Origin of the sequence: Nitrospirillum amazonense, from assembly GCF_007828035.1 — a bacterium.
Taxonomy (GTDB): Bacteria; Pseudomonadota; Alphaproteobacteria; order Azospirillales; family Azospirillaceae; genus Nitrospirillum; species Nitrospirillum amazonense.
On sequence record NZ_VITV01000011.1, the window covers coordinates 1 to 57,384 of the forward strand.

The 57,384-nt window shown below is 67.4% G+C and carries 47 protein-coding genes, 1 pseudogene and 1 riboswitch; of the genes and pseudogenes, 32 read left to right on the forward strand and 16 right to left on the reverse strand.

Annotation, left to right across the window (positions count from 1 at the left end; translation table 11 throughout):
• Positions 1 to 2,876: beta strand repeat-containing protein (locus tag FBZ87_RS23810; protein ID WP_145613092.1), on the reverse strand; the 2,876-nt coding region annotated here is incomplete at its 3' end.
• Between the two features lie 446 nt (positions 2,877 to 3,322).
• On the opposite strand from FBZ87_RS23810, the gene FBZ87_RS23815 reads away from it, so the two are divergent.
• Positions 3,323 to 3,610, forward strand: a complete 288-nt coding sequence (locus FBZ87_RS23815; RefSeq protein ID WP_246134575.1) for a transposase — start codon at positions 3,323 to 3,325, stop codon at positions 3,608 to 3,610.
• 60 nt (positions 3,611 to 3,670) lie between these two features.
• Here FBZ87_RS23815 and FBZ87_RS23820 read toward each other — a convergent pair whose 3' ends face one another.
• Positions 3,671 to 4,567: a LysR family transcriptional regulator gene (locus FBZ87_RS23820; RefSeq protein ID WP_145613094.1), complete on the reverse strand. Its 897-nt coding sequence runs from the start codon at positions 4,565 to 4,567 to the stop codon at positions 3,671 to 3,673.
• 120 nt (positions 4,568 to 4,687) lie between these two features.
• On the opposite strand from FBZ87_RS23820, the gene FBZ87_RS23825 reads away from it, so the two are divergent.
• Both FBZ87_RS23825 and FBZ87_RS23830 read left to right on the forward strand, forming a co-directional pair.
• Entirely contained in the window at positions 4,688 to 6,229 is a 1,542-nt protein-coding gene (locus tag FBZ87_RS23825) for a proton-conducting transporter transmembrane domain-containing protein (protein WP_145613095.1), read from the forward strand.
• 26 nt (positions 6,230 to 6,255) lie between these two features.
• Positions 6,256 to 8,634 carry a YbcC family protein gene (locus FBZ87_RS23830; RefSeq protein WP_145613096.1) on the forward strand — a complete coding sequence of 793 codons (2,379 nt, stop codon included), beginning with the start codon at positions 6,256 to 6,258 and terminating at the stop codon, positions 8,632 to 8,634.
• A 22-nt stretch (positions 8,635 to 8,656) separates the two neighbouring features.
• On the opposite strand, the gene FBZ87_RS23835 is transcribed toward FBZ87_RS23830, so the two are convergent.
• The 3 genes from FBZ87_RS23835 to FBZ87_RS23845 form a co-directional block, all read right to left on the reverse strand.
• On the reverse strand, positions 8,657 to 9,502 hold the full coding sequence (locus FBZ87_RS23835) for an EamA family transporter (protein ID WP_145613097.1): 846 nt from the start codon (positions 9,500 to 9,502) through the stop codon (positions 8,657 to 8,659).
• 103 nt (positions 9,503 to 9,605) lie between these two features.
• On the reverse strand, positions 9,606 to 10,433 hold the full coding sequence (locus tag FBZ87_RS23840) for a CbtA family protein (RefSeq protein ID WP_145613098.1): 828 nt from the start codon (positions 10,431 to 10,433) through the stop codon (positions 9,606 to 9,608).
• Positions 10,434 to 10,454: 21 nt separating this feature from the next.
• Positions 10,455 to 10,673 carry a CbtB domain-containing protein gene (locus tag FBZ87_RS23845; protein WP_004274006.1) on the reverse strand — a complete coding sequence of 73 codons (219 nt, stop codon included), beginning with the start codon at positions 10,671 to 10,673 and terminating at the stop codon, positions 10,455 to 10,457.
• Between the two features lie 33 nt (positions 10,674 to 10,706).
• Positions 10,707 to 10,871: riboswitch (cobalamin riboswitch) on the reverse strand.
• A gap of 1 nt (position 10,872) precedes the next feature.
• Between FBZ87_RS23845 and FBZ87_RS23850 the strand changes: the two genes are divergently transcribed.
• The gene (locus FBZ87_RS23850) at positions 10,873 to 11,502 is read left to right on the forward strand and encodes a histidine phosphatase family protein (protein WP_145613099.1); all 630 of its coding nucleotides are present in this window, start codon (positions 10,873 to 10,875) and stop codon (positions 11,500 to 11,502) included.
• A gap of 97 nt (positions 11,503 to 11,599) precedes the next feature.
• Here FBZ87_RS23850 and FBZ87_RS30245 read toward each other — a convergent pair whose 3' ends face one another.
• The 4 genes and pseudogenes from FBZ87_RS30245 to FBZ87_RS30140 all read right to left on the reverse strand — a co-directional run bounded on the left by FBZ87_RS30245 (position 11,600) and on the right by FBZ87_RS30140 (position 14,067).
• Complete coding sequence (locus tag FBZ87_RS30245; RefSeq protein ID WP_145613100.1) at positions 11,600 to 11,872, reverse strand: response regulator transcription factor; 273 nt, start codon at positions 11,870 to 11,872, stop codon at positions 11,600 to 11,602.
• A 53-nt stretch (positions 11,873 to 11,925) separates the two neighbouring features.
• A pseudogene (locus FBZ87_RS30250) lies at positions 11,926 to 12,102 on the reverse strand (response regulator transcription factor); the annotation flags it as partial.
• A gap of 378 nt (positions 12,103 to 12,480) precedes the next feature.
• On the reverse strand, positions 12,481 to 13,242 hold the full coding sequence (lra1, locus tag FBZ87_RS23865) for an L-rhamnose 1-dehydrogenase Lra1 (protein ID WP_145613101.1): 762 nt from the start codon (positions 13,240 to 13,242) through the stop codon (positions 12,481 to 12,483).
• A 30-nt stretch (positions 13,243 to 13,272) separates the two neighbouring features.
• Positions 13,273 to 14,067: an IclR family transcriptional regulator gene (locus FBZ87_RS30140; protein WP_211107155.1), complete on the reverse strand. Its 795-nt coding sequence runs from the start codon at positions 14,065 to 14,067 to the stop codon at positions 13,273 to 13,275.
• A 627-nt stretch (positions 14,068 to 14,694) separates the two neighbouring features.
• On the opposite strand from FBZ87_RS30140, the gene FBZ87_RS23875 reads away from it, so the two are divergent.
• From FBZ87_RS23875 to FBZ87_RS23920, 10 genes are all read left to right on the forward strand, one after another.
• Positions 14,695 to 17,376 (forward strand): TonB-dependent receptor plug domain-containing protein, encoded by a 2,682-nt coding sequence (locus FBZ87_RS23875; protein ID WP_186454952.1) that lies wholly within the window; start codon positions 14,695 to 14,697, stop codon positions 17,374 to 17,376.
• 203 nt (positions 17,377 to 17,579) lie between these two features.
• Positions 17,580 to 19,250: an alpha-L-rhamnosidase-related protein gene (locus FBZ87_RS23880; protein WP_246134562.1), complete on the forward strand. Its 1,671-nt coding sequence runs from the start codon at positions 17,580 to 17,582 to the stop codon at positions 19,248 to 19,250.
• Positions 19,251 to 19,295: 45 nt separating this feature from the next.
• Positions 19,296 to 20,480, forward strand: coding sequence for an L-rhamnonate dehydratase (rhmD, locus tag FBZ87_RS23885; RefSeq protein ID WP_145613104.1), 1,185 nt, complete (start codon positions 19,296 to 19,298; stop codon positions 20,478 to 20,480).
• Between the two features lie 22 nt (positions 20,481 to 20,502).
• Positions 20,503 to 21,369 carry a 2,4-didehydro-3-deoxy-L-rhamnonate hydrolase gene (locus tag FBZ87_RS23890; protein ID WP_145613105.1) on the forward strand — a complete coding sequence of 289 codons (867 nt, stop codon included), beginning with the start codon at positions 20,503 to 20,505 and terminating at the stop codon, positions 21,367 to 21,369.
• Positions 21,366 to 22,121: an SDR family NAD(P)-dependent oxidoreductase gene (locus FBZ87_RS23895; RefSeq protein WP_246134563.1), complete on the forward strand. Its 756-nt coding sequence runs from the start codon at positions 21,366 to 21,368 to the stop codon at positions 22,119 to 22,121. Before FBZ87_RS23890 ends, FBZ87_RS23895 begins: the two co-directional genes overlap by 4 nt.
• 76 nt (positions 22,122 to 22,197) lie before the next feature.
• On the forward strand, positions 22,198 to 23,112 hold the full coding sequence (locus FBZ87_RS23900) for an amidohydrolase family protein (protein WP_246134564.1): 915 nt from the start codon (positions 22,198 to 22,200) through the stop codon (positions 23,110 to 23,112).
• Positions 23,113 to 23,144: 32 nt separating this feature from the next.
• Positions 23,145 to 24,203: an L-rhamnose/proton symporter RhaT gene (rhaT, locus tag FBZ87_RS23905; protein WP_145613108.1), complete on the forward strand. Its 1,059-nt coding sequence runs from the start codon at positions 23,145 to 23,147 to the stop codon at positions 24,201 to 24,203.
• Positions 24,204 to 24,447: 244 nt separating this feature from the next.
• The gene (locus FBZ87_RS23910) at positions 24,448 to 24,870 is read left to right on the forward strand and encodes a MarR family winged helix-turn-helix transcriptional regulator (RefSeq protein ID WP_246134565.1); all 423 of its coding nucleotides are present in this window, start codon (positions 24,448 to 24,450) and stop codon (positions 24,868 to 24,870) included.
• 57 nt (positions 24,871 to 24,927) lie between these two features.
• On the forward strand, positions 24,928 to 25,491 hold the full coding sequence (locus FBZ87_RS23915) for an isochorismatase family protein (protein WP_145613110.1): 564 nt from the start codon (positions 24,928 to 24,930) through the stop codon (positions 25,489 to 25,491).
• 1 nt (position 25,492) lies between these two features.
• A complete protein-coding gene (locus FBZ87_RS23920) occupies positions 25,493 to 25,819 on the forward strand; it encodes a hypothetical protein (RefSeq protein ID WP_145613111.1) in 327 nt (108 codons plus the stop codon).
• Between the two features lie 247 nt (positions 25,820 to 26,066).
• Here the strand turns inward: FBZ87_RS23920 and FBZ87_RS23925 are convergent, their stop codons facing one another.
• Positions 26,067 to 27,173, reverse strand: a complete 1,107-nt coding sequence (locus tag FBZ87_RS23925) for a threonine aldolase family protein (RefSeq protein WP_145613112.1) — start codon at positions 27,171 to 27,173, stop codon at positions 26,067 to 26,069.
• A 246-nt stretch (positions 27,174 to 27,419) separates the two neighbouring features.
• Here FBZ87_RS23925 and folB point away from each other — a divergent pair, with 246 nt between their 5' ends.
• Positions 27,420 to 27,785: a dihydroneopterin aldolase gene (gene folB, locus FBZ87_RS23930; RefSeq protein WP_145613113.1), complete on the forward strand. Its 366-nt coding sequence runs from the start codon at positions 27,420 to 27,422 to the stop codon at positions 27,783 to 27,785.
• A gap of 94 nt (positions 27,786 to 27,879) precedes the next feature.
• Here folB and FBZ87_RS23935 read toward each other — a convergent pair whose 3' ends face one another.
• Positions 27,880 to 28,872: a LysR family transcriptional regulator gene (locus FBZ87_RS23935; RefSeq protein WP_145613114.1), complete on the reverse strand. Its 993-nt coding sequence runs from the start codon at positions 28,870 to 28,872 to the stop codon at positions 27,880 to 27,882.
• Positions 28,873 to 29,197: 325 nt separating this feature from the next.
• Here FBZ87_RS23935 and FBZ87_RS23940 point away from each other — a divergent pair, with 325 nt between their 5' ends.
• The 6 genes from FBZ87_RS23940 (at position 29,198) to FBZ87_RS23965 (ending at position 34,743) form a co-directional block, all read left to right on the forward strand.
• A complete protein-coding gene (locus tag FBZ87_RS23940) occupies positions 29,198 to 29,776 on the forward strand; it encodes a TetR/AcrR family transcriptional regulator (protein ID WP_145613115.1) in 579 nt (192 codons plus the stop codon).
• Positions 29,777 to 29,869: 93 nt separating this feature from the next.
• On the forward strand, positions 29,870 to 30,613 hold the full coding sequence (locus FBZ87_RS23945) for a 3-oxoacyl-ACP reductase family protein (protein WP_145613116.1): 744 nt from the start codon (positions 29,870 to 29,872) through the stop codon (positions 30,611 to 30,613).
• Between the two features lie 129 nt (positions 30,614 to 30,742).
• Positions 30,743 to 32,224 carry a catalase gene (locus FBZ87_RS23950; protein WP_186454953.1) on the forward strand — a complete coding sequence of 494 codons (1,482 nt, stop codon included), beginning with the start codon at positions 30,743 to 30,745 and terminating at the stop codon, positions 32,222 to 32,224.
• 211 nt (positions 32,225 to 32,435) lie between these two features.
• Positions 32,436 to 33,815, forward strand: coding sequence for a serine hydrolase domain-containing protein (locus FBZ87_RS23955; protein WP_186454954.1), 1,380 nt, complete (start codon positions 32,436 to 32,438; stop codon positions 33,813 to 33,815).
• 71 nt (positions 33,816 to 33,886) lie between these two features.
• The gene (locus FBZ87_RS23960) at positions 33,887 to 34,237 is read left to right on the forward strand and encodes an MbcA/ParS/Xre antitoxin family protein (RefSeq protein ID WP_145613118.1); all 351 of its coding nucleotides are present in this window, start codon (positions 33,887 to 33,889) and stop codon (positions 34,235 to 34,237) included.
• Between the two features lie 8 nt (positions 34,238 to 34,245).
• Complete coding sequence (locus FBZ87_RS23965; RefSeq protein ID WP_145613119.1) at positions 34,246 to 34,743, forward strand: RES family NAD+ phosphorylase; 498 nt, start codon at positions 34,246 to 34,248, stop codon at positions 34,741 to 34,743.
• Positions 34,744 to 34,750: 7 nt separating this feature from the next.
• Here the strand turns inward: FBZ87_RS23965 and FBZ87_RS23970 are convergent, their stop codons facing one another.
• Together FBZ87_RS23970 and FBZ87_RS23975 are read right to left on the reverse strand one after the other, a co-directional pair.
• Positions 34,751 to 35,329, reverse strand: a complete 579-nt coding sequence (locus FBZ87_RS23970) for an NUDIX domain-containing protein (RefSeq protein ID WP_145613120.1) — start codon at positions 35,327 to 35,329, stop codon at positions 34,751 to 34,753.
• Positions 35,330 to 35,451: 122 nt separating this feature from the next.
• Positions 35,452 to 36,036 carry a chorismate mutase gene (locus tag FBZ87_RS23975; protein ID WP_145613121.1) on the reverse strand — a complete coding sequence of 195 codons (585 nt, stop codon included), beginning with the start codon at positions 36,034 to 36,036 and terminating at the stop codon, positions 35,452 to 35,454.
• Between the two features lie 405 nt (positions 36,037 to 36,441).
• On the opposite strand from FBZ87_RS23975, the gene FBZ87_RS23980 reads away from it, so the two are divergent.
• The 3 genes from FBZ87_RS23980 (at position 36,442) to FBZ87_RS23990 (ending at position 39,022) form a co-directional block, all read left to right on the forward strand.
• Positions 36,442 to 36,882, forward strand: a complete 441-nt coding sequence (locus FBZ87_RS23980) for a baeRF12 domain-containing protein (protein WP_145613122.1) — start codon at positions 36,442 to 36,444, stop codon at positions 36,880 to 36,882.
• A 79-nt stretch (positions 36,883 to 36,961) separates the two neighbouring features.
• Positions 36,962 to 37,864 carry an ROK family protein gene (locus FBZ87_RS23985; protein WP_145613123.1) on the forward strand — a complete coding sequence of 301 codons (903 nt, stop codon included), beginning with the start codon at positions 36,962 to 36,964 and terminating at the stop codon, positions 37,862 to 37,864.
• A 60-nt stretch (positions 37,865 to 37,924) separates the two neighbouring features.
• Positions 37,925 to 39,022: a LacI family DNA-binding transcriptional regulator gene (locus FBZ87_RS23990; protein ID WP_145613124.1), complete on the forward strand. Its 1,098-nt coding sequence runs from the start codon at positions 37,925 to 37,927 to the stop codon at positions 39,020 to 39,022.
• Here FBZ87_RS23990 and FBZ87_RS23995 read toward each other — a convergent pair.
• Positions 38,991 to 40,592: a sodium:solute symporter gene (locus FBZ87_RS23995; protein WP_145613125.1), complete on the reverse strand. Its 1,602-nt coding sequence runs from the start codon at positions 40,590 to 40,592 to the stop codon at positions 38,991 to 38,993. The two genes, FBZ87_RS23990 and FBZ87_RS23995, sit on opposite strands and share 32 nt — an antisense overlap.
• Positions 40,593 to 40,932: 340 nt before the next feature.
• On the opposite strand from FBZ87_RS23995, the gene FBZ87_RS24000 reads away from it, so the two are divergent.
• From FBZ87_RS24000 to FBZ87_RS24035, 8 genes are all read left to right on the forward strand, one after another.
• Positions 40,933 to 43,398, forward strand: coding sequence for a TonB-dependent receptor (locus tag FBZ87_RS24000; protein ID WP_145613126.1), 2,466 nt, complete (start codon positions 40,933 to 40,935; stop codon positions 43,396 to 43,398).
• Positions 43,399 to 43,512: 114 nt separating this feature from the next.
• Positions 43,513 to 45,405 (forward strand): alpha-amylase family glycosyl hydrolase, encoded by a 1,893-nt coding sequence (locus FBZ87_RS24005; RefSeq protein ID WP_145613127.1) that lies wholly within the window; start codon positions 43,513 to 43,515, stop codon positions 45,403 to 45,405.
• Entirely contained in the window at positions 45,402 to 46,319 is a 918-nt protein-coding gene (locus FBZ87_RS24010; RefSeq protein WP_145613128.1) for an ROK family protein, read from the forward strand. The genes FBZ87_RS24005 and FBZ87_RS24010 overlap by 4 nt, the downstream gene beginning before the upstream one ends.
• 336 nt (positions 46,320 to 46,655) lie before the next feature.
• Positions 46,656 to 49,736 (forward strand): TonB-dependent receptor domain-containing protein, encoded by a 3,081-nt coding sequence (locus FBZ87_RS24015; RefSeq protein ID WP_211107157.1) that lies wholly within the window; start codon positions 46,656 to 46,658, stop codon positions 49,734 to 49,736.
• Positions 49,737 to 49,972: 236 nt separating this feature from the next.
• On the forward strand, positions 49,973 to 50,515 hold the full coding sequence (locus FBZ87_RS24020) for a hypothetical protein (RefSeq protein WP_145613129.1): 543 nt from the start codon (positions 49,973 to 49,975) through the stop codon (positions 50,513 to 50,515).
• 176 nt (positions 50,516 to 50,691) lie between these two features.
• Positions 50,692 to 53,004 carry a TonB-dependent receptor gene (locus FBZ87_RS24025; RefSeq protein ID WP_145613130.1) on the forward strand — a complete coding sequence of 771 codons (2,313 nt, stop codon included), beginning with the start codon at positions 50,692 to 50,694 and terminating at the stop codon, positions 53,002 to 53,004.
• Between the two features lie 46 nt (positions 53,005 to 53,050).
• On the forward strand, positions 53,051 to 53,425 hold the full coding sequence (locus FBZ87_RS24030) for a copper resistance protein CopC (protein WP_145613131.1): 375 nt from the start codon (positions 53,051 to 53,053) through the stop codon (positions 53,423 to 53,425).
• Positions 53,426 to 53,443: 18 nt separating this feature from the next.
• The gene (locus FBZ87_RS24035; protein WP_145613132.1) at positions 53,444 to 55,357 is read left to right on the forward strand and encodes a CopD family protein; all 1,914 of its coding nucleotides are present in this window, start codon (positions 53,444 to 53,446) and stop codon (positions 55,355 to 55,357) included.
• 12 nt (positions 55,358 to 55,369) lie between these two features.
• Here the strand turns inward: FBZ87_RS24035 and FBZ87_RS24040 are convergent, their stop codons facing one another.
• Together FBZ87_RS24040 and FBZ87_RS24045 are read right to left on the reverse strand one after the other, a co-directional pair.
• Entirely contained in the window at positions 55,370 to 55,819 is a 450-nt protein-coding gene (locus tag FBZ87_RS24040; RefSeq protein WP_145613133.1) for a GlcG/HbpS family heme-binding protein, read from the reverse strand.
• Positions 55,820 to 55,840: 21 nt separating this feature from the next.
• Positions 55,841 to 57,199 carry a metal-dependent hydrolase family protein gene (locus tag FBZ87_RS24045; RefSeq protein ID WP_145613134.1) on the reverse strand — a complete coding sequence of 453 codons (1,359 nt, stop codon included), beginning with the start codon at positions 57,197 to 57,199 and terminating at the stop codon, positions 55,841 to 55,843.
• Positions 57,200 to 57,384 lie beyond the last annotated feature (185 nt).

A 57,384-nucleotide genomic window follows, 5' to 3' on the forward strand; every position in this document is an offset into this window, starting at 1 on the left:
ACGCCGCTGTCGTAGGTAATGCTGGTGTAGCTGGAGCCGACACCGCCGGCGATGATGGGCGTGGCCCCCGCCGGACCCTGCAGATAGTGATAGGCGCCGGTGGCGCCCACGACCGTGTAGTTGACGCCGCTGACCACGGCCGCGCCACTGACGATCAGTTCACCGCCGTTGACGGCCGAAAGCTCCGCCAGCGTGCCGCCTGTCTGGCTGTAGTTGCCGGTGATGTTGATGCCATGGTTCAGCCGAACCGCGGCCCCGTCAGCCACCACCGTATGCGTGGTCCCGCCTACATTGACGGTGTCGTCCAGCAGGATACTGCCCGCCAGCGTCACGTTGCTAGCCGTGTTAAAGATGCTGCCCGGCAGCGTGCCGGTGAGGCCGGTGAAGGTGCCGAAGGTGCCGACGCTGCCGCCCAGCAGGGTCAGGTCGTTGGAGCTGAGGTTGACGATGTTGCCCTGGATGACACCGGTATTGGACACGGCACCCAGCGTCCCGGTGGCCGCCACATAGACCGCCGACGTGGACGTCAAAGTGCCGGTGTTGGTGATGGTGCCATAGGTGGTCGCGACATAGTAGTTCTGCACCTGCGCCAGCAGGCTGTTGCCGCTGATGCTGGACGCGGCATTGATGCCGGTACCCGCCGCACGAACCACGCCGGTCAAGGTCCCATAAGCGAGAGAGATGCCGCCGTCGGCGGTGATCAGGGTAATACCCTCGCCCAGGGTATGGTTGACGGCGGTGTCGAAGCTGCCCAGCACCGTGCCGGCGATGCTGGCAGCACCCGTGATGGACAACCGCGCGGTGCCGAGTGACAGGGTGCCCAAAGTCGAGGTCTGGGCGAAGGCGCCGCTGACGGTGGCGACGCTCTGGGTGCCAAAGCTGATGTTGGCGCTGTTGTTGTAGACCGTGCCGCCGGTGTAAACGATGTCGTTCAGCAGGATGTTGCTGCGCGCCGTGCCAACGCCGAACACCACGTTGCCGTTGCTGATGATGGCGCCCACCGTCCCGGTCAACCCGGTGAAGGTGCCAACCGTCGTGCCGCTGCCGCCCGCCAGGGTCAAGTCGCGCGTTGATTGGTTGAAGATGTTGCCCAGCACGGTGCCGCTGTTCACCACCGTGCCGATGCTGCCATAGGCGCCGATACGAATGGCGGTCCGCGCGCTGATGGTGCCGCTGTTCAGCACGGTGCCGATCGTGCCGGAAAGGGTGCTGCCGGAGATGACGGTGCCGTCGGCCAAGATGGCGGCCACGGTGCCGCTGCTGGAAGCGCTGGTGTTCTGGATCAGGCCGCTGTTGCTGAGGGTGTTGAGCGTGCCGACGGCCTGCGCACTGCTGGCGCCAACGTAGACGGCGCCATAGTTGGTGGACTGGTTCCGAACCGTGCCGCTGTTGTTGAACTGGGTGACCGTGCCGGTGTCCCAGAGGCCTACGCCGGTGCTGCTGTTCGAGATGAGGCCGGCATTGGTGATGGTGCCGATGACACCGCCGGGGGCGTTGATGGCGGCAAACGAATTGGCGGCCGCGATGGTGCCGGTGGCGCTGTTGGTGATGGTGCCGATGCTGGCGCCCAGGGTGGAGAGGATGCCGCTGCTGCCGCCGGTGGCGCCGCTGATCAGGCCACTATTCACCACCTGGCCCAAGGTGCCGCCACCTGCCACCCGCACGCCCAAGTAGGCCGAAAGAGTGCCGGCTGCCGCGTTGGTCAGGGTTCCCAGGGTGCCGGCCACATAAACGGCCGCGATCGTGCCGGAGGGCGCCAGCGTGCCGGTGTTGCCGATGGAGGCGAGGCTGCCACCGACATAGTCGTTGCCAATGGACAGGATCAGGTTGTTGCCGCTGACGGAGCCGCTGACGGAGACCAAGGTGGGCGCCAGCCCGGTCGTGCTCACAACGACGGAGCTGTAGTTCGAGCCTGTCCCGCCCGCGACCAGGGTGGTCACGCTGCCGGTGGCCAAGTAGTTGTTGCTGGCCGACAGGCTGGTGAGGACGGTGCCGGCCACGGTGGCGGAGTTGGACACGGCCAGCTTGCCATTGCCCTGCAGTACAAGGGTGCCGGCCGACTGATTGTAGTTTCCAGTGACGCTTACCAGGGTGTTGAGCGTCACGGCGGCGCCCAGGTTGCTCAGCGTGTGGCCGGTGATGGTGACACGATCATTCAGCAGGATGTTGCCGGTCGACAGCACCAAGTTGCTGAGGTTGTTGATGATGGTGCCGAGGTTACCGACGGTGTAACCGGTCAGGGTGCCGACGACGCTGCCGCTGCCGCCCGCGATGGTCAGGTTGTTGGACGTACGGTTCCAGATATTGCCCGCGAGGGTGCCACTGTTGGCGATCAAGCCGATGGAGCCGGGGCCCCCGTCGATCGTGTGGATGAACAGGACATTTTCCGCGCCCCGGATAAGCCCGGTGTTGGTCAGCGTGCCGATCTTGCCGCCGTTGTAGATGGCGGCTGCCGTATTATTCGTGGTGTTGGAAGACGAAAGCGTTCCCGTATTGATGAAATTGGTGATCGTGGCGGTGTTGTTATTGGATAGCGCCAGCACACTGGCCGAGATAGTGCCATTGTTGACCAGCGTACCCATGACGCTTTGGTTATTGATACCAGAGAAACTGGCATTGATGGTGCCGCTGTTGATCAGCGTGCCGACGGGGGCGGAGATGGACAGCACCGTTGTACCGGAGCGCACCACCCCGCTGGCGATGGAAACCATTGTAGAGGTAATGGAAACCTTGATCTGGGAGCTGCCGCTGGTTGAGACGATCGTATCGGCCCGGGCAGGTCGCGCCGCCGCCAGCGAGACACCGATGGCCAGCGCGGAAGCCCCTAGCAGGAAAGCGTGCCGGATCTTCTTATTGCCGTCCGCGCGCGTGACCATTCGCTTCGCCATAATGCCAGCTCCCAACCATCGGCTTGCACTGTGCTGGGCGTGGACGCGAAAAGCGGAAGGCTCCGGCTCAGATAAGCCGGAGCGAACAATTCCGTGTTTGACACGCCAACCCTTACAGCGCCCCGGAGATTCACCTGATACTTGCTCTACCCCCCAATTGGGCAGGAGCGGGATAATCTTCTGATATAAGCCCCGGTAGGCTGTCAATGTAATCTTGTGGATTTACAACTATTGTAAATCTCCCGATTAGACCATTGTCAGAAATTGTCACCAATACGGGTTATGTGATCTTGTCAGTTTTAATCACAACATCAGAGTTTCCGAACCCATTGACTCGATTCTCGCGGACATGTGAAGGGCTTTATCGTTAAACGAACATACTGCACTGATGATGAGGATGCCCTCTTTCTCCGGCATCGGCGGATCAGGCGATGATGTCTGCTGGCCATCGTTATGGATGGCGCCCTGACCACCCGAACGAGCGCATTTCTGCGGCGTCTCTGCACCCGTTCGGCGTCGGCCCTGTCACGGCCGGCGCGCTTGCCGCCTTCGCGCTGGACCCGCACACCTTTTCCGATGGTAGGAACTTCGTGGCTTGGCTGGGCACCAAAGCAGTGTCATCGGGGCACCATCAATCGTTGCGCCTGGGCCGCCGCAGACGCCCGCCCGGGATTGAAAATCGGCATGCGGTTTGGATGCCGATCAGCACAACGACCGGTTGATTACTTTGGGACCGTTGGGGCCGTTTGATCGCGCTGATCCACCAGCATGACGGACCGTCCTCAGCCTCTGGTCAACAACTCCGCCAGCAGCGGGTTGGGGAAGCGGCGCTCCAGCGTCACAGCCAGGAAACTTTCGACCACGCTGGGCAGGCGCCCGGCCTCCACCAACTCGCCATTGCTCAACTCATCCCGCACCACGATGGGGGGGATGACGGCCAGGCCGGCGTCCTCACGCACCATGAGGCGGATCATGGCCATGTCGTCCACCTCGGCCGCGATGCGCACCGAGATGCCCAACTGCGCCACCAGCGCGTCGAACGTCGCCCGCAGCGCCGTTTCCGGGGTGGGCAGGATCAGAGGATGCCGGGTCAGCAGGATTGCCAGCGGGACGCCGCCTTCGGAGTCGTCTCCCTGGGTGGGGCGCAGCCGGGCTGGTGTGCCAATGAGGCTGACCGCCTGCTCGTCCAGGCGATGGATCAGATAGGGGCTGGCGGCGTCACGGGGTGGGGCCAGGTTCGTCAGCACCACGTCCAGCGCCAGGCTGTCCAGCCCGCGCAGCAGTTCGCCCTGGGAGCCGGAACGCAGCACGACCTCCACATCCGGCCTGCCCAGCAGGGGTCGCAGGAAGCCGATCTGGAAGTTTCGCGATAGGGTGGCGAGCGCCCCGACGCGCAACGCGCGCTGTCCGCCGCCGGCATTGCGCAAGGTGGCGGACAGGTCCTCCGCCAAACGGAAGATCGCCACCGCATGGTCCAGCGCGATGCGTCCCGCCTCCGTCAGGATCAGGCCGCGCCCTCGGCGCTCGAACAGGGGGTGGCCCAGGCTGTCCTCCAGCGTGCGCAGCTGGGTCGACAGGGCGGAGGGGGAAAGATTCAACTGCCGCGCGGCCCCGGTCACCGTGCCCTCGGCGGCGACGGCCCGAAACAGGCGCAGATGGTGCAGGTTGAGTGAAGCCATGCCGGAATCATTCCAATAAATAGAACGTATTTCTTTAAAAGATGTAATTTTCTGGAATTCGCGCAAGGGCTATCTCCTGCCTGCGTTCCAATCCTGGGCCGCGTTTCCCTGGAGAGTTCGATGCCGTTGTCGAGCCTTGCCCCGGCCGTACTGCTGGCCGCGGCAGCCATCGCCCTGCTGCGCCCCGGCCGCCGCCCCCAGCTCATTCCCCTGATCGCCGAGGGGACGGCATTGGCCGCCTTGGCACTATGCCTGGCCGGCGCGGCGCGGTTCGCGTTCCTGGGGGTGGGCCAGGGAGGGGGGCATGACGGGTCGCTGGTGCGCCTGGATGTCGTCACTGCCCTGGTGGCGCCGACCGTCGCCTTCATCGGCTGGGTGGTGGTCCGCTATAGCCGCACCTATATGGACGGCACCACGCGGGAGGGGTGGTTCCACGCCCTGATGCTGATGGTGCTGGGCCTGGTGCTACTGCAGGTGCAGGCCGGCAGCCTGGCGCTGCTGGTGCCGGCGCTGGCGGCCATCGGCTTGGTGCTGCGCCAGTTGCTGCTGTTCTTCCCCGACCGGGCGCCGGCGCGGCGCGCGGCCACGAAATTCACCCTGGTCTGGGGGGCCGGCGACGTCGCGCTGATCATGGCCACCGGCCTGCTGTGGCTCGCCTATGGCACCATGGACATCGCGACGATCGAAGCCGCCGCCCGGCTGGCACCGCTTCCCCCGGCCGCTGAGGGGGCCGCAGGCCTGCTGGTCCTGGCCGCCTTGCTGAAGACGGCCGCCTTCCCCCTGCATGGCTGGCTGACCGAGGTGATGGAGGCGCCGACGCCTGTGTCGGCCCTGCTGCATGCCGGCATCATCAACAGCGGCGGGCTGCTGCTGATCCGCCTGGCCTGGTTGGTGCAGGCCAGCCCGGGGGGCATGGCGGCACTGGTGATGCTGGGTGGGTTCACCGCCCTGTTCGGCGCCTTGGTCATGCTGACACAGAGCGCAGTCAAGACGGCCTTGGCCTGGTCCACGGTGGCACAGATGGGCTTCATGCTGCTGCAATGCGGGCTGGGCCTGTGGCCCGTCGCGATGCTGCACCTCCTGGCGCACTCGCTCTACAAGGCGCACGCCTTCCTGTCCTCCGGCGGGGCCATTCGGGCGGTGCAGGCCACCCGGCGCCCCGGTCCGGTGGCGACCCCCGGCGTCGGAGCGGTGATCCGCGCCTTCGGGCTGGCGCTGGCTCTCTACAGTCTGGCCGCCGTCGGCTTCACCCTGCTGGCCGGGCCGAAGTCGCCGCAGGCGCTGGCCCTGGGCCTGATCCTGGTGTCGGGCGTCGCCTATCTGGTGGCGCAAGGGCTGGCGGACGCCGCACCCCGGGCGTTGACCCAGCGCACGCTGGTCGCCTCCACCGCCGTCACCCTCTCCTACTTCGGGCTGCAGGCGCTGGCTGTGCATGCGGCCGGTGGCACCCTGCCCGCCCCGCCGGTGGCGGGGGCGCTGGAATGGGCGCTGATCGGGCTGACCGTCACCTCCTTCTGCGGGGTGGCGGTGGCGCAGGCGCTGTTCCCCCACTGGGCTCACCATCCGGCGGCGGCGGGCCTGCGAGTCCATATCGCCAACGGGTTCTATCTCAACGCCGCACTAGACCGGCTGATCGGCGGCTTCCGCACCGTCCGGTCCTGACGACAGTCACCACGGGAGACGACACCATGTTTCACGATCAGCCCGACATCGCGCCGGCACCGGCCAAGGCCCTGTTCGCGGCGGCCGAGGCGGCGATGCGCGCCATCCCGCCCGCCTTTCCCTTGGACGCCACGGTGGCCGTCAATCCCTTCCTGGGCCAGACCGGGGAAGATTTGGCGCAGGCCGCCGCCCGGCTGGCCCGTGTCGCCGGGGTCCGCCTGACCCGCAACCGCGCGGATTACGCCGCCATGATCGCCACGGGGGAGATCACCGCCAGCGACCTGGCGGCGGCACTGGCCGCCTGCCCCCATCCGGGCAAGCCGGCCCACGGAACCGCCCTGACGGCACTGGCCCATCAGGACCAGCCCACGCCGCAGGCGTTGCCCACCATCGCGGATCTGGCGGCGCGCGCCACCGGCACCGACTGGCCCGCGATCATCCGCCGCTGCCTGGGGCTGTGGGCGGCGGGTCATTTCGACCGGGGACAGGCCCTGTGGACGCCGGCCCCGGGATCATCGGCCTTCGCCGCCTGGCGGGAATGGGCAACCCATGACCTGACGCCCGAGCTGGCCGGCCTGACGGGGTTCTGCCGTCATGTCGCCAATTGCCCGGACACCCCAGGCCGCGCCCTGCTGCGTGCCGCCGCCGCGCTGGACCTCACGGCCGAGGCGGCGGAGACGGCCTTCCACCGGCTGCTGACCGACCTTGGGGGCTGGGCCCAGCATGCGCGATGGCTGCAATGGCAAGCCGAGCTGGCGGGCGATGGCGACGGCACGCTGGCCGATCTGCTGGCAATCCGCCTGGTATGGGAAGAGGCCCTGCTGGCCCATGTGCCGGCTGTGGCCCCGGCCTGGGCGGAGGTGCTGGCCGCCCACGCGCAGCCGGTGACGCCGGACGCCGACCTGGTGGCCGACACCATCCTGCAGCAGGCGGCGGAAATGGCCTATCAGCGGGGGCTGGACACGGTGCTGGGGGGAGCCGATACGGCCACTTCCGGGGACCGGCCTCTGTTGCAGGCCGCGTTCTGCATCGACGTGCGGTCGGAACCGTTCCGCCGGGCCTTGGAAAACCAGGACACCGGCATCGGCACGCTGGGCTTTGCCGGCTTCTTCGGCCTGCCCGTGGAGCACCGTCCGGCCGCGTCCGACCTGACAGAGGCGCGGCTGCCCGTCCTGTTGCCGCCCCGCCTGCGCTCCAGCGTTCCCCTGCCACCCGCCCAAGACCGGCAGCGGCGCATCGCCACCCGCTCCGCCCGCGCCCTGGGACGGTTCCGCCAGGCGGCGGTATCCTCCTTCGCCTTCGTGGAATCGGCGGGACCCTTGTACGCCCTGAAATTGTTGCGCGACACCCTGGGGCTGGGCCGAGCGCATGGAACCGACCCGGCGCCGGCCTTCACGCCCGCCCTGTCGGTGGATGTGAAGGCGGCGACTGCGGCACAGGTGCTGAAAGCCATGTCGCTGACGAAAGGACACGCGCGCTTGGTGCTGTTGATCGGCCATGGCGCAACGCTGCACAACAATCCGCACCACAGCGCCTATCACTGCGGCGCCTGCGGTGGTCATCCGGGCGATGTCTCCGCCCGCCTGCTGGCGGGCTTGCTGAACGATCCGGAGACGCGGGCGGGCCTGCCCGCCCATGGCATCGACCTGCCGGCCGACACCCTGTTCCTGGCCGGCCTGCATGACACGGTCACCGACCGCGTCACCTTGTATGCTGATAGTGCCGGCCGGGATCATGAGGCGGACATCCGCCGCGCCCGCGATTGGCTGGACCGGGCGGGGCGCCAGGTGCGCCTGGAACGGGCGGCCCGCCTTCCCGGCGCCAGCGCGGCATCGCTGTCGGCCCGCGCCCGCAACTGGGCGGAGATCCGGCCGGAATGGGGGCTGGCCGGGTGCGCCGCCTTCGTCGCCGCCCCGCGCGCCGTGACCGCCTGCGGCAACCTGAAGGGCCGGGCCTTCCTGCATTCCTACGACTGGCGGGCGGATCGCGACTTCGCCACCCTGGAATTGATCCTGACGGCGCCGGTGGTGGTGGCCAGCTGGATCAGCCTGCAATATTACGGGTCGGCCGTGGCGCCCACGCTGTTCGGCGGCGGGGACAAGCTCATCCACAATGTCACCGCCGGCATCGGCGTGGTGGAGGGCAACGGCGGCACGCTGCGCACCGGCCTGCCCTGGCAAGCCGTTCACGACGGCGAGCGCCTGGCCCACGCGCCCCTGCGCCTGTCGGTCCTGGTGGAGGCGCCCCGGCACGCCATCGCCGAGGTGCTGGCCCGCCACGAGGAGGTGCGGGCGCTGTTCGACAACGGCTGGCTGACCCTGTTCGCCCTGGAACGCGGGCGTATCACCGCGCGCTGGCATCGCGGCAGCGGCTGGGACGAGGCCGGGCTGGCCCGCGCCGCCTAAGGCGGTCGTTCCGCCGCCCGCCTCACGCCAGGCGCAACACCATGGCGCCCACGGCGATGAGGCAAGCGGCGGCCAGGCGGCGAGGGCCCACCCGCTCCTTCAGCACCAGGCCGGCGATGGCGGTGCCGAACAGGATGGAGCTTTCGCGCAGGGCAGCGATGACGGCCACCGGGGCCACCGTCATCGCCCACAGGGCCAGGCCATAGGAGATCAGGGTGCCGGCGCCGCCCACCAGACCCCGCGGCCATTGGCGGATGACGTGCTGCAGGAATGTCCGGCGCCGGGCCAGCAACGCCCAAGTCACCAGCGGCACGCCGTTGAGCAGCACACCCCACAGCACATAAGACGCGGGCGCGCCCGACAGGCGGACGCCGTGGCCGTCAACCAGGGTGTAACCGGCGATAACCACGGCGGTCAGCAGTGCCAGGCGGGTGCCGGTGGTGCCGCCGCCCGGCCCACCGCGCCGGCCCACCCACGCCATGCTGAGAATGCCGGCGCAGATCACACCGACCCCCAGCAGGGCGTGAAGGGACAGCGCCTCATGCAGCCACAGCCCGCTGACCAGCGCCACCAGCAGCGGCGCCGTCCCCCGCATCAGGGGATAGGTCTGGCTCATGTCCGCGACATGATAGGCGCGGGCAACCAGGGTCAGGTAAAGGATCTGCAGGACGCTGGACGTCACCAGATAGGGCCAGCTGGCCGCCGCCGGCAGGGGCAGGAAGGGCAGCGTCACGATGGCGATGAGGGCCGCGCCGCCCGCCACCAGGACGGCCGCCATCAGCTTGTCCCCGGCACCCTTGACCAAGGCGTTCCAGGTGGCGTGCAGCAGGGCCGCGAACAGGACGATGGCGAAGACGGCGATGGACATGAGGTGGAGCGATCCTGCGGAGGGATCGTCCATTTCTACGGTTGGCGTCGGCCCGCTGTCATCGACCGGTCATGAATGGCTGCCCGGCGTGGCATTATCGACGTCAGAACAGCGCCGGCCCATCACCCCGGCGCAGGGCCTGAAGGTCGCGGGACTGCGCCCGTTCGCACAGCCAGCCAAAGCCAAGTCCCAGCGCCGCCCACAGGGCGGCATGGATGCCCCAGGAGGCGATGCGGAAACGCCACAGCAGCTGGGCCGGGAATGTCTCCGGCACCTCGTTCACCTCGGGCAGGGCATAGCCCGCCGCGATCATGACCGCCAGGAACAGGGCGCCGCCGGCGAGGCCGGCGTTCCAGGTACCCCAGCGGGCGGCCAGCCGGCGGGCGGTGACCACGGCCGCCGCCATGGCGGCGACGGACAGGATCAGCAGGATGAAGAACAGGGCGGTGCGCTGCTGGATGGAGTCAGGATTGCCCACCGCCGGGGGGTTGGCCGGATACTTGAAGGCCGGCACCAGAACCACGGCCAGGAAACCCAGGAGTGCCAGAATGGCGGCCAAGCCACGCGGCCCCAGGGTGCCCATGCGGCCCTGGGCGTAGGCATAGGTCAGGGCGAACATGCCACCCACGGCGGCGCCATAGACCAGCAGACCGGTCAGCAGGCCCCAGCCGCCCTGCGTGCCACGGCTGAACAGCTCTTCCTCCTCATCCGCCGCCTGGGCGTCATGATGATGATGATGGCTGTGCCCCGCCTCAACGGTGTCAGGGGTGGCGGCCGCGTCATGATGCTCATGCCCCCCCGTCGCCTGGGCCGCCTCGAAGGCGATGGCGCGTTCGACCGGCGGCTCACCGATCAGCGTGGCCACGCCGAAGGCAAGCAAACCCGCCAGGATGCCGATGAGCATCCCGCGGGCGAGATAAATTCCAACCATGATGGCGAGGGTCCACCCGCCTCAGTGGCAGGGGAAGCCCAGCAGATGGCGGGCGTCGTGCACGAACTCATGCACCTCACGGCCCTGGATCAGGGAGGTGGCGCCCTGCTCCGCCCCCACGAAATAGACCATCAGCACCAGCAGCAGCCCGCCGAACACGGCCCAGGGCAGCAGTTCAGCGGCGGAGATCACCGGCAGGGCAACGGCGGGGGTGCCGGAATGGGTGGTGGCGTGGGCCATGAAAAAACGCTCCCTGGGATTACGCGTCCCGTATGCGGTCTGTGTCATGCGACGGGGGGTCTGGCTTCCGCACGCCCTGGAAAGGCCTGGGCGTTCGGTTACAGTGGCGCGACCGTGCCGGATTTGCACCGGCTTCCCCCATGCGCGGGTGATCCGTTGATGGTAGGGAGGGGCCGTACCGCATTCAAGGACTATCTCCATGACAGCCCCCAATGTCATTGGCCGCCTGACCCTGCTGGCCCACGCCCCCACCCGGGCCCAGCGTGACGCCGTCTTCCCCCGGGCAGACGAAGCGGCCGAGGAAACTGGCCTGGCCCAAGCCGCCCTGCTGGCGGAGGTGCACGCCCTGCGCAAGGTGGATCGCCTGTGGACGGCGCCGGAGGTCCGCGCCCGGCAGACGGCGGACGCGCTGGCCGTCGCCCTGGGGTTGGAGGCGCATGAGGACACGGCCCTGGCCGACCTGAACGTGGGCGACTGGCAGGGCCGCAGCCTGGCCGACCTGTCGGCCCATGAGGCGGACGCGGTGGGCGCCTGGTTAGGCGATCCGGAGGCCCGCCCCCATGGGGCTGAGTCGCTGGCGCAGCTGCGGGCGCGGGTGGCGCGGTGGCTGGAGCATGGGACGGCGGAGGGGCACACCCTGGCCGTCACCCACCCGGCCGTGATCCGCATGGCGGTGGCCGTCGTGCTAGAGGCGCCGCCGCGAGCCTTCTGGCGGCTGGACATCGCGCCGCTGTCGCTGACCGATCTGCGCTGGCACCGGCGCTGGGCCGTGCGCGCCACCGGCGTGGACGCGCTGACCCTGCCCCGGCCTTTACGCAACCCGGCATGAGAGCCTGGCGGCGTCATCGGCTGGGGTTGGCTGCGGTTCCGGACCTTCTCCCTGCCGAGATGGAGATCCGGGCAGCCCGGTCCTTCGTAATGTTGACTCACGCTCGACAGACGGAATCACAGCTCAAGGCGCTTCCGCCTTCGCCTGGCGAAGGCCCCAGCTGATTGGCAGAGCGGACGTCCGGCGACGATTGGGCCCGGATGATGATTTCCTGAAGTGTATACACCCCCAACTTTTCACCCGCGCGTTCCCGGTGCTTCTGGACGGTACTTGGGCTGATATCAATAAGGCGGGCGATTTCCTTGCTGGTGAGGCCGGCCGCGACATAGCGCACCACCTCCGCCTCGCGCGGCCCCAGGAGACATCCCAAGCCAACGGTGGCGGCGGTAGTTGCGGGGTCGTGACACCCCGGGCGTAGGCGATCAGTTGCGCGGTCGAGGTCAGCCCCGCCTTGCGCATGATGTTGGAGCGGTGTTTGCGGATGGTCAGTTCCGAGGCGCCCAGCGTGGCGGCAATCTGCGAACTGGTCAAGCCTTGCCCGGTCAGGTCCAGGACTTGGCGCTCTCGGGTGGTATAACGATTCATGATGTGCTGGCCCATCGGTGGGTTGTCGTCGCCGTGACGCCCCCCGCGCCAACGGCCCAACCAACTTGCCAGCGACCGGAAGAATTCTTCCTTCTGTTATCTTGCCGGGGATTAATTGATTGATTTATATAAATAATTTGAGCGGAGAGCGATACCACCCCATAGAAGAATGGCGGCCCGGACATCGTGCGTCTGGACCGCCATGCACCTTTATGCCGCCGCTGGCACCCAGACCAACTGGCCAGGAGGGGGACACTGTTCGCCAGTGTTGAGTATTTCCGGGTCCGAGAAAAGGAGTACGGCATCCTTCCCAGGTTGACGCAACTCAGCGCTCAAGGTGATGGATAAGCTCGCTCAAGCTATCCCTGTGTATGAAGAGCCTCCCAAGCTCGATTATTGAAGGTTGACGAAAGCGCCACCGTCCACCAGCAGGGCAGCGCCGGTAACATAACGCGCCATATCACTGGCCAGAAAGACGATGGGGCCGGCCAAATCCTCCGGCACGCCCAGGCGGCCCAGCGGAATGCGCGCGGCCATGCGGGCGCGCTTCTCCGGATCGGCCAGGTCGTCCTGGTTGATGGCGGTCTGGATGGTACCGGGCAGAACGGAGTTGCAGCGGATGCCGTGGCGACCGAGCGCGATGGCGCAGGACTGCATCAGCGAATGCACGCCTGCCTTGGTGGGGGTGTAATGGGTTTGATATTCGCCCCCGACCAGCGCGCTGATGGAACTGACGGCGATGATGGCCCCACCCCGCCCCTGTTCCACCATGCGCTGGGCCGCGGCCTGCACCATGAAATAGGCGCCATGCAGATTGACCCGCATGGTGCGTTCCAAGACATCCACCGGCATGTCCAGAAAGGCATGGAAAGGGCAGATGCCGGCGTTGCTGACGAAGACGTCGACGCCCCCAAGCGCCGCCACCGCCGCTTGAACGAAGGCGGGAGCCGCCTCTGGATCGGCCACATCGGAGCGCACGGCGATGGCGCGGCGGCCCAGGGCGGTGATGGCGGTCACCACCTCCGCCGCCTCTCCTTCATCCCCCAGGTAATTGATAGCGACATCGGCGCCGGCACGGGCACAGTCGATGGCGGCGGCCCGCCCGATCCCCTGCGACCCGCCGGTGATCAGGACCGTCTTCCCTTGAAGCAGCATGGCTTCTCCTTCTCTGGACGTGAAGCCGCCCTAGGCCTTGGATTTACGCGGCCGGCGCTGGCCCACCCGCTCGCTCCACCCCAATTCGCGGCTGATATCCCGCGCCACGCCCATGACCTGGGCGGTCAGCCCTTCCATGCGGGCGTCGCTCATATACTGGGCGGCGCTGGAGACACTGATGGCGGCCACGATCTCGCCGCCCGCCCCCCGGATGGGGGCGGCGACGCAGCGGATCTGGTCCTCGTTCTCCTCCAGGTCGAAGGCGTAGCCCTTGCCGGCATAGGCGCGCATGCGCTCCAGCCAAATGGCCAAGCCGACGCTGGAGCCTTGCGCTTCATAGAATTCGCGCCAGGCGGCCTCGTCATGGTCCAGGATCAAGGCCTTGCCCAGGCCCGTGGAGGCGATAGGGTGGCGTTCGCCCACGCGCGACCCGATCACAACCCGGCGCCGGCCCGGCACCTTGTCCAGGTACAACGCCTGGAAGCCGTCCAGGATGCCCAGGTGGACCGTGTCCTCCGTCGCGGCCGCCAAGCTTTCCAGGTGGGGCCGCGCCAGGCTGGGCAGGTGCATCTGCTGCTGTGCCAGCCAGCCCAGTTCCAGCAACTTGGGCCCCAGGCTGTAGCCACCGCGCGCCACGAAGGTGAGGTAGCCCCGCTCCACCAGGGCGGAAGCCAGGCGATGGGTGGTGGACTTGGTCAGGCCCAGGCGCTCCGACAACGCCGGTAGGGCGATGCTCCCCTCCGCCACCACGTCGATGACGTCCAGCCCACGGAACAGGGTTTGGCTGCCGGACGGCGCTCCCTTGATCTCATCATCGGGGTCCATGTCGCTGGATTTCCTAGGTTGTGCCATATTCACGGTTCCAGTACCGCATAATGGAATTTCTTTCAAGGCCTGGCCCGAACGATGGACAGGCTGGCCGCCAATTCCAGATTCATCCCGGAATCTGAAGCATATCTTCGCCACTCACGGTCGCACGCCCCGCCTAGTATAGGCGGTAAACGTACGCGCAACATCAAAAACTAGAGGAAGTCGCATCACGGTGGGCCGTTGCCAACTATTCACCGTCGGGTCATGGCGTCCCTGCCCTCGGCCCGCGATCAGACCGACGGGCATTAATTTCATATTATGCAAGTCTGCTGCATAATATGGTTTGACTCCCCCTGCCGAGGGCGATAGCATTCCGGCACATAATGAATAAGACAGGGACAAAACGCTTAAGCGCCTCAAGGACTTGGGGCTTTCGGCGCGTGCCGGTCGCGCGCACCGCATCTCACATCACCACCACGCGGGTGGCAGCCCGACCGGCCTTCCCCACCGGGATCGCCGGCGAGGGGGACCGCTTGTCCAGCCCGCTACACGAACGACAACGAAAATACAAAGGGAGACGCTCAAATGGGACACCGCTGTCACCTACCATGCCGACCGGCCGCCACACCACTGGCCGCGCCCTTGGCCAAGCCCTTGGCCGCGGCGCTGGCCCTGTTGCTGGGCACCGCCAGCGTCCCGGCCCTGGCCCAGGTGGCCCCCGCGACCGCCCAGGGCGGGACGGCGGCCGACACGGGCGAACCGCTCGAGGAAATCATCGTCACCGGCACCAGCATCCGTGGCATCCAGGCCCCGTCCTCCGCCGTCAGCACGGTGACGCGCGACGACATCGTGGCCACGGGATCGACCACGGCGACGGAACTGCTGCGCTCCCTTCCGCAGGTGGGCAGTTTCAATTCCACCGGCAGCAACACCGGCTTCGGCCAAGCCAACTTCGTCGACCAGCCCGCCATCCACGGCGTGGGCGTGGGCAATGGCGGCGGCGGCCTGACCCTGGTGCTGTTCGACGGCCTGCGTCTGCCGGGCGCCGGCATCAACCAGACGGCCCCCGACCCGTCGGCCATCCCCGTATCCGCCCTGGAACGGGTGGAGGTCATCGCCGACGGCGCCTCCTCCATCTATGGGTCGGACGCCGTGGCCGGCGTCATCAACTTCATCCCCCGGCGCAACTACGACGGGGCGGAAACCCATCTGCAGGCGGGCTTCGGCAATTCCTACGACACCCAGAACTTCAGCCAGCTGTTCGGCAAGACCTGGAGCGGCGGTTCCATCCTGCTGGACTATGAGCATTCCGGGAATTCGGAGCTGAAGCCCAGCAGCCGCTCCTACATGTCGGACAACGCCACGGCCAAGGGCTGGGGCGACAACCGGGTGCAGAACTGCCCCGTCGCCAACGTCACGGCCGGCGGCGTCACCTACGGCCTGACGGCCACCGGCGCCTTGAAGGCGGGCCAGCCCAACAAGTGCGAAGGCCGGCTGGACGACGACCTCTACCCCGACCAGCACCGCGACCAGGGCCTGATCTCCATCCGCCAGGCCATCACCGACGGCGTCGAACTGTTCGCCAACGAGATCTACAGCCGGCGCGTCATGACCACGCGCATGAGTTCCACCTCCGCCCAGGCCTCGCCCAACAACAGCGGCTTCTCCGTCACCGTTCCCGGCAGCAGCCCCTATTATGTCGCTGTTCCCGGCTTGGGCGGCGGGGATGAGACGGTCACCTACTACCCCGGAGGCTCCTTCCTGAACCACACCACCACCAGCACCCAGGTGGCCAACGTCGGCGCCGACATCGACCTGACCCACGGCTGGCAGGGCAAGGTGGTGGGCAATTTCGGGTTCGAGCGCGATGACGTGCGCCAGAATGGCCTGAACCAGACCCTGGCCACCGACCTGGCCGCCGCCGGCACCCTGAACCCCACCGGCATCGGTGCCGCCAACAGCCCCGCCGTGATCAGCGCCCTGCGCGATTTCCAGACCCGCTACAGTGGCGAGCAGTTCCTGGAAGAAGGCCTGTTCAAGGCGGACGGCCCCCTGTTCGACCTGCCCGGCGGCACCATCAAGGCGGCCGTGGGCGCCGACATCCGGCATGAGCGCTTCGCCGCCAGCAACAGCGTGGGCCCGACCAATCCCGCCAGTTGGCTGACCGCCAGCGAGGCCGCCGTCTCCTCCTTCTCCTCCATCGGGGAGCGGGACGTGAAGTCGGTGTTCGGCGAGTTGTCGGTGCCCATCGTGGGCGACGACAACGCCGTGCCCGGCATCCGCGCCGTCAACCTGTCGCTGGCCACCCGCTACGACAGCTACAGCGACGTGGGCGACACCACCAATCCCAAGGTGGGCCTGACCTACACCCCCTTCGACGGCCTGACTCTGCGCGGCAGCTTCGGTTCCAGCTTCCACGCGCCCAGCCTGGCGGACGCCGGCACGGCCATCGACACCCGTGCCATCCGTTTCAGCGACTTCGTCAGCTTCGACCCCAACAAGTATTCGATCATCCTGGCGGGCGGCAACAAGCTGAAGCCGGAAACGGCTGACACCTATTCCGCCGGCTTCGACTACAAGCCCAAGGAACTGCCGGGCCTGAAGGTCAGCTCCAGCTATTTCCGCATCGACTACTACAACGTCATCACCTTCCCCACTTTCAATCCCGTCACTCAGCCGCAAAACCCGGTGTACGACGCCTATCGCGTCTACAATCCGACGCTGGCCCAAGCCCTGGCGCTGACCAACGGCTTCCGCCACGACGGCAATTTCGACCTGTCGGCGCAGCTGCCCACCGCCATCTACGACCTGCGGCGCCAGAACTTCGCCGACGAGTTCATCCAGGGTGTCGACTTCGACATCAGTTATGGCTGGGACGCCGGCCGGGTGGGCGCCTTCACCGCCGGCCTCGCCGGCACCTGGCTGTGGCAGTTCGACCAGAAGGTGAAGGGCGCCACGTCCATCAACACCCTGCTGAACACCGACTACGCCATCGACTTCAAGGCCCGCGCCAGCCTGATGTGGACCTTGGACGCCTACACCGCCGGTGTCTTCGTGAACTACACCAACGGCTACAGCAACGCGAGCACGGGCGGACTGGGCATCCAGAAGGTGGACAGCTTCACCACCGCCGACCTGCACCTGGCCTGGAACGTCCCCGGCCAGGGCATGATGGGCGGCATCCAGGCGACGCTGGACGTGAACAACGTCTTCGATACCGACCCGCCCTATTTCTACAACACCAACGGCATCTCCGGTGTCGACCTGACCGCCGCGTCCCCCCTGGGCCGCGTCATCTCCATCGGCCTGACCAAGAAGTGGTGAGGCCGATCGCCGGGCGCGGATCCCCCATCGCGCGCGGCGCTTAGCACCCGTACGGTCTCATCTCCGTATTCATTTCCTCCCCTGGCGGGTGTCGCGGTCGATGGTGCGAACGATCCTCCGCGGCACCCGCACTTTTCCATTCCAGCCGGGCCCGGGCATTGCCACGCTCCGGATCCCATAGAACCACAAGCCTGATAGGGAGCATGCGACTGACCATGAATCGCCGGGAAATGCTGTTGGTCGTGGGGGGAGCCGCCGTGGCGGCCGCCGCCTCTTCCGTGGTGGCGCCCAAGGCCGCCCAGGCCCAGCCCAAGGAGTTCGAGCCCGCCGTGGCCGGCGAGCCCAACGCCGCCTGGGGCGCCAAGGCCGACGCGCTGACACCGGCGCTGACCGAGACGGCGCAGCCGTTGCTGGCCCTGGTGCGCGCCGTGGCCGATCCAGGTGCGCCCTTGCACTGGCGCATGGAGCCGGAGGGCGAAGGCCTGGCCGGCCGCACCTTCAAGAAGGGCGACAGCTTCATCCTGGATTTCGGCGGCCACCGCACCGGCCACCTGGCCTTCCGCCTGGAAACCGTTGGGCGCGAGCCCGATGCCCCCGCCCGTCTGCGCCTGACCTTCGGCGAGGTGCCCAGCGACGTGGCGGAGCCGCTGTATCCCTACAACGGCATGTTGAGCAGCGCTTGGCTGCCCGATGAAATCGTCAACATTGACTATTTGCCCCAGGCCGTGCAGTTGCCCCGCCGCTACGCCTTCCGTTATGTGAAGGTGGAGGTCATCGACACCTCCTCCGGCTTCAGCATCCGGTTCGAGGATGTGAAGGCGATCGGCCTGACCTCCGCCAAGACGGTACCGGCGCCGCTGCCGTCCAAATACTCCGACCTGGCGCGCCGCATCGACGCCGTGGCCCTGGCCACCCTGCGCGACTGCATGCAGACCACGTTCGAGGATGGCCCCCGCCGCGACCAGCGCCTGTGGGTGGGCGACCTGCGCCTGCAGGCCCTGGCCAACTACGCCACCTTCAAGCAGAACGACCTGGTGAAGCGCTGCCTCTACCTGTTCGCGGCCTACCGCCGGCAGGACGGGCTGGTCGCGGCCTGCGTCTATGAGAAGCCCAAGGCGCGCTACGGCGGCATCCACATCGTCGACTACGCCGCCCTGTTCAACGTGGCCCTGGCGGACTACTTGGAAGCCACGGGCGATGAGGCGACAGCGCGGGAACTGTGGCCCGTGGCCAAGCGCCAGCTGGAGATCATCGGCCAGCGCATCAACGCCGACGGCCGCTATGTCGACCCCGGCAACGTCTGGATCTTCATCGACTGGGCGCCCGACCTGCATAAGGACGCGGCCGTCCAGGGCCTGCTGGTCTTCGCCCACAAGCGTACGCTGGACCTGGCGCGCAAACTGGGCGTGCAGGCGGAGGTGGCGGACTACCCCGTCCTGATCGAGCGCATGACCAAAGCCGCCCGCGGCTATTGGGACGCATCGGCCAAGGCCTTCGTCAGCGGGCCCAACCGCCAGGTGTCCTGGGCCTCGCAGGCGTGGATGGCCATCGGCGGCGTGCTGCCGGCCAAGGACTGCGCCACCGCGCTGAAGACGGCGTTCAACCGCGCCGACGCGGTCAAGCCGGTGACCCCCTACCTCTACCACTACATGGTGGAGGCCATGCTGGACAGCGGTCTGGACAAGGACGCCCAGGCCCTGGTGGAAAGCTATTGGGGTGGCATGGTCAAGGCAGGCGCCGACACCTTCTGGGAGGTCTATGACCCGGCCAAGCCGCTGAGCTCCCCCTACGGCGACATCCACATCAACAGCTATTGCCACGCCTGGAGCTGCACGCCCACCTACTTCTACCGCGCCCGCGGCATGGTGGCCTAAGCCCCATCCCGACGTCCTTCGATCATGCCTAGGAGCAGCGTTCCCATGACCCTCCCCACCATCAAACAGGTGCGCGCCTACACCGTGCGCGGCGGCGGTGCGGACTATCACGACCAGGGTGCCGGCCACTGGATCGACGACCATATCGCCACGCCCATGGCCAAGTACCCGGAATACCGGCAAAGCCGGCAGAGCTTCGGCATCAACGTCCTGGGCACCCTGGTGGTGGAGATCGAGGCCAGCGATGGCACCGTCGGCTTCGCCGTCACCACGGGCGGCGAGCCCGCCGCCTATATCGTGGAAAAGCACCTGGCCCGCTTCCTGGAGGGCCGCAGCCCCACCGATTATGAGAAGATCTGGGACCAGATGTACTTCGGGACCCAGTATTATGGCCGCAAGGGCCTGGTGGTGAACGCCATCTCCGGCGTCGACCTCGCCCTGTGGGACCTGCTGGGCAAGCTGCGGCAGGAGCCGGTGTACCAGCTGCTGGGCGGGGCCGTGCGCGATGAGCTGAGCTTCTACGCCACAGGATCCCGGCCCGATCTCGCCAAGGACATGGGCTTCATCGGCGGCAAGATGCCCCTGCACCACGCCCCAGCCGAGGGCGAGGACGGCTTCAGGAAGAACATCGCCGAGCTCGCCACCATGCGTGAGCGCTGCGGCGAGGATTTCTGGCTGATGTTCGACTGCTGGATGGCGCTGGACCTGAACTACGCCACTCGACTGGCCCACAAGGCCAAGGAATACGGCCTGAAGTGGATCGAGGAGGCGCTGAGCCCCGACGATTACTGGGGCTATGCCGCGCTGAAGAAGGCCGCCCCGGCCGGCATGCTGGTCACCACCGGTGAACATGAGGCCACCCGCTGGGGCTTCCGCATGCTGATGGAGATGGAATGCTGCGACATCATCCAGCCCGACGTGGGCTGGTGTGGCGGCGTCACCGAGCTGCTGAAGATCTCCGCCATGGCCGACAGCCGGGGCGTCATGGTCATCCCCCATGGCTCCAGCGTCTACAGCTACCACTTCGTCATCAGCCGGCATAACAGCCCCTTCGCCGAGTTCCTGATGATGGCGCCCCAGGCCGACCAGGTCGTGCCGATGTTCCATCCCCAGCTGCTGGGCGAGCCGGTCCCCGTCAATGGCCGCCTCAAGGCCACCGCGCTCGACAAGCCGGGTTTCGGTGTGGAGCTCAACCCCGCCGTCACCCTGCACCGCCCCTATACGCATTGAACATATTGCAAGGTCATACCCTATGAAACTCTTGCGCTACGGCCCCCAGGGCCAGGAGCGGCCCGGCCTGCTGGACGCGGACGGCCGCATCCGCGACCTGTCCGGTGCCATCGCCGACATCACGCCCGAGGTCCTGTCCCCCGCCGGGCTCGACCGGCTGCGTGCCCTCGACCCCGCGGCCCTGCCCCTGGTCGACGGCAGTCCTCGCCTGGGCGTACCCCTGGCCCGCGTGGGCAAGTTCCTGGCCATCGGCCTGAACTATGCCGACCACGCCAAGGAAGCCAACCTGCCCATCCCCAGCGAACCCATCCTGTTCACCAAGGCCACCAGTTGCCTGAACGGGCCGGACGACGACGTCATGCTGCCCCAGGACAGCGCCAAGTCGGATTGGGAGGTGGAATTGGGCGTGGTCTTCGGCCGCACCGCCCGTTATGTGCCGCAGGACCGGGCGCTGGATTATGTCGCCGGCTATGTCCTGGTGAACGACGTGTCGGAGCGCTTCAACCAGAAGGAACGCGGCAGCCAGTGGGACAAAGGCAAGGGCCACGATACCTTCGGCCCCGTGGGCCCCTGGCTGGTCACCGCCGATGAGGTGGGCGATCCGCAGGATCTGGACATGTGGCTGGACCTCAACGGCCGGCGCATGCAGACGGGCAACACCCGCACCATGATCTTCGGCGTGGCCGAGCTGATCGCCTATGTCAGCCGTTTCATCACCCTGGAACCGGGCGACATCCTGACCACCGGCACGCCCCCGGGCGTGGGCGAGGGCCAGAAGCCGGAGATGGTGTTCCTGAAGGCCGGGGCTGTCATGACCCTGGGCATCGCCAAGCTTGGGACGCAGCGGCAGAAGGTGGTGGCATGGTTCAACCGGGAGGATCAGGCGTGACGACAGTGTTTCAAGGCCGCTTCGGCGGCCGCACGGCCATCATCACCGGTGGCGCCTCCGGCCTGGGCAAGGAGACCGCCCGCCGCCTGGTGGCGGAGGGGGCCAAGGTCGCCCTGTGGGACGTGCAGGAAGACCGGCTGGCGACAGCAGCGGCTGACGTGGGTGCCATCCACACCGTGGCCCTCGACGTGACCGATGCCGCGTCGGTGGAAGCCGCCGCCAAGGCCAGCCACCAGGCCCTGGGCGGCCGGGTAGACATCCTGGTGGCCTCGGCCGGCATCACCGGCGCCACCGTGCCGGTGCATGAGTTCCCGCTGGACAGCTGGCGCCGCACCATCGACATCAACCTCAACGGCCTGTTCTATTGCTGCCGCGCTGTCGTACCGCTGATGCTGGCCCAGGGCTATGGCCGCATCGTGAACGTCGCCTCGGTGGCCGGCAAGGAAGGCAACCCCAACGCGTCGGCCTATTCCGCCAGCAAGGCCGGGGTCATCGGCCTGACCAAGTCGCTGGGCAAGGAGTTGGCCGGCAAGGGCGTGATGGTCAACAGCATCACGCCCGCCACCTTCGACAGCCCCATCCTGGACCAACTGCCGCAAAGCCAGGTGGACTATATGCGATCGAAGATCCCCATGGGCCGCCTGGGCCATGTGGAGGAAAGCGCCGCCATGGTCTGTTTCATGGCGTCGGAAGAATGTTCTTTCACCACCGCATCGACGTTCGATACCTCCGGGGGCAGAACGACTTATTGAATGTATGAGTACCGGCCGGGCCCGCAATGGGTCCGGCCGTTTAAGAATGAACGAATACGGGAGGAACACGCGGGCCATGGCTGACGCGCTGATCCTGGTCGACCCCCACATGCATCTGTGGGATCTGGCCCATATCCGCTATCCCTGGCTGACGCCGCCGCTGGGCGACGGCGGGGTCAATGGCGATGTCACGCCCATCGCCCATGACCAGGGCGTGGACGACTATCTGGCCGTCGCTGGTGAGTTGCCCGGGGGCTGGACCTTAGGCAAGAGCGTGCATATCGACGCCGGCGCCCACCCGGACGACGCCCTGAAGGAAAGCGCCTGGCTGCAAGGCCTGGCCGATAGGACCGGCTTCCCCCACGGCATCGTCGGCTATGCCGCGCTGGAGGCGCCTGACGCGGAGCGGGTGTTGGCTGCCCACGCCCAATTCCGCAATATACGCGGCATTCGTCAAATTCTGAACTGGCACCCCGACCCGGCCAAGACCTACACGCCGCGCGATCTGCTGCGGGACGATGCCTGGCAGGCGGGCTTCCATGCCCTGGCCCGGCATGGCCTGTCCTTCGACCTGCAAATCTATCCCGGGCAGATGGCGGCGGCCGCCGACCTCGCCGCTCGCCATCCCGGTACCACCCTGATCCTGAACCATACCGGCATGCCGGTGGACAAGGACGCGGACGGCCTGGCGCTGTGGCGTGCGGGCATGGCGGCGCTGGCCCGCCACCCCAACGTCCAGGTCAAAATCTCCGGCCTGGGTATGCTGGACCGGGCCTGGACCCCGGACAGCATCCGCCCCTTCGTCCTGCACACCATCGAGCTGTTCGGGGTGGACCGCTGCATGGTGGCCAGCAATTTCCCGGTCGACGGTCTGGGCGGCCGCTTCGGCACCTATTTCCAGGCCTACGACCATATCACCCGCGATTTCTCACGCGACGAACGCGCCGCCCTGTTCGGCGGCACCGCCACGCGCGTCTATTGCCTGGACTGACAAAGAAGAGCATCGGGGAGGAGAAAATACAGATGGGTGCCAATCCCGTATTGGGCGTGTTCTTCCACTGGCTGGGCGGTCTGGCCTCCGCCAGTTTCTATGTTCCCTACCGCGGCGTGCGCAACTGGTCCTGGCCCGTGTTCTGGCTGGTGGGCGGGGTGTTCAGCTGGATCCTGGCCCCCTGGCTGTTCGCGCTGATCAAGACGGAGAATCTGGGGGCCGTGTTGGCCGCCGCGCCCGCACGCACGCTGTTCCTGTGCTATCTCTTCGGCGCCCTATGGGGCCTGGGCGGCCTGACCTTCGGCCTCACCCTGCGCTATCTTGGCATGTCCTTGGGCATGGCGGTGGCGCTGGGACTGACCGCCGCCTTCGGCACCCTGATCCCGCCGCTGGTGAGCGGGGAGCTGATCACCCTGGCCGGGACCCGTCACGGCCTGGTCATCCTGGGCGGTGTCGCCCTGTGCCTGGTGGGCATCGCCATCGTCGGCTGGGCCGGTCGCCTGAAGGAGGGCGACGGGGTGGAACAGCAGGGCGTGGCCGAATTCGACTTCCGGCGCGGCATCCTGATCGCCCTCTTCTCCGGCATCATGAGCAGCTGCTTCGCCTACGGCCTGGCGGCGGGCGAACCCATCCGGCAGCTGACCCTGGCCCAGGGCACCGATACGCTATCCCAGGGCCTGCCGGTGCTGGTGGTGGTGCTGTCCGGCGGCTTCACCAGCAATTTCGTCTGGTGCCTGTACCTGATCCTGCGCGACGGCTGCCTGCCGGAGTTCACCGGCCGTCGAGGCCACACCACGGCGGCCCCGCCTCCCCTGCTGCGCAACTACGCCCTGTGCGCGGTGGCCGGCATCGCCTGGTATCTGCAGTTTTTCTTCTACACCATGGGTGAAAGCCAGATGGGCCGTTTCGGCTTCTCCAGCTGGACCCTGCACATGGCCAGCATCATCATCTTCGCCACCCTATGGGGCTTCATGCTGCAGGAATGGGCCGGCTCCAGCCGCCGTACCCGCGCCGTGCTGGGCTTGGGCATCGCCATGCTGGTGCTGTCCACCTGCATCATCGGCCTGGGTAACTATTTAGGATCGCTGTGACTCCCTGCCGGCCCCATCCCTGTGCGTGATGTAGAAGCCCCGTGTGGCGCGAGAAACGACTGGAAGGGGCGCAGGCGCGGATTGGGGGACGGCCTGATGGAGAGCGTTTTTTCCAGCCGATGAGCAGGGACATGGTGTACAGCGACCCATTTATGCAGGTTATCTGAACAGATTATCTTTACAGTTTACCTGTCTATCTGATAGATAACACAACATGAATGCCACGCCGAATGATCCTGGGCCTATGCGTACATCGGTCCTGGCGCAAGACCTCCGCGCCCTGATGGGAAAGCTAAAGCGGCGCTTGCGCGATCAAGCGCATGTCGGGGACCTCACACCCTCTCAGGTGTCGGTTCTGCTTCGCCTGGAGAAGGACGGCCCCGCCACGGCGTCAAGCCTTGCCCGCGCCGAAGGGATGCGGCCGCAATCGATGGCGCCGGTGCTGGGCGCGCTGGAAGCCGCTGGCCGCGTGAGCGGAGCGCCGGACCCGGCGGACGGAAGGCAGACCCTTTTCTCGCTCACGGATGCCTTTCGGAAGTCGATCAAAGAGGGCCGCGCCGCGCGCCAGGATTGGCTGACGCGCACACTACAGGCGCGGCTTTCACCACAGGAGCAGGACGAGGTCGCAAGGGCTGTCGAACTACTGAAGCGGCTCGTCGACGGCTGAAAGAGTTCCGCGGCCAACAGCTGCCACCTGCATCGGGACCTTCAAGAGGATATCTCCATGGCGCTGACGACGCTCGACCCGAACACCGCCCTGATAATCGTCGATCTTCAGAAGGGCATTGTCGGCCTCCCTCTCATCCACCCCATCGATGGCGTCATCGAACGGGCGCGTGCACTGGCCGACGCCTTCCGCGAGCGCGGCCTGCTGGTCGTGCTTGTCAACGTCGCCGGCGGGGCGCCGGGCCGAACGGAGCAGCCGTGTCAAACAGGAACCCGTACGGACGGATGGACTGATCTCATCCCGGAGCTGAACCAGCAAGCGGCCGACATCGTCGCGACGAAGCGGAGCTGGGGTGCCTTCGCGACCACCGATCTCGAAGCTCAATTGAAAGCGCGGGGCGTCACCCAGGTGGTGGTCGCGGGCGTGGCGACCGGAACCGGCGTCGAGGCGACGGCGCGTCAAGCCTACGAGGCGGGCTTCAACGTCACCCTCGCGCTCGACGCCATGACCGACATACGTCCCGAGGCGCACGAGTACAGCATCAAGAACATCTTCCCGCGGCTCGGCGAAACCGGCACCAGCCGGGAGATCATCGATCTCCTGCCGGCAAGGAGCTCTTGAAATGCCGTGGCTTGCGCTCGCGTCCTATTTCTTCGGCGGCGCCTTCCTGGCGAACGCGATCCCCCACGCTGTCAGCGGCATGATGGGCAGGCCGTTTCAGAGCCCATTCGCCAAGCCGTCCGGTCAAGGGCTCTCTTCGTCGACCGTCAACGTGCTATGGGGGTTCTTCAACCTGGCCGTCGCCTATGTACTGATCTGTCGCGTGGATGATTTCGGGTTGAAGGATACGACGGACGCCTTCGCCTTGGGGGCGGGCGCCTTCCTGATCGCGTTGTTTTCGGCATGGCATTTCGGCCGCTTCCATGGCGGAAATGGGGAGTGTCCATGAAGGCCCCCGCGTGGGGCGCCTTTCGATCGCTGCGCAGCTTCAGCTCGCCTGTGAGGCCACCATCTCGAAAAGCCGCCCGGCACGCTCAACGTCTTGCGTGCCGCGATCACATCGAAGGCGAGTCGCGAGTTCCTTCGTTATGGCACGAGAGGGTCACGTCGCTCGCCTGCTACACCGCGAGGGGACGCGCCCCTGGCTTTGGCCACGCGTGCGATCAATACAGCGACGACCCGCTTGGCGCCGTCCGTCAAACGCCGGCCAGCCGCGTGAAGTAGGGCAGCACCTGCGCATTGTCGAGGCCCAGCAGGGTGTCACCGACATACAGCTCCGTCACGCTCCAGCCCGGCACGTCGGCGGGGCGGATTTCCCCCGCCACCCAGCGGCCCTCGTCGCCGGCGATGGCGTCCCGCGTCTCCGCCACCTCCTCCGCCGGGCGGTCGAAGAAGATGTGCAGCATGTTGGTCTGCGGCACGGCGGGGTTCAGGCGGACACCGGGAATGCCGGCCAGGCCTGCCGCCAGATCCAGGGTGCGGCGGTAGCAGGCGTCCATCTGGGCCAGTCGCGTCTCGAACCGCATGGCGGCGGTGGCCACCATAGGGCTCTGCCGGACCAGAGTGCCGCCCAGGCGCCGCTGCCACAGCCGGGCGTTGGCGATGAAATCGGCATCACCGGCCAGCACGGCCCCGGCGACGCCGCCGATGCCCTTGTAGACCGAGACGTAGACCGAGGCGAAGCCGGCGGCGATCTCGGCATAGCTGCGGCCGTAATAGGCGCGGCTTTCCCACAGGCGGGCGCCATCCATGTGCAGCGGCAGCTGGCGCGATCGCGCCAACTCCTTCAGGGCCTGCAGCTCGTCCCAATCCGGCAGCTGGCCGCCGATCTCGCGCAAGGGCAGTTCCACCAGCAGGCAGGCCAACGGCTGGGACACGGCCGCCAGGTCGCGGGCCAGGATGGGCCGGCGGCGATCACCCACCGGCACGCCGTGGAAGTTGAACAGGGCCTGGTAAGCCTCTTCCTCATGCAGGGCGAGGTGGGAGGTGTGGGGCATGCCGAAGCGGGGCACGCCGCTGACCTCGGTCCACAGCCGCATGGCGATCAGCTGGGCCATGACGCCACTGGGCATGAAGGCGGCCGCCTCCTTGCCCAGCAGACCCGCCACCGTGCCCTCGAACGCCGTCAGCAGGTCGCCCTGGCCGTACTGATCATGGGTGACGCCGTTCGCGTCGCACCAGTCGGCCACCGCCCGGAACTCCTCTGCCGGGGTCAGGGCGCGGAATCCGGGGAAGACGACGGGGCAATCCAGGCGCAAACGCTGGCGGTGAGCGGCGAGAGTCCCGGCGGGGGCGGCAGGCATGGGCATACGATCCGGTTTTACGGGAGAACCCGCTGGGGGATGGCCATTAGGACGGAGGGCGCCACCCTGCGATGGCCCCTTCCCCGGCGCAACAGCCAAATCACATGCCCACATTTATGCCACAGCGCAGGCAGGGCAAGGCGTGACGGAACGGCGTGACAGCGCACCGGGGAAAGGGCAGCCTGTGCCGGGCCCAGTATGCGGGACCCAGCGGCGTTGACCCCGGGCTTGAGAGGAAACCACCCCATGACCGATCACATCCTGGTCCACCGCATCGCCATCTACGCCCACCACGGGCTGACGGCGGAAGAGGCCAAGCTGGGCCAGCGCTTCTATATCTCGCTGGACTGCACGCTGGACCTGTCGGTGGCGGGCAAGGCCGACGATTGGGATTTGAGCGTGTGTTATGCCAAGCTGACGGCGGCGACCACCCGCGTCGCCACCGCCCGGCGCTTCATGACCATCGAGGCGGTGGCGGAGGCGGTGGCCGGCACCCTGTTGGATGAATTCCCTCGCATCGACACCATCACGGTGCAGGTGGACAAGCCCTCCGCCCCCGTTCCCGCCATCATCGACGGCGTGTCGGTACGTATCAGCCGAGGGAGAGGATGATCCGCACCGGCATCATCCGCGCGCGAAGGGGCGGACCCGGCGATCCCGCCCTTTCCCTGGCCGCCCCCTTCCCTGACCATGGCGGCGTACAGGCTCAGGCGACGGCCTCCAGCCCTACGCGGCGCTCAGCCCGGCCGTGGACAGCCGCCATCGGCGCGGTGACGGCGGCGCCCCCCTGATAGCCACCGCACTGGCCCCAGCGGTGTACCTGTTGTTCCAACAGCGACAGGGCCAGCGTGGCAGCGTGGGGCAGTTGGCGTCCCAGGCGGGTCACCAGGTCGACGGTCGTGCTGTCGGTGTCGACGTCGCATAACGGCGTTGCCACCAGGCACCCATCCTCAAGATCGGCCAGAACGGCGGCCCGCGGCAGGATGGTGGCGGCCCGGCCGCTGAGCGCCAGTTCGCGCATGGTATGGACGGAATTGGTGGTGATGGTGGCGCGCAGCCAGACCTGGTGGCGCATTTCCGCCGCCGACAGCAGTTGGCGGATGCGGGTGTCACGCGGCGACAGGCACAGATCGTGGGCAGACAGATCCTGCAGGGTCACCGCCCCACGCTTGGCCACGGCGTGGTCGGGGCGGCTGACCACCATCAGCGGCTGGCGGGCGGAGGTGCGGACGCGCACCTTGGGATCGCTGGGAATCTGGGCACCGATGGCGATGTGTACCTCGTCATCCACCACCATGCGCACCAGCTCGGCCGTGGAGACGGTGTGCAGTGCCAACTCGACGCCGGGATAGCGGCTTTGGAAGGTCTCCAGCACGCCCTGCACGGCCTGGACGGTGCAGCCCTCGCCCACCGCCAGTTCCACCGTGCCCATACGCATGCCGCGCAAGGCCTCGAGCCGGGCGGTGAAGGCCTCACGGTCGGCCATCTGCGCCTGGTAGTAGTCGAACACCATTTGCCCAGCGGTGGTGAGCTTAACCGACCGGCGGCCGGTCTCCAGCAAGGGCATGCCCATCGCCGCCTCCAGCTGGGCGATCTGCCGGCTGACCGAGGACACCGCCACGTTCATCTTCTGGCTGGCCGCCCGCATCGACCCATGGATGGCGGTGGCGTAGAAGTATTTCATCGCAACGTCTGACATCTCGCGTCCCTCATCTCTGTTCCGGGCCGGCGGTCGGGGAACCGCGGGCCTCGGGTCTGGTGATCACAGGGGGGAATGCCAGAGGTCCGCGACGGACCCCAACCAGGCGGCGGCTTAGCCCCCATTCGCCTTGCAGTGTATGTGCGCCAACCGCATCACTATTGTCCGGACCTGCACCGATTTGGCGTTAAGCCTTGTTAAATGTTGCAGGGCGGCACTTTTTGCGGCGGCCAATATCGCTTCACATCCAGAGACTTAGAAGAATCGTGCGGCTTTTTGTCAATTAATTCTGGACAGATTAGTCCGGAATCACTATCTAGAAATCATGGCAAGACCCAAGGAATTTGACGGCGAGGCGGCGTTGGGCGCCGCCATCGCCCTTTTCTCCCAACACGGCTTCGAGGGCACCTCGACCGAGGCGTTGCTGCGCGCCATGAAGATCAGCCGGCAGAGCCTGTACGACACCTTCGGCGACAAGCGGCAGCTCTATCTCGCGGCCCTGCGCCGCTACAACCAGGAGAACGTGGCCGATTTCGTCCGCGCCATGATGGCGGCGCCCACGCCCCTGACGGGGGTGGAATACGCCTTCATGGCCTTCATCGCCAAGGCGGTGGCGTCCGACCATCCCAGCTGCCTAGGCGTCAGCGCCATTTGCGAGTTCGGCCGGGCGGACGCGGAGATCGCGTCCATCGGCGACGCCTCGGCCCACACCCTGGCCCAAGCCTTGAAAACCCAGCTGACCGCCGCCCGGGCGGCGGGCGAAATGGGAACGGACGTGGACGTTCCCACGGCCGCCGCCTTCCTGGGCGCCACCCTGGCCGGGCTGAAGGTGTCGGCCCGGGCCGGCGCGGACGCCGACACGCTGCGGCGCGTGGCCCGCCTGGCGCTGAAGAGCCTGAAGTGATCCCTTCCCATCTTTAGGCACCACAAGGCCTCAAGGATCGGGCTTAGCCTGATTTTGGACTGTTACATCTGTAACGATATGGAGATAGACATCATGACCCTTCCCTTCGGCGGGAAGATCGCCCTGGTCACCGGCGGCTCCCGCGGCATCGGCGCCGCCATCGTCCGCCGCTTGGCCCATGACGGCGCCACCGTGGCCTTCACCTACGCTTCGTCGGAGGCGCCGGCCGCCGCCTTGGTGGACCAGATCAAGTCGGCGGGCGGCCGGGCCCTGGCCATCCGCGCCGACAGCGCCGACGTGGTCGCCCTGCGCCAGGCGGTGGATGAGGTGGCGCAGTTGCATGGCCGGCTGGACATCCTGGTCAACAACGCCGGCCTGCTAACCCATGGCCTGGTGGACGATTACCCGCTGGAGACCTTCGACCGCATGGTAGCGGTCAATGTCCGCGCCGCCTTCGCGGCGGTGCAGGCTGCCCTGCCCCACATGGGCATGGGCGGGCGCGTCATCACGACCGGCAGCGTGGCGGCCAACCGCACCGCCTTTCCCGGCGCATCGGTCTACAGCATGACCAAGGGGGCAGTGGCGGCGATGACGCGGGGCATGGCCATCGACCTGGCCCCCCGAGACATCACCGTGAACGCCATCCAACCGGGCCCCACCGCCACCGACATGGTGCCCACCGACCCGGCCGTGTTGACCCGCCTGATGACGCTGATGCCCATCGGCCGCCTGGGCAAGGATAGCGAGATCGCCAGCCTTGTGGCCTATCTGGCGGGGCCGGAGGCGGGCTTCATCACCGGCGCCTGCCTGACCATCGATGGCGGCTACACCGCCTGATGCGGTTGGCGCAACAACGGCAGGGCGGGTTGTGAATGAAACCCGCCCCTGCTTACGGGCCAAATCCGACGCGTGAGCACCGGGGTTCCCACCCGGGGCTTCCCCCACGCCTTCATGGAGCCCGCACCCATGTCCGACACATTCGAGTCCGGTGGCCCGTCCAAGCCCCACATGACGCATGCCACCGGCGCGCCGGTGGTGGACAACGTGAACATCCAGACCGCCGGACCGCGCGGTCCCGCCCTGCTGCAGGACATCTGGCTGATCGAAAAGCTGGCCCACTTCGACCGTGAGGTCATTCCCGAGCGGCGCATGCACGCGAAGGGGTCGGGCGCTCACGGCACCTTCACCGTCACGCAGGACGTCAGCCGCTATACCAAGGCCAAGATCTTCTCCGAGGTGGGCAAGCAGACGCCCCTGTTCGTCCGCTTCTCCACCGTAGCCGGCGAGCGCGGAGCAGCGGACGCGGAACGCGACATCCGCGGCTTCGCAGTGAAGTTCTATACCGAGGAAGGCAACTGGGACATCGTGGGCAACAACACGCCCGTGTTCTTCTTCCGCGACCCCCTGCGCTTCCCCGACCTGAACCACGCCGTGAAGCGGGACCCGCGCACCGGCATGCGCAGCGCCAACAACAACTGGGACTTCTGGACCCTGCTGCCCGAGGCGCTGCACCAGGTCACCATCGTCATGAGCGAGCGCGGCATTCCCCGCAGCTATCGCCACATGCACGGCTTCGGCAGCCACACCTTCAGCCTGATCAATGCCGCCAATGAGCGGCACTGGGTGAAGTTCCACTTCACCTGCCAGCAGGGCATCGAGAACCTGACGGACGGCGAGTCCGAGGCCGTCATCGGCAAGGACCGCGAAAGCCACCAACGCGACCTGTTCGGCGCCATCGAGGCCGGCGACTTCCCGCGCTGGACCCTGTCCATCCAGGTCATGACCGAGGCCCAGGCCAAGGCGCACAAGCACAATCCCTTCGACCTGACCAAGACCTGGCCCAAGGCGGACTTCCCCTTGATCGAAGTCGGGGTGATGGAGTTGAACCGCAACCCGGACAACGTCTTCGCCGAGGTGGAGCAGGCGGCCTTCTCTCCCGCCAACATCGTGCCCGGCATCGGCTTCTCCCCGGACAAGATGCTGCAGGCCCGGCTGTTCTCCTACGGCGACGCGCAGCGCTATCGCCTGGGGGTGAACTTCAACCACATCCCGGTGAACGCGCCCAAGTGCCCATTCCACAGCTATCACCGCGACGGCGCCATGCGCACGGACGGCAACCAGGGCGGCACGTTGCACTATTACCCCAACAGTTATGGCGAGTGGCCCGACCACCCCGACTTCGCCGAGCCGCCCCTGCCGCTGGAAGGGACGGCCACCCATTGGGACCATCGCGTGGACGACGACCATTGGGAGCAGCCGGGCATCCTGTTCCGCAAGATGAGCCAGGCGCAACAGAAGCTGCTGTTCGAGAACACCGCCCGCTCCCTGAGCGGGGCGGAGGCGGCGATCCAGGAGCGCCACATCGCCAACTGCACCAAGGCCGACCCGGCCTATGGCGAGGGTGTAGCCCAAGCTCTGCTGGCCCTGGCGGTGGCCACCGCGCGCTGACCCGCGTGACACAGGCGCCGGCGGGTCCTCCCACCCCGCCGGTGCCGGCCGAGGGGCGGTCCTCCAAGGAGCGGGAGGGCCGCCCCTTTTTCTTGCGCTGTAGGCAATGGTCTTTGGAATGGCAGGCGCATGAGCGCGTTATTAAGCCCCGTTTCCTAAAGCGGGACGGAGTGACAGGATGGCCGTCCCTTCAGCCCACCCCAGGAAGCTCATGCGTACCTTGCTTGCCACCCTTTTCATGAGCGGCCTTCTCCTGTCCGGCGCCGCATCCGGCGCGGATCTTGCCCCCGACGTGACCGCCAAGATCGACGCGACAGTGACACAGGCGCTGGCGGATAGCGGCACGCCGGGCGCCTCCATCGCCGTGGTACGCGACGGGGCCATCGCCTACGTCCACGCTTATGGCCAGGCGCGGCGGGAGTCGGCGGGAGCGGCGACACCGGCGCAGCGCTTCGCCATCGGCTCCGTCTCCAAGCAGTTCACGGCCGCCGCGGTGATGCTGCTGGTGGAGGACGGCGTGCTGTCGCTGGACGACACGGTGGGCAAGTTCATCCCCAACCTGACCGATGGGGACCGCATCACCATCCGCCAGGTACTGAGCCATACGGCGGGCTACCGTGATTTCTGGCCGCAGGACTACGTCCCAGCCATGATGGAAAAGCCCATCACAGCCGACGGCATCTTCGACCGCTGGGCCCGAGTGCCGCTGGATTTCCAGCCGGGCGAGGCCTGGCAGTATTCCAACACCGGCTTCACCATCGCCGCGCGCATCGTGGAAAAGGCCTCTGGCCAGCCTTTCTTCACCTTCCTCACCAACCGAGTGCTGAAGCCCCTGGGCCTGGACGCCGCCGACATCGACAAGGGCCCGCTGGGACCCAAGGACGCCGCCGGCTACACCCGCTATGCCCTGGGCCAGCCGCGCCCCGCCCCGAAGGAGGCGCCGGGCTGGCTGGTGGGCGCCGCCCAATTGGCCCTGACGCCGCAGGATTTGGCCCGCTGGGACATCGCGCTGATGGGACAGAAATTGCTGAAGCCGGAAAGCTGGCGCGCCATGGAGACCAGCGTGCGCCTGAACAACGGCCAGGACGCGCGCTATGGCTTGGGCCTGACGGTCACCAGCGACGGCGCCGCCCGCCTGCTGCGCCACGGCGGCGAGGTCTCGGGCTTCCTAGCGGAAAACCGGGTGTGGCCGGACCTGGGCATGGCCATCGTCGTGCTGGTCAACAGCGACTATGGCGACCCGGCCGGCATCGCCCAGAAGATCAGCGCCCTGTTGCCGCTGGCGACCCAACCCAGCGCTGAGGAAACCGCAACCGCGCGCGCCTTCCTGGAGGGCCTGGCCCATGGCCACGCCGACGCCGCCCACCTGACCGCCAATGGCGCTGCCTATTTCAGCCCGGCGGCGCTGGCGGACTATGCCGCGACCTTAGGCCCGTTGGGCGCGGTAACGGATCTGAAGCCCATGGCCCGGCGCCTGCGCGGCGGCTTCACCGAGGAGATCTACCAGGCCCGCTACGCCAGCCGCGGCGTGCGCATCGTCGCCCGGGCGGACGCGGGGCGGTATGAACAGTTCCTCGTCTACGTCGACTGACTACCAATCTTGATAGCCACGAAAAATGACGCCATATTGCGTCATATATGGTGGCTATGAGGATCGCGGCCATGTCCCTCACCCAATACGCGGACCACGGGCTGTTCGCACCGGCCAAGATCGCCGACAGCCTGCGCACCACCAGCGAGGAGATTGCCCGGTCAGCCGGCTTGGGCCGTGACGCCATCCAGCGTAAGGATCGCCTGCGGTCCGCCAAGACCCAACGGCGGCTGCGGGAAATGGTGGAGGTCATCAACAAGGTCGAGCCACGTTTCGGCTCGGCCCTGATCGCCTACGCCTGGTACCGCTCCGAACCTCTGCCGGGCTTCGCCGGTCAAACGGCAATGCAGCTGGTGCGCGACGGCCGGGCCGATGACGTGCTGGACTATATCGACGCCGTCGACGCCGGCATCCACGCCTAGCCCCGCCCATGGGGTATCGGGGCCTGCTCTATCGTGCGCTGAATCCGGTGTATGCCCGGGAGCCGCTGTCCGGGCGGGGGGCGGAGCTTCATGGTGGCCGCTTCAACGCCAAGGGCACACCGGCACTCTATTGCTCCCTCTCCATCATGACGGCGGTGCGGGAGGCCAACCAGGTAGGCACCCTGCAACCCACCACCCTCGTCTCCTATGACGCGGACATCGCCGCCGTCTTCGACACCCGCGATACCGCCGCGCTGGCCTCCGAAGACATGGATGCCGACAGCCTGGCCGACCCGGCTTGGCGCGAGCGGATGCGCCAGACAGGGGTGGCCCCCACCCAGGCCTTCGCCCGGCGCCTGATCGCGCAAGGCTTCCACGGCCTGCTGGTCCGCAGCTACGCCCGTGGCGCCAGAGAGATGGACCTGAACTTGGTGCTCTGGCGATGGGGTTCCGCAGCCCCGTGCCGGCTGACTCTCATCGACGACGAACAACGGCTTGCCCGCTGACGGATCATCAGCCCACCAGCCCGTTCAGCTTGGCGTACTGCAGCAGCATGATGGTCTTGGCATCCACGATGCGGCCGTCGCCCACCATGGCCAGCGCCTCATCCAGGGTGGGCTCCAGCACCTCGATGTCCTCGCCCTCCGCCACCAGGCCACCGCCGGCGCCGACACGGTCGGCGGCGCTGTAGGGGGCCACGAAGAAGGTCAGGCGTTCGGTGACGGAGCCAGGGCTCATGAAGGACTCGAACACCTTGCGCGCCTCACCGATGCGGCAGCCGGCCTCTTCCTCCGCCTCGCGGCGGATGGTTTCCTCCGGCGAGGTGTCGTCCAGCAGGCCGGCCACCGCCTCGATCATGGGGGTCGTGTAGCCGGCGACGTAAGCGGCATAGCGGAACTGGCGGATCAGCAGCACGGTGCCGCGCACCGGGTCATAGGGCAGGATGACGGCGCCGTGTCCCCGGTCATAAACCTCGCGCGTCATGGTCTGCCAGTCACCGTCGCGACGGTGATAGTCGAAGGTGACGCTGCGCAGTTCGGACCAGCCCTTGGACAGGAGACGGTCCTCACGAACGCGAATGCGGTCTTTCATGGGGATACGCTTTCGTATGGGTGCGGCAGGGCGCTGGCTTGATACGGCAACCATTCTGTCCCAAGACCGGTTCCGCCCGCATCCCCCCGGGCGCGAACCCCACCTGCGCCCCACGCGCAGGGCTAGCCGCCGCACACCCCGGCCATGGCGCGGTCCAGCGCGATGGCGTCCAGCGTGCCCGCCGGCAGTTGGCGACGATAGAGATAATCGTTCACCGCCGCCGCCACCTCCGCCCGGCACGTCTTCCGCGCGCGCAAGGGGGCCACGCCCGGCAGGGCGGCCATCAGCGCCTTCTGCGCCGTGTCCAGCTGCGGACGCACATCGCGCACCAGATCGACGGGCGCATGGTCCGGCGCCGCCCCGCTTCGCGCCCAGTCCGCAATCAAGCCGTATTGCACCAGCTTGTTGGCCTCAATCTGCGCGCGGAAAACGCTGGCCACCCAGATGCGCTCCAGCCCCTGGCCTTCGCCCTGGGAGACGGCGCTCATGATCACCACCGCCTCGCGTCCGCCGTCTTCCACCGCGGCACCACTGTCCCACTTGGACAATGCCACCTGATGGGCCAATGCCAGGCGATCGGCCGAGGCTTCGACCACGGCCCGCAGGCTGTCAGCCGTGTCCGCCGGCGGAGCGGCCCTGCCCGGGGAAGCCATGCCGATGACGGCCATACCCAGGGCGACACAGGCCAGGAGACACCAGCGAACCATCAGCGACCATCCGTTCCGGTGAAGCGACGATCCATGCGGAGCGGGATTCCATCAAGGCGGCGGTCGTTGGACGCGACGGTCATGGTTCCCCTTTCAAGGCTTGGTCTGGCTTTCCCGCCTCAGACTGGCGTGCGGACGGGTGTGGAGACAAGCGGAATCCCCAGCCTTCGGGATGGCCGCAAAATTTTCCACCCATCGGGCCAGCTGTCGATTCCGCCCTGTGTCGCACGTCCCTTGGATCCCCGTGCAGCCCGGTCCGGCGGGAGGAATCGCAGGCATGAAGGGCTGGAACCTTTCCCACGGTCCTTCGTTCCCCGGCAGGCGTCGCCCGCAAGCTTGGGTCCCGAAGGCTAGGGTCCCGAAGGCTAGGGTGACGAACGAGCATCGACTGGGAGGGATAAGATCATGGACGGTATTGTGATTGCCCGGCACAGCTGGATCGTGACATGCGACGGCGCCAAGATGCTGGTCCTGCGCAACGATGGCGACGCCCAAGCCCTGAACCTGACCGTCCAGCACACGGAAACGCGGCCGACCACCCCCACCCGCGAGTTGGGCACCGACCAGCCCGGGCGCTTCGGCATGGGCACCGTGCGCAGCGCCACGGAGGAAACCGACTGGCAGGAACAGGCGGAGGCGGAATTCCTGGCCCACGTGGCGCGGCATCTGGACACCATGGTGCAGGCCGGCACGGTCGGCCGCATGGTGCTGGCCGCCCCGCCGCGCGCCCTGGGTATCCTGCGCAAGCATCTGACCCCGGCGACCCGTGACGTCATCGTGGCGGAGGTCGCCAAGGACCTGACCAACCTGCCCGTGCCGGACATCCAGCAATTGCTGGCCGCCTGACCACGGGGCCGGCAACTGCCATCGTTGTCAGACGGCCCCGCCCTTGGCAGGATGCCTGCCTCAAAGGCGGGAGGCAGGCATGAAGCGCGTCGGAGCGGTGGAACTGGGCGGCACCAAGGCCGTCGTGGGCGCGGCCGTCATGGAAGGGACAGGGCGGCCTCAGTCCATCGAGACCGTCCGCATCCCCACCACCACGCCGGAGGAGACGCTGGGGCGCTGCATCGAGACGCTGCGCGAGCTGGGCAGGCGCATAGGCGGCCTGGACGCCGTGGGTGTCGCCAGCTTTGGCCCCCTGCAATTGGACCCCCACCGCCCGGAATACGGCAGCATTACCCGAACGCCTAAGCCGGGGTGGTCCGCCGCGCCGGTGCGTGATCGTTTTGCCAATGCCCTGGATGTTCCCGTCGCCATCGACACCGACGTCAACGGCGGCGCCCTGGGCGAAGGCCGCTGGGGTGCTGCCCAGGGCCTGGACAGCCATATCTACGTGACCGTGGGCACGGGCATCGGTGTGGGCGTGGTGGTGGGTGGCCGGCCGCAGCACGGTCTGGTGCATCCCGAGGGCGGCCACCTACTGGTGCGCCGCGACCCGGCCCGCGACCCCTATGCTGGCCATTGCCCCTATCACGGCGATTGCCTGGAGGGCCTGGCCTGCGGCCCCGCCATCGAGGCGCGCGTGGGCCGGCCGGCCACGGAGCTGGCCGACGACCACCCCGTGTGGGACTTGGTGGGCGACTATCTGGGGCAGATGGCGGCCAACCTGCTGTTCGCCCTGTCGCCCCAGCGCATCGTCATCGGCGGCGGCGTGGGTGGACGTCCCGGCCTGCTGGACCGCGTCCGCCACCATGCCGAACGCCGCATCGGCGGCTACATCGACCACCCCGCCCTGGCTGATGGTTTGGCCGGCTTCATCGTGCCGCCGGGCCTGGGCGTGGAGGCGGGTCTGGCCGGCGCCTTGGCCCTGGGGTGGGACGCGCCATGACCGTCGGCAATCCAGACCCGCTGTTGTATGGTCCGCTGGTTGAACTGTCAGGAATAGGACATGGCTGATAAGCCGGCCGCAACGGCCGCGACGCAGGAAGGCCAGGCCAGGGCCAAGATGGGCGCGGTCAAGATGGACGACATCGCGCGTATGGCCGGTGTTTCCAAATCGACCGTATCACGCGCCCTGTCCGGCAGCCCGCTGGTGAACGAGGAGACGCGGGCCCGCATCCAGGCCCTGGTGGAGTCCCATTCCTACCGGGTCGATACGCGGGCGCAGGGTTTGCGCAAGGGCCACACGCACACCATCGCCGTGGTCATCCCCCTGCTGCATGAACACGACCAGCCCATTTCCGACCCGTTCTTCCTGGAATTGCTGGGCCATATCGCCGACGCCGTTGCCGACCACGGCTATGATCTTCTGCTGTCCAAGATCGGTCCCGGACGGACGGACGGCATGGCCGACCTGGTCGACACCGGGCGGGTGGACGGGCTGATCGCCATCGGTCAGAGCACCGCCCATCTGGGGCTGGAGCGGCTGGCCGCCCGCGGCATGCCATTGGTGGTCTGGGGCGCCCAGCTGCCCGAGCAACACTATGTGACCGTGGGATCCGATAACCGGGCGGGAGCGGAGCGCGCCGTGGCCCACCTGATCGCCCAGGGGCGGCAGCGCATCGTGTTTCTGGGCCAGCGGACGGTGCCGGAAATCCGCCTGCGCCATGAGGGGTATGTCTCGGCCCTGGCGGCGGCGGGCATCGAACCCGATCCGGCGCTGGACGTGCCCACGCGCTTCGCCAGCGCCGCAGCCCTGACGGCGATGCGCAGCCTGATCGCCGGCGGCTCATCTTTCGACGCGGTGTTCGCCTGTTCCGATGTCATCGCCATCAGCGCCATCCGCGCCCTGCAGGACCAGGGTCTGAAGGTGCCCGAAGACGTGGCCGTGGTCGGCTACGACGACATCCAGATGGCGGCCTTCTACAACCCCGCCCTGACCACCGTGCGCCAGGATACCGCCACCGGCGGCCGCCTACTGGTGGACCTGCTGTTCGCGCAGATCGCCGGCCGCGCCGCCCGCTCGGTCATGCTGCCGACCGAGCTGGTCGTGCGGGCCAGCAGCGGCGGCGCCCTCAGCGGAACCACCACACCAGGATCGCGGTGAGGCCCACCAGGCCCAGCGACAGCACGCGGTAGTTCATCCACAACGGCTGCCCCGCCAGGGTGGCCGTTTCCGCCCGGAAGACGGCCGGCGTCCATACCAGCGCCGGGCCCTCTTTCGATTCGCCGCTGCCAGCCCTGCCGTCGCCCGTGGCCAGGCTGACCACCACCAGGATCAGGGCGGAGGCCAGCACCAGCAGGGGCGCCATCAGCAGGAAGTGCGGGCCGCCGTGGCCTAGCACCACGCAGTAGACGAACAGGCCCAAGCCCAGGGCCAACCCACCGGCGAAGGCGGCGAAAGCCCCCGTGGCGTTCGCCCGCGCCCAGAACAGCCCCACCAGGAAGAGGGCCACGACCGGGGGCACGGCGTAGGCCAGGATGGCCTGGAGGTACTGCCACAACGAACCGAAGCGGGCAATCTGCGGCGCCCACAGCACGGCCAGGGCCATGAAGGCCAAGGTCGCCAGGCGCCCGGTGGTCACCAGCCGCTTCTCCCCCAGGTGTGGCCAGCGCAGGCGCACGAAATCCATGGTCACCAGGGTGGAGGCGGAATTGAAGGTGGAGGCGGTGGCCGACATGATGGCCGCCAGGAAGCCCGCCACCACCAGCCCGACGACGCCCGCCGGCAGCAGCTTGAACACCAGCGAGGGGTAGACCAGGTCGCCGCGCGGCAGGCCCGGGAACAGCAGCAGGGCGGCGGTGCCGGGCAGCACCATCAGGAACAGCGCCGGCAGCTTCAGCAGCCCGGCGAACAGGCAGCCCCAGCGGCCATGGTCGATGCTCTTCGCCGACAGCACGCGCTGCACCATAAACTGGTTGGTGCACCAGAAATAGAACCCGATGAGCGGCACCCCGGTGACGAGGCCCGTCCAGGGCAGCACCGGGTCGCCGGCCGGGCGGATAAGGCTCAGCATCTCCGGCTTGGTGGCTGCCATCACCGCGTCCCAGCCGCCCGCCTGGCTGAAGGCCATGACGGCGATGACGGCGGCAGCGGTCAGCAGCAGCACGGCCTGGATGGTTTCCGTCACCATGACCGCCGCCAGGCCGCCGGCCGTGGTGTAGATGCCGGCGCCCAGGGCCAGCAGCAGCACGATGACGCCCATGGGCACGGCCGGGAAGGCCAGCTGGAACATCAACGCCCCGCCGTACAGCGTGCCGGCCGTGTCCACCGCGATGTTCAGGAACAGGGTGAGCCCTGAGAACAGCAGGCGCGAGCGCCGGTCATAGCGCCGTTCCAGGAATTCCGGCGTGGTGTAGACGCCGGTCTTCAGCAGGAAGGGCAAGAGGAAGATGCAGAAGAACACCAGGACGATGCCGGCCATCCATTCATAATCGAAGACGGCGATGCCGTGGTCGTAGGCGGCGCCCGCCAGGCCGATCAGCGTGGTGCTGGAGATGTTTGAGGCCAGAAGGGCCAGGCCGATGACGGGCCAGGTTTTGGACTTGTGGGCCAGGAAATAGTCCGACGCCGTACGCTGACGCCGGCTGACCGCCAGGCCGATGGCGATGATGGCCACGACATACACCAGGATGATCGCCACATCCCAGGACCCCAGCGGGCTGCCGCCGTTCATCCCGTCCTCCCTCGTATTTTGCTTGTCTTTCGCTCCCGGGCCAAACCCGGACTGGTCGCACCTTGACGCCGCTGCGATCAAATTGCAATCGATTGTATAGGGTTGGGCCGCCCTTGGAGGCGCCGTCGGTCGATTTTCATAAGGAAACTGCCTGATATTGTTGGATTTTGGCCCTTCCATTTTCTTGATCAGCCCATCGATCTTTTGGAAGTCGTGTAGATCTGGCCTATAAGCGGTATTGCAATCGGTTGTAACGTGTGTTTGGGTAACGGCGTCCGAGGCGGCCGGGGAGGCCGCCCCAAAACGACAATCAAAAAAAGAACGAACGAGGGAGATCACCATGAAGCGCCATTTGGCCCGCGCCCTGCTGTTGGGCGCCGCCGTCACCGCCACGCCCGCCCTGGCGGCCGAGGATCCCGCCAAAGGCCCGGCCCAGCAGGGGTTGGACCTGGATGAGATCGTCATCACCGCCACCGCCCTGCCGCAGAGCAAATTCAACACCAGCGTCTCGGTCAGCACGCTGAACCCGGACCAGATCGCCCAATCCGCGCCCAGCAGCGCCGCCGACATCCTGCGCAACATCCCCGGTTTCCGGGCCGAGGCGTCGGGCGGCGAAGGCAACGCCAACATCGCGGTCCGCGGTCTGCCGGTCGCCTCCGGTGGCGCGAAGTTCCTGCAGCTGCAGGAGGATGGCCTGCCGGTCATGCAGTTCGGCGACATCGCCTTCGGCACCGCCGACACCTATCTGCGCGCCGACTACAACATCGCGCGGGTGGAGGCCATACGCGGCGGCTCCGCGTCCACCTTCGCCAGCAACGCGCCCGGCGGCGTCATCAACTTCGTCAGCGACACCGGCGAGAAAGAGGGCGGCGCCATCGGCCTGACTCGTGGCCTGGACTATAACGAGACGCGGGCGGACTTCGCCTATGGCGGCCCCATCGCCCCCGGCTGGCGCTTCCATGTTGGCGGTTATTACCACACCGGGGAGGGCCCACGTTCCGTCGGCTATGACGACGCCATGAACGGCGGCCAGGTGAAGGCCAACGTCACCCACGACATGGAGAAGGGCTTCATCCGCCTGGACTTCAAGTACCTGAATGACCGCTCGCCCGTCTACCTGCCGGTGCCGCTGGCCATTTCCGGCAGCGGCAGCAACCCGCACATCTCCTCTCTGGCCGGGTTTGACGCGCTGAGCGGCGCCTTCCAATCACCCTACTTCCGCAAGGACCTGGCGATAGACGCCAACGGCAACCGCCTGACCACCAACATCGGCGACGGTTATCACCCCGTCAGCACGGCGTTCGGCGGCGAGGCCTCATTCGAGGTGGCGCCCGGCTGGACGCTGGACGACAAGTTCCGCGTGGCCGACAACACCGGCGACTTCGTCGGCCCCTACCCGCAGGAGGTGGACCGCGCCTCCGTCCTGGCGACGGAAATCGGCGGCACCGGCGCCACCCTGCAATACGCCAGTGGTCCCAACGCCGGCCAGACGGTCGGCGCCGCCAACGTGGGCGGCAACGGGCTGGCGTCCCGCATCGCCCTGTTCAACGTCAAGCTCAACGACCTGGGCACCTACACCAACGACCTGAAGGTCACCAAGACGCTGGACACCCTGCCGCTGGGCAAGGGCGCCGTCTCCTTCGGCTATTACAAGGCCCGCCAGAACATCGACATGGACTGGCACTGGAACACTTATCTGGAGACGGTCAACGGTAAGGACGGCGTGCTGCTGAACGTGCTGAACGCCAGCGGCAAGGCCGTCACCTCCAACGGCCTGTTCGCCTATGGCGAGCCCTACTGGGGCAATTGCTGCGTGCGCAGCTATGACATGCACTATGACATCGACGCGCCCTACGCCGCCCTGAACTGGGCCTGGGACAAGCTGACGGTGGACGCCAGCCTGCGCTATGACTACGGCCATGCCTCAGGCAGCTATGCCGGGCCCACCGGCACCACGTCCCTGGACGTGAACCAGGATGGTGTGCTGCAGGTGCCGGAGCTGACGGTGCCGGTGGTCAACCAGTTGGCGGCCAGCCCGGTCAACTACGACTGGCACTACATTTCCTATTCCATTGGCGCGAACTACGCCATCGACCGCGATCTGGCGCTGTTCGTGCGCTATAGCGAGGGTGGACGCGCCAACGCCGACCGTCTGGCCTTCGGCTCCATCAACGCCGACGGCTCCACCGCCTACCAGAACGCGGTGAACAAGGTAAAGCAGGCCGAGGGCGGCGTGAAGTGGCGGTCGGACATCGGCCTCAGCGTCTTCCTCACCGGCTTCTACGCCAACACCGAGGAAGCCAACCAGGACGTGACCTCGCTGACCCAGCGCTTCATCTCCCGCGTCTATGACGCGGAAGGGGCGGAGTTGGAGGCCAGCTACCGTTACGGCGCCTTCCAGCTGGACGCGGGCGTCACCTACACCCATTCCCGCATCACCAAGGATGAGATCACCCCCAGCGACGTGGGCAATGTGCCCCAGCGCCAGGCCGATTTCGTCTATCAGATCACCCCGTCCTACGTGGGCAACGATTACAGCGTGGGCGTGAACATCATCGGCACCACCGACAGCTACGCCGACACCACCAACAAGCTGGTGATGCCCGGTTATGCCCAGGTCAACCTGTTCGCCACCTATAACCTGACCAAGGACATCGTCTGGTCGTTCTCCGCCAACAATCTGTTCAACACCCTGGGCCTGACCGAGGTGGATGGAACCACCGATGCCGTGCCCAGCAACGGCATCCTGCTGGCGCGGTCCATCAACGGTCGCACCTTCAAGACCGGTGTCAAATACAGCTTCTGACCCTGGCACCGGCTGGCGGGCCCCATCTTTCCCTCCCCAGGTGGGACGCCCATTGCGGGCACCCTCCCGCCAGCCGGTTCTTTTTGACATCGAGCCTTCTGGGATTTTCACGGCATGACCTCTTCCGTCCTCAGCCGGGCCGCGGCCCTGGATGACCGCCTGGACCGGCACTGGCCCGTGGCCGACACCCTGCTGCGGCGCCTGTATGGGGGCACCCCCGGACCGGACCACTGGCCGAACCGCTGGCTGGACCGCTGGCTGGACCACTGGCTGGGCCAGGTGCGTGAGGCCGTCACCCGGGCGGCGAGGAACCGGCCGCAGGCCCTGGCCGACCTGGACACGCGGCGTCAGGCGGAGCCGGACTGGTTCCAGCGACCGGACCAGCTGGGCTATTGCTTCTATGTCGACCGCTTCGCCGGCACGCTCGCCGGGGTGCGGCGGCGGCTGGATTATCTGGCGGAACTGGGTGTGACCTACCTGCACCCCCTGCCGCTGCTGGCCACGCAGTCCGGCGACAATGACGGCGGCTTCGCCGTGGCCGACTATCGTTCGGTGGAACCCCGCCTGGGCACGGCGGAGGATTTGAGGGCGCTGGCGGAGGATGCCCACCAGGCCGGCATGGCCCTGTGCCTGGACGTGGTGTGCAACCATACCGCCCGCGACCATGCCTGGGCCCAAGCAGCACTGGTGGGCGACCCGACCTATCGCGCCTATTACCACGTGCTGGACAGCGCGGACGAGGTCGCCGCCTATGAGGCCACGCTGGGCCAGGTCTTCCCCAAGACGGCGCCGGGCAATTTCACCCCCGAGCCGTCGCTGGCCCGCGATGGCGGCGGCGCCTGGGTGTGGACCACCTTCTACCCCTATCAATGGGACCTGAATTACGCCAACCCGGCCGTGTTCCTGGAAATGCTGGAGGTGCTGCTGCACCTGGCCAACCAGGGCGTCGATGTCTTCCGCCTGGACAGCACGCCCTTCCTGTGGAAGGCGCCGGGCACGTCCTGCCGGGGGTTGCCCCAAACCCATTGGATCGTGCAGGCCTGGCGGGCGCTGCTGGCCATCGCGGCGCCCGGCGTGCTGCTGAAGGGCGAGGCCATCGTCGACCCGGACGACGTGGTGTCCTTCTTCGGCCGGGATGAGGCCACTGGGCAGCCGGCCGCCAACGAATGCCACCTGGCCTACAACAACGGCATGATGACGGCCCTGTGGCTGGCCCAGGCGACCGGCGACGCGACCCCCGCCCATGCCCTGCTGGACCGGCTGGCTGGGCGTCCGCGGCAGGCGGCCTGGATCACCTATGTCCGCTGCCATGACGACATCATCTGGGACGCGCTGGCCGCCCTGATCCCGCAAGAGACGCTGCATCGGGTTTCCGCCTTCTACGCCGGCGCCACGGCCGGCAGCTACGCCCTGGGCGCCGCCTTCCAGGCGGATGGCGGCGGCGCACCCAGCACCAACGGCATGGCGGCCTCACTGGTGGGCCTGCGGCCGGAAGGGCACCCCGGCGAAGCGGACACGGATGCCGCCCTGGCGCGCCTGCTGCAGCTGTACCAGGTCACCCTGGCGCTGGATGGCCTGCCGGTGCTGTACATGGGGGATGAGGTCGCGCTGACCAACGCCCCGGTGGCTAGCGTCCCCGCCGGGGAAGGCCGCTGGCTGCACCGGCCGCACATGGACTGGGACCGGGCCGCCCAGCGTGGCGGCGGCACCGCCGCAGGCATGTTCCGCGCGGCCCTGCGCCGGCTGATCCAGGTACGCGCCGGCTTGCCCGCCTTGCATGGCGCGGAACCGGCCCGCCCCCTGGCCGGCTTGCCCGGCGGGGTGCTGGGTTTCCAGCGCACCGGGTCCCGCCCGCTGCTATGCCTGGCCAACCTGATGGGCGAGACGGTCACGGTATCGCTGCCCACCGGGTTCGCCGGGCGGGACGTGGTAGCGGAAGAGGACGTCGACCCGGCGGCCCTGCCCCTTGGCCCCTGGCAGACACGCTGGATCGAGGTCCGGTCATGAGGCGCGTCGGGGCGGTGGAACTGGGCGGCACCAAGGCCGTCGTGGGCGCGGCCGTCATGGAAGGGACAGGGCGGCCTCAGTCCATCGAGACCGTCCGCATCCCCACCACCACGCCGGAGGAGACGCTGGCGCGCTGTGCCGAGACATTGCGCGAGCTGGGCGGGCGCATGGGCGGCCTGGACGCCGTGGGTGTCGCCAGCTTCGGGCCCCTGCAACTGGATCCCCGCCGCCCGGACTACGGCAGCATTACCCGCACGCCTAAGCCGGGGTGGTCCGGCGCGCCGGTACGTGATCGTTTTGCCAATGCCCTGGGTGTCCCCGTCGCCATCGACACCGACGTCAACGGCGCCGCCCTGGGCGAAGGCCGCTGGGGCGCGGCGCAGGGCCTGGACAGCCATGTCTACGTCACCGTGGGTACGGGCATCGGCGTGGGCGTAGTGGTGGGCAGGCGTCCTCAGCACGGCCTGGTGCATCCCGAGGGCGGCCACCTGCTGGTGCGGCGCGACCCGGCCCGCGACCCCTATGCTGGCCATTGCCCCTATCACGGCGATTGCCTGGAGGGCCTGGCCTGCGGCCCCGCCATCGAGGCGCGCGTGGGCCGGCCGGCCACGGACCTGGCCGACGACCACCCCGTCTGGGACCTGGTGGGCGACTATCTGGGGCAGATGGCGGCCAACCTGCTCTTCGCCCTGTCGCCCCAACGCATCGTCATCGGCGGCGGCGTGGGTGGACGTCCCGGCCTGTTGGACCGCGTCCGCCACCATGCCGAACGCCACATCGGCGGCTACATCGACCACCCGGCCATGGCCGAGGGCTTGGCCGGCTTCATCGTGGCGCCGGGCCTGGGTGGAGAAGCGGGCCTGGCCGGCGCCTTGGCCCTCGGGTGGACGCGCCTTGAAACCGTTTCCGCCTGAGTCGCTCCCCTATCACCACTCACCAATCGGCTGTCGGAATAAGCAAGCTACCATCGTAATCACGCACCTCGAATGGTCATGCCAATAGGTGGAGCCATCCTACCCTGAACGGGATGGATGCGACCATTGCACCGCACCAAAAAGTTATAAAATTTCACCGATTGTGTTGCATTCTTGCGACGTTCGTTTTGGACATCAACAAGAGAGCAACAAAACAGGATTGACCCTGACCGTTTGGTCAACCTCCCATTGATGTCATAACAGGCATCAAGAACAACGGGGGCAACTATGGGTCGGTCTACCCAATCGTCGCACTTCTGCCAAAAAATCAACCACTTGCGCCTATCCCTGATGGTTGGCGCCGCCATCGGCACCATGGGAACGGCCGCCAGCGCCTGGGCTCAGCAGGCTGGGGACGCAACTCCTGCGCCGGCGCAGGTGGCGCAAGCCGCTCAGCAGCCGGCCGACACCGCCGCCACCGGCACGCAGCAGACGACCTCCCTCAACGAAATCGTCATCACCGGCTCACGCATCAAGCGCGCCAACTTCGACACCATGCAGCCGGCCGAGGTCATGGGCGCGGATGAGATCGCGAAGCGTGGCTTTACCAACCTGGGCCAAGCGCTGCAAGAGCTGCCGGCGTTCGGTGTCCCGGGCAATAGTCCCGTGGGCAGCCAGGGTTCCTTTGGCGCCGGCCAGACCTTCGCCGACCTGTACAATTTGGGCTCCCAGCGCACCTTGACGCTGGTGAACGGCCGCCGTTTCGTGTCGTCCGCCAGTTCGTCCATTTTCGGCGCCGTCGCTGGCAGCCCGGTCGATCTGTCGGCCATCCCCACGGCCCTGGTTGACCGCACTGAAGTGGTGGCGGTGGGCGGCGCGCCCATCTACGGCTCCGACGCCATCGCCGGCACCGTCAACATCATCCTGAAGAAGGATTACCAGGGCGCCGATGTCAGCGTGTCCAGCGGCCTGTCGGAATATGGCGACGCTGCCGACTACAACGCCTCGGCGGTGCTGGGCCGGAACTTCAACAACGGCCGCGGCAACATCACTGTCGCCGTCCAGTACGATAAGCAGAATGGCCTGACGGACGAAGACCGCAAGGGCACCATTGGCGGCGCCAGTAAATTCTTCGGCAGCGCTACCAAAGGCCAGACCTTCACACAGCAGCTCTATTCCGGCGGCCGGCATTACAATATCTTTACCAACACTGGCATGCCCATGGTGGACGATGGCATACCCATTTCCCGGGGCCAAGCCGCGTCTGCCATCACCAATAGCGCCGGCCAGGCCCTGTACTTCGGCCCCGACGGCCAGTTGACGCCGTTCATCAATGGCCAACTGACAGGCAACGCCATCTATCAAGCCGGCGGCAGCGGCTTTCCCATTGCCGATTACGGTAACTTGCAGGTGGAAAGCAACAGGACCCAGGTCACGTTGCTCAGCCATTACGACCTGACTGATCATGTGCGTTTCAATACAGAGCTGTGGTACGGCCACCTCCGTGCCGCCAACTTGCGCGACCAGCCCTATTACAATACCGCGCAATTCGGCAATGCAGGCGACCCCAACGGCAATCTCATCCTGAGCACGGACAACCCCTATCTAAGCGCCGCCGACCGCCAAACCATCATCAACAATCTGGTGGCCGCAGACGCCGACCCCAGCACCTTCTATATGGCCCGCGCCAACACGGATCTCGCCACCGGCGCCTTTCGCACCACCACCAACGTCTATCGCGTCGTAGCGGGGCTGGAGGGCGACTTCTCGGCGCTTAACCGCACCTTCAACTGGGACGTGACAGGTACCTACGGCAAGTCGGAAACCTCGAACGAGGACCGGCAGGTGGTGACCCAGAACCTCTTCAACGCCATCAACGCAGTGCGGGATAGCAGCGGCAACATCGTCTGCGCCCCCGGCTACACCAACGCCGCCATCGCCACGCTGAGCGGCACCTGCGCGCCGTTGAACATCTTCGGTATCAACCACGCCAGCAAGGCGGCAACGGACTACATCACCGCTATCGCCGACCCCAGCCAAGACAATGCCCAGTACGACGTGCTGGCCAACATCAGCGGCAGCATCGTCACTTTGCCCGCCGGCGACGCAAAGTTTTCGCTGGGCTATGAATACAGGCGCGAGACGACGGCCTTCGACCCCGGTGCGTTCTATTACGGACAGCCCAACGGCGACGGCACCCGCACCCAATTCGGCAACAGCATTCCCATCGACCCGGTGGCAGGCGAGTACCACACCAACGAAGGTTTCGGTGAGGTGAACATCCCGGTGGTGGCGCCCAACATGGCAGTGCCGCTGGTTTACAGCTTGGAACTGCAGGGGGCGGCACGCTTCGTCGACAACAGCCAGACCGGCACCTTCTGGTCCTACAGCGGTGGCGGCACCTACCAGCCCATTCGCGATATCACCTTGCGCGGCAACTACACCCGCTCCTTCCGCGCCCCGGCAGTGACCGAGGCCTATAGCCCCACTGGCCAGATTTACACTACCGCCGACGACCCCTGCGACCAACGCTACATTACCGGCGGCCCCAACCCGGCCAACCGCGCCGCAAACTGCGCCGCCGCCGGCATCACCCAGCCCTTCACGTCCGACATCGTCGACTTCACCAGCCCAGGCACCAGTTCCGGCAACCCACACCTGCAGAACGAAATCGCCGACAGCTGGACGGTGGGCACGGTGCTGCGCCCCCGTTACACCCCCGGGCTGACGCTATCCGCCGATTACATCAGCATCGACATCACCAATGAAATCGCACAACTGAGCGCCACCGACTTGCTGGACGCCTGCTATGACGGCGCCCCCGGCAATTCGTTCTGCGGCACCTTCGTGCGCGATGGAAGTGGGCAGGTAACCTCGGTAGCCGAGGGCTACTACAACGCCGCCATCGAAAGCTTCAAGGCCCTGCAGGCCGAACTGGACTATGCGTTCAACCTAGAGGACGTGGGCCTGCCAGCCAGCTATGGTGCCATCGACTTCAGCGTCAATTACCTGCACACCTTCAGCCATTATTATAAGGTGGGTACTGGTGATAAGCAGTACACGGTAGGTGCGGTGGAAGAGCCCCGCAACAACTTTACCGCCAACATCAACTACAAGAATGGCGGGTTCGATTTCCTTTGGCAGACCCAATACTATAGTGAAACCCGCCTCAACGTGAACACGCCGCTATCCAACTACCAGTACCCGGTCATGGATCCGTACGTGATGTACAATGCCTCGGCCGGCTACGAGTTCGAGGGCGGCTATCGCATACGCTTCCTGGTGGATAACGTGCTGAACTCCCACGTTCCCTTCCCACAGGCGGGCTATACGGGGGCGAGCGGCACGGCCCTTCCCCGCTACTACAGCGCCGTCCTGGGACGGTACTATCGGCTGACGGCCGGCTACAAGTTCTGATCCGCCGGCAGTTCGGAGTCGTGAAAAGGCCCGTCCCCAGTGTCCCGGGGGCGGGCCTTTTCTTTTATAGAATCGGATCGACGCAGCGCACACCCGGCCGAATCCACATCGGTGATCCGGTGCCGATGGCAGGCTTGACCCATCTCAGGGTAGACAAATCGAAGCCGGAATAGGATGCTGGCAACACATCATTCGGGTTGCCGACAAACACTCTTTACGCGCATAAAAGTAGCATCATGACGCCCCGCCCCCTGTCCCCCCTGTCGGCTGTGCCGGCCGCCGCGCTGAGGTTCCTGGACCTCGGCCGGGCCCGGCGCATGCCGCGCGGATGGGCTTGGCTGGTGTTGGCGGCGGTGTTGCTGCGCGGGCTGATCCCTGTCGGCTACATGGTCAACACCGGTGGCGGGCCGGCACCCTTCATGCTTTGCCCCGGCGTGCATGACGTGCTGGTCCAGGTGATGGCCCCCCAGGATGCCCCGATGCCGCCCGCCTTCGTGGCGCACGCGCATCACCATCATCCCGATGCCGAGCCCGGCGGCCTGCTGATGCCATCGGGTCATGCCGGCCATCACGACCACCGGCCGGGCGGCGACCAGGACCATATGGGGCCCTGCGCCTTCGCCGCCCTCGCGGCGCTGGCCGTCCCGCTGCTGCTGCTGATCCTGGCGCTGCCCACGCGGCAGGCGCGGCAAAACTGGCGGCCCAGTACCCGGGCCCGCCATTTCACCTCGCGCCTGCCCGGCACGCCCGGCGCCCGCGCCCCGCCCCTGGCCGCCTGAGCCCGGGGGCCCCCCGCGTTCCAGCGGCCTTCCCACCCCCAGGCATCCCCGACATCGATCGCCGTCCGGCCCCTTTCCGGGGCCGGCGACGGCACCCCTGTCCTGAACGGCCGTGTCCCGCGCCGCCCGGCACCGTCCCGGGCCGCCGCCGGCCGTCCCCCGAAGGGATTGCCTTCATGGTATGCCTATCCCGGCGCCCGTCGCGCCGCCCGCTCACCGCCGCCATCGCCTTGGGCGTCGGCCTGCTGGGCATGGTTCCGTCCACCTCGTCCCTGGCCGCCCCGGCGCCGGATGTCGATTCCGACCTTGACCTTGCCACCAACCCCATCGTCATCACCGCCGACCGGCCGGCACTGGAGAAATACGCCGCCCCCCAGACCAGCGTCGGCGTCACCGGCGCCACGGTCATGGAAACGCAGAACGTCCTGGACAGCGAGGACGCGCTGAAATACCTGCCCAGCCTGTTCCTGCGGAAGCGTAACAACGGCGACACCCAGGCCGTCCTGGCCACCCGCACCTGGGGCGTCAACTCCAGCGCCCGCACCCTGGTCTATGCCGACGACGTGCTGATCTCGGCCCTGATCGCCAACAACAACACCATCGGCGCCCCGCGCTGGGGCCTGGTGGCGCCGGAGGAGATCGCGCGGGTCGATGTGCTGTACGGCCCTTACTCCGCCGCCTATGCCGGCAATTCCATGGGCGGGGTGGTGCAGATCACCACCCGCACGCCGGAGAAACTGGAGGCTGATGCCCGCCAGTCGGAAGCGGTGCAGAGCTTCGGCCTGTACGGCACGCACAAGGACCTGGTGACCTCGCAGACCAGCGCCCATATCGGCGACCGCATGGGGCGGTTCACCTGGTCGCTCAGCGCCAACTACCAGAACAGCGACAGCCAGCCGCTGAGCTTCGTCACCAACGGCAAGGTGCCCACCGGCACCAGCGGCACCTTCCTGGCGCTAAACAAGACCGGGGCCGTGGCCGACGTCGTGGGTGCCAGCGGCCTGCTGCACACCCAGATGGCCAACGCCAAGCTGAAGCTGGGGTATGACCTGTCGCCGGTCTGGCGCCTGAACTACACGCTAGGGTATTGGCAGAACGACGCCACGTCGGACGTGCAGACCTATTTGCGCGACAGCGCCGGCGCCGCCACCTTCGCCGGCCTGTCCGGTTTCGCCAGCGGCAAGTACAGCCTGTGGCAGAGCCATCTGGCGCAGAGCGTCACCCTGCGCAGCGACAGCAAGGGGCCCTGGGATGCGGAGGTGACGGTCAGCCATTATCAGATGCTGGACGACATCCAGCGCACCCCCACCGGGGTGAGCGCCAATGGCACCAACTTCAGCGCCGCCGGTCGCATCGCCCGCATGGACGGCACCAACTGGACCAACGTGGACGCCAAGGCGCTGTGGCGCACCACGCCGTCCAATACCGTCAGCGCCGGCCTGCACGCCGACCAGTATGAGCTGGTCAACCCCACCTACAACACCGCCACCTGGCAGGGCGGCAGCGACCAGGGCCAAAGCCTGTACAGCAGCGGCCGGGGCAAGACCCAGACCCTGGCCCTGTGGGCGCAGGACGAATGGACCTTCCTGCCCGACTGGACCGTCACCTTGGGCGGCCGGCTGGAGCGCTGGCAGGCCTTCGACGGCTATAACTACAGCGGCGGCAAGGGGGTGGAGCAGCCGGACACGGAAAGGGGCGCCTTCTCACCCAAGGCGACCCTGACCTGGACGCCCGACACCGACTGGCACGTCACCGCGTCGTTCGGGGAGGCCTACCGCTTTCCCACGGTCAGCGAGCTATACCAGCTGGTGCAGACCGGCACGACCTACACGGCACCCAACGCCAACCTGAAGCCGGAGCGGGTGTTGAGCGGCGAGCTGGCGGTGGAACGTGCCTTCACCGATGGGCCCCTCGCGGGCGGGCGGGTGCGCCTGTCGTTGTTCCAGGAGAACACCCGGGACGCGCTGATCGCGCAGACGGCCTTCCTGACAGGGTCCACGCCGGTCAGCTACACCGTGAACGTGGATGAGGTGCGCAACCGCGGCGTCGAGCTGGCCGCCAGCCAGCAGGACGTGCTGGTCAAGGGGCTGGAGCTGTCGGGCAGCGTCACCTATGTCGACAGCACCATCCTGTCCGACCCCAACTTCGCCAGCAGCGCCGGCACCACGGCCACGGGCAAGCATGTGCCCTACGTCCCGGACTGGCGCGTCACGCTGGCGGCGACATACCGGCCGGACGAGCAATGGGCCTTCACCGTTGCCGGCCGCTATAGTGGTAAGCAGTATTCGACCCTGGACAACACCGACAGCGTGGCCAAGGTATTCGGCGCCTTCGACAGCTTCCTGGTCGCCGATGTCCACATCAACTACAAGGTGCTGGACAATTTGACGCTGGACCTGGGCGTCGACAATCTCAATGATGAGAAGTACTTCCTGTACCACCCCTTCCCGGGGCGGACTTTCTTCGGCGGCCTGAAAGTGTCGCTCTGACGCCCGGTCACGTCACCCGTTTCCCCTTCATCTCAAGGATACGCCCATGACCTACCGCACCGTCGCAGCCTCCGCCGCCGCCTTCATCATCGCCGTGGGACTGGCCGGCACCGCCGCCGCCCACGCCCACCTGAAGCGTTCCGTCCCCACGGCCAGCGGCACCGTCGCCGGCCCCACCCAGGTGGAGGCCTGGTTCACCGAGGATCTGGAGCCCAAGTTCAGCACCATCACCGTCACGGGCCCCGGCCCGAACGGCAAGAAGGTGGACAAAGGCGACACCCACACCGACCCGGCCGACGCCAAGCACCTGATCGTCGGCATCGACGGGGCCGCGCCCGGCACCTACACGGTGACCTGGGCCGTCACCTCGGTCGATACCCACAAGTCCAATGGCAGCTTCACGTTTGAGGTTCAGAAGTAAGGCGTCTAAACCCATCTTATGAACACGTTGGAAACCGGCCTGGCCATCGCCCGGGCATTGCATCTCGCCCTGGCGCTGGCCGCCTGGGGCCTGCCTGCCTTCGCCGCCCTGGTCGTGGCGAAGGCGCCCGCCGGCCCCGCCCGTGAAGACCTGACCGCCACCCTGCGCCGCTGGACGCGCGGGGCGGCGGGAACAGCCGTCGTGGCCGGGCTGCTATGGTTCGCCGCGCAGGCGGCCGTGTTCGTGGGGGACGACAACCCCGCCGCCGTGCTGGGTGCGCTGGCCGCCACGGCGGCGACCCGTTACGGGCATGTCGTGTTGCCCCGCCTGGCGTTGCTGGTCGCGGCGGTGGTCCTGGAAAAGCGATTGTCGGTGCAAAGGCTGGCCGGCCTGCTGGGCCTGTCGCTGGCACTGCACGCCGGCGTCGGCCATGTCGCCGTCACCTTCGACGCCGCCAGCCTGCCGGGCCTGGCGGCGGAGGTGCTGCATCTGCTGGCGGCCGGGGCCTGGCTGGGCGGCATGGCCGGGCTGCTGCTGGCCCTGTCGCGCCCGGCGCTGGCGGCCGATCTGGCCGTGCGTTTCTCCCCCCTGGGCGTCACCTGCGTCACCCTGCTGGCCGCCACCGCCCTGCTGAACGGCGTGGGCCTGATCGGCACCCTGGCCGGCCTGATCGGCACCACGTATGGCCAGGTCGCCATCGCCAAGGCCGCCCTGTACGCCCTCATGCTGGGCTGCGCCGGGCTGAATCGCTGGCGCATCGCCCCCGGCCTCGCCCAGGGCACGGTGCCGCTGGCGCTGTTGCGCGCCTGCGTGCTGGTGGAACTGTCCCTGGGTATTGCCGTGGTGGCCTTGGCCGCCTGGCTGGCCAGCATCGTGCCGGGGGTGCACGACCAGCCGCTGTGGCCCTTCACCCGCAAGCTCAGCGGCGAGATCCTGTCCGATCCCGATTACGGCGGCCTGGCCTGGAAGGCCATCCTCCTGACCGGCCTGGGCATCCTGGGCCTGGCCCTGGCCATGCTGCCGCCCTGGCCCGGGGCTTGGCGCCGTCCCGCCCTGGCCTTGCGCCTGCCAGCCCTGGCCGCCGCCGGCATCGCCCTGTGGTTCGGCGTGCCCGACCTGGACCTGCTGACGGTGGAAGCCTTCCCGACAAGCTACTGGTCGTCCCCCACCGGCTTTACCGCCGCCTCGGTGGCGCAGGGGGCCGCGTTGTTCCCCGGCCATTGCGCCCGCTGTCACGGCGCGGGGGGCGCCGGTGACGGGCCGGACGCGGCCAAGCTGAGCATCCCGCCCGCCGACCTGACGGCCCACCATCTGCTGGACCATAGCGAGGGCGATATCTTCTGGTGGCTGAGCCACGGCATGCCAGACCCCGACGGCAAACCGGTCATGCCGGCCTTCGCGGACCAACTGTCGGAAGATGAGCGCTGGGCCCTGATCGACTATATCCACACCCTGAACAGCGGCACGACGGTGGCCGAGGCCAAGGGCGTGTGGACCTGGGGCATGCCGGCGCCGGAACTGGACCTCACCTGCCCGGCCGACGGCGCCTTGGCCAAGGCCGGCAGCCTGGCCGATTTGGCCGGTCATCCCCTGCTGCTGGCCATCGGCTACGGCGACATCCCCGCCCAGGCCCTGGCGGCGGTACGGGCGACGCCGGTGGTGCCGGTCATCGTCAGCACCAACCCGGACCAGGTCCCGCCCGCCTTGACCTGCGGCAGCACCAGTCCGGAAGCGGCCGTGGCCTACCGCACCATCGGCGGCGCGCCGGAAGGCCCGCTGCTGGTACTGGTGGACAGCCGGGGCGCCCTGCGCACCATCTGGCAGGGCCCCTTCCCGGCGACGCCAGCCGCGATCGCCGTGCTGGCGGCCAAGGCGGAGGAAGCCGAACGCCATCCCTTCGCCACCGGCGGCGGCGGGCATCATCATCACTGACCGGCAGTAAGGTCAGGCGGCGCCGGTATCGGCCTTCAGTCCCAACGGGCCGCCCACGGCCTCCAGCGCCGCCACCGCGCAGATCTCGTCATTGTCGGAGGTATCACCGGACACCCCCACGGAGCCGACGATATGGCCCTCGGCATTGCGGATCAGCACGCCGCCCGGCACCGGCACCATCTTGCCATCGGCCAGTTCGATGGCGGCGGTGAAGAAGGCCGGCATCTTGGCGGCGCGCTGCGCCAGCTCGCGCCCGCCAAAGCCCATGCCCAGCACGCCCCACGCCTTGCCCGTGGCGATCTGCGGCCGCAGCAGGCTGGACCCGTCGTCGCGTGCCAGCGCAACCACGTGGCCGCCGGCATCCAGGACGGCGGCGGTCAGCGGCGCGAAGCCGCGCGCCTTGCCCTCGGCCAGGATGGCCTCAACCAGTTTCAGCGCCACGGCGCAGGTCAGGACAGTCATCGCGTTCTCCCTCAAGGCGACCTATTGGCCTGCACTGTGCCATAGGCCCAGCTCGGCAGCACGGTCGCGGGTGTAGACGTCGGTCCATTTCAGGCTGCTGAGGTGGGTGACCTTGTACGGATCATAGCGCCGCGCCTCCACCGCAACCGCCACGCCGCCAATGTGGACCGCCGTGACGGCGCCCGGCCGCTGCAGCACGGCAATGTCGGCCAGCGGATCACCGTCCACAAAGATGAAGTCCGCCCGCCGGCCGGCGTCGATGGCGCCCAGGGTGTGCCCGCGCGGCATGGCGCGGGCGGAGACGCTGGTGGCTGCCCGCAAGGCCTGGGCGGGCGTGAAGCCCAGCCAGTCCACCAGGATTTCGATTTCCCGCGCATGCCATTCGCCATAGGGGGTGACGGCGAAGCCGCTGTCGCTGCCGGTCATGAAGGGCACACCGGCCTGCCGCATGCGGCCCAGGGTGCGCTTGGCCACCTCGATGATGCGGCGCTGCGCCCCCTGGTAGCCGGAACCGGCGGTGGGCTCATGCGGCTGCCCGAATTCCACGTTGTTGCGCAGGAAGGTCAGGGTCGGGCTGACATGGCTGCCCGACTTCACCATCGCCTCGATGCATTCATCATCGGCGAAGAAGGCGTGGTTGATGACATCCACGCCGGCCCGGGCGGCGTACAGCACCGCCTCTTTGCCATAGGCGTGGGTCACCACCTTCTTCCCCAAGCGGTGGGCCTCCGCCACCATGGCGCCGATCTCGTCCTGCGTGAAGGCGGCGATGTGGGTGCCGTCCTCGCGGAAGTGGGTGCCGTCCATGGCGATCTTGATGACGTCCACCCCGGCCTTGGCCTGGCGCCGTACCTCCTCGATCTGGGCGTCGCGGGTGGTGCACAGGCGGCCGGTGACATAGTCCGGCGTGCCGACATGCTCGGGAAACCAGTCGTTCAGGCTGTGCCGGTTGGCGATGACGCAGCTGCTGGCGGCGATGCGAGGACCGGTGAACAGGCCGGCGTTGATGGCGTCGCGGACGGAGATGCTGCAGTTGCCGGCATCGCCCGGCACGACGATGGAGGTGTAGCCCGCCGCCAGCACGCGCTGGGCGAAGAACAGGCCGCGCAGGGCCCGGAACTCCGGCGTGCCCCAAAAATCGATATCCTCCTCGCTGCGGGCGTTGCCGAACACGATGTGGGTATGGGCGTCCACCAGCCCCGGCATGACGAAACGGTCGCCGGCGTGGAGCACATCATCATCCGGACCCGGTGCCGGCGCCTCGGCAGTGGGGCCGACATGGGTGAACAGGCCGTCCTCGATCACCAGGGTCTGGTCGGCGCGCGATCCATCCTCCAGCCCGGTGAACAGGCGGCGGCAACGGACGAAGGTGCGGGGCATGGCTGCGGTCTCCCTCCCGGCGGCGCCCTCTTGGCGCGGCCGGGCCTCTCCCTCTGGGTCTTGTTTGGCGACCACGCTAGGCGGGCCGATGGGCCGTGGTGAAATGGATATTTCCGCTGCGGATCTATTGGCGGCGTCCATAGATGCTGACCCTTCCCCGCGCCCGACCCATCGGTTTCGTCCAT

Bases quoted from the DNA above. Each gene is read 5' to 3' on its own strand.
- FBZ87_RS23830 (WP_145613096.1), top strand. From the start codon at position 6,256: ATGTTTCACGATCAGCCCGACATCGCGCCGGCACCGGCCAAGGCCCTG.
- FBZ87_RS23970 (WP_145613120.1), bottom strand. From the start codon at position 35,329: ATGAAAGACCGCATTCGCGTTCGTGAGGACCGTCTCCTGTCCAAGGGC.
- rhaT (WP_145613108.1), top strand. From the start codon at position 23,145: ATGGGTGCCAATCCCGTATTGGGCGTGTTCTTCCACTGGCTGGGCGGT.
- FBZ87_RS23835 (WP_145613097.1), bottom strand. From the start codon at position 9,502: ATGTCCATCGCCGTCTTCGCCATCGTCCTGTTCGCGGCCCTGCTGCAC.
- FBZ87_RS24035 (WP_145613132.1), top strand. From the start codon at position 53,444: ATGAACACGTTGGAAACCGGCCTGGCCATCGCCCGGGCATTGCATCTC.
- FBZ87_RS23920 (WP_145613111.1), top strand. From the start codon at position 25,493: ATGCCGTGGCTTGCGCTCGCGTCCTATTTCTTCGGCGGCGCCTTCCTG.
- rhmD (WP_145613104.1), top strand. From the start codon at position 19,296: ATGACCCTCCCCACCATCAAACAGGTGCGCGCCTACACCGTGCGCGGC.
- FBZ87_RS23985 (WP_145613123.1), top strand. From the start codon at position 36,962: ATGAAGCGCGTCGGAGCGGTGGAACTGGGCGGCACCAAGGCCGTCGTG.
- folB (WP_145613113.1), top strand. From the start codon at position 27,420: ATGACCGATCACATCCTGGTCCACCGCATCGCCATCTACGCCCACCAC.
- FBZ87_RS24045 (WP_145613134.1), bottom strand. From the start codon at position 57,199: ATGCCCCGCACCTTCGTCCGTTGCCGCCGCCTGTTCACCGGGCTGGAG.
- FBZ87_RS23960 (WP_145613118.1), top strand. From the start codon at position 33,887: ATGTCCCTCACCCAATACGCGGACCACGGGCTGTTCGCACCGGCCAAG.
- FBZ87_RS24025 (WP_145613130.1), top strand. From the start codon at position 50,692: ATGGTATGCCTATCCCGGCGCCCGTCGCGCCGCCCGCTCACCGCCGCC.
- FBZ87_RS23890 (WP_145613105.1), top strand. From the start codon at position 20,503: ATGAAACTCTTGCGCTACGGCCCCCAGGGCCAGGAGCGGCCCGGCCTG.
- FBZ87_RS23975 (WP_145613121.1), bottom strand. From the start codon at position 36,036: ATGGTTCGCTGGTGTCTCCTGGCCTGTGTCGCCCTGGGTATGGCCGTC.
- lra1 (WP_145613101.1), bottom strand. From the start codon at position 13,242: ATGCTGCTTCAAGGGAAGACGGTCCTGATCACCGGCGGGTCGCAGGGG.
- FBZ87_RS23850 (WP_145613099.1), top strand. From the start codon at position 10,873: ATGACAGCCCCCAATGTCATTGGCCGCCTGACCCTGCTGGCCCACGCC.
- FBZ87_RS23845 (WP_004274006.1), bottom strand. From the start codon at position 10,673: ATGGCCCACGCCACCACCCATTCCGGCACCCCCGCCGTTGCCCTGCCG.
- FBZ87_RS23840 (WP_145613098.1), bottom strand. From the start codon at position 10,433: ATGGTTGGAATTTATCTCGCCCGCGGGATGCTCATCGGCATCCTGGCG.
- FBZ87_RS23815 (WP_246134575.1), top strand. From the start codon at position 3,323: ATGTCTGCTGGCCATCGTTATGGATGGCGCCCTGACCACCCGAACGAG.
- FBZ87_RS23980 (WP_145613122.1), top strand. From the start codon at position 36,442: ATGGACGGTATTGTGATTGCCCGGCACAGCTGGATCGTGACATGCGAC.
- FBZ87_RS23990 (WP_145613124.1), top strand. From the start codon at position 37,925: ATGGCTGATAAGCCGGCCGCAACGGCCGCGACGCAGGAAGGCCAGGCC.
- FBZ87_RS23825 (WP_145613095.1), top strand. From the start codon at position 4,688: ATGCCGTTGTCGAGCCTTGCCCCGGCCGTACTGCTGGCCGCGGCAGCC.
- FBZ87_RS23955 (WP_186454954.1), top strand. From the start codon at position 32,436: ATGCGTACCTTGCTTGCCACCCTTTTCATGAGCGGCCTTCTCCTGTCC.
- FBZ87_RS23945 (WP_145613116.1), top strand. From the start codon at position 29,870: ATGACCCTTCCCTTCGGCGGGAAGATCGCCCTGGTCACCGGCGGCTCC.
- FBZ87_RS23995 (WP_145613125.1), bottom strand. From the start codon at position 40,592: ATGAACGGCGGCAGCCCGCTGGGGTCCTGGGATGTGGCGATCATCCTG.
- FBZ87_RS24020 (WP_145613129.1), top strand. From the start codon at position 49,973: ATGACGCCCCGCCCCCTGTCCCCCCTGTCGGCTGTGCCGGCCGCCGCG.
- FBZ87_RS23925 (WP_145613112.1), bottom strand. From the start codon at position 27,173: ATGCCTGCCGCCCCCGCCGGGACTCTCGCCGCTCACCGCCAGCGTTTG.
- FBZ87_RS24040 (WP_145613133.1), bottom strand. From the start codon at position 55,819: ATGACTGTCCTGACCTGCGCCGTGGCGCTGAAACTGGTTGAGGCCATC.
- FBZ87_RS23900 (WP_246134564.1), top strand. From the start codon at position 22,198: ATGGCTGACGCGCTGATCCTGGTCGACCCCCACATGCATCTGTGGGAT.
- FBZ87_RS23940 (WP_145613115.1), top strand. From the start codon at position 29,198: ATGGCAAGACCCAAGGAATTTGACGGCGAGGCGGCGTTGGGCGCCGCC.
- FBZ87_RS24005 (WP_145613127.1), top strand. From the start codon at position 43,513: ATGACCTCTTCCGTCCTCAGCCGGGCCGCGGCCCTGGATGACCGCCTG.
- FBZ87_RS30140 (WP_211107155.1), bottom strand. From the start codon at position 14,067: ATGGACCCCGATGATGAGATCAAGGGAGCGCCGTCCGGCAGCCAAACC.
- FBZ87_RS23915 (WP_145613110.1), top strand. From the start codon at position 24,928: ATGGCGCTGACGACGCTCGACCCGAACACCGCCCTGATAATCGTCGAT.
- FBZ87_RS23880 (WP_246134562.1), top strand. From the start codon at position 17,580: ATGCGACTGACCATGAATCGCCGGGAAATGCTGTTGGTCGTGGGGGGA.
- FBZ87_RS23820 (WP_145613094.1), bottom strand. From the start codon at position 4,567: ATGGCTTCACTCAACCTGCACCATCTGCGCCTGTTTCGGGCCGTCGCC.
- FBZ87_RS24000 (WP_145613126.1), top strand. From the start codon at position 40,933: ATGAAGCGCCATTTGGCCCGCGCCCTGCTGTTGGGCGCCGCCGTCACC.
- FBZ87_RS23965 (WP_145613119.1), top strand. From the start codon at position 34,246: ATGGGGTATCGGGGCCTGCTCTATCGTGCGCTGAATCCGGTGTATGCC.
- FBZ87_RS23935 (WP_145613114.1), bottom strand. From the start codon at position 28,872: ATGTCAGACGTTGCGATGAAATACTTCTACGCCACCGCCATCCATGGG.
- FBZ87_RS24030 (WP_145613131.1), top strand. From the start codon at position 53,051: ATGACCTACCGCACCGTCGCAGCCTCCGCCGCCGCCTTCATCATCGCC.
- FBZ87_RS24010 (WP_145613128.1), top strand. From the start codon at position 45,402: ATGAGGCGCGTCGGGGCGGTGGAACTGGGCGGCACCAAGGCCGTCGTG.
- FBZ87_RS23910 (WP_246134565.1), top strand. From the start codon at position 24,448: ATGCGTACATCGGTCCTGGCGCAAGACCTCCGCGCCCTGATGGGAAAG.
- FBZ87_RS23950 (WP_186454953.1), top strand. From the start codon at position 30,743: ATGTCCGACACATTCGAGTCCGGTGGCCCGTCCAAGCCCCACATGACG.